Annotated in this window: 70 protein-coding genes (2 of these 70 running past the window's edge); 68 read left to right on the top strand and 2 right to left on the bottom strand. The window is 63.6% G+C overall.

All coding sequences use genetic code 11. The annotated features are described in order from the left end of the window. From LGQ10_RS13000 to recX, 66 genes are all read left to right on the top strand, one after another. Window positions 1-639: the 3' portion of a phage tail tape measure protein gene (locus LGQ10_RS13000; protein ID WP_226525784.1), read on the top strand. It extends 1,941 nt beyond the left edge of the window; only the last 639 of its 2,580 coding nucleotides appear in the window; its start codon lies beyond the left edge, outside the window; its stop codon occupies window positions 637-639. Between the two features lie 9 nt (window positions 640-648). Then, on the top strand, window positions 649-1,494 hold the full coding sequence (locus LGQ10_RS12995) for a phage tail protein (RefSeq protein WP_226525783.1): 846 nt from the start codon (window positions 649-651) through the stop codon (window positions 1,492-1,494). Beyond that, window positions 1,469-1,675 carry a tail protein X gene (locus tag LGQ10_RS12990; RefSeq protein WP_058433330.1) on the top strand — a complete coding sequence of 69 codons (207 nt, stop codon included), beginning with the start codon at window positions 1,469-1,471 and terminating at the stop codon, window positions 1,673-1,675. Before LGQ10_RS12995 ends, LGQ10_RS12990 begins: the two co-directional genes overlap by 26 nt. Window positions 1,676-1,826: 151 nt before the next feature. Then, window positions 1,827-2,870 carry a phage late control D family protein gene (locus LGQ10_RS12985; RefSeq protein WP_226525782.1) on the top strand — a complete coding sequence of 348 codons (1,044 nt, stop codon included), beginning with the start codon at window positions 1,827-1,829 and terminating at the stop codon, window positions 2,868-2,870. 96 nt (window positions 2,871-2,966) lie between these two features. Beyond that, window positions 2,967-4,118 carry a glycosyl hydrolase family 18 protein gene (locus LGQ10_RS12980; RefSeq protein ID WP_226525781.1) on the top strand — a complete coding sequence of 384 codons (1,152 nt, stop codon included), beginning with the start codon at window positions 2,967-2,969 and terminating at the stop codon, window positions 4,116-4,118. Window positions 4,119-4,174: 56 nt separating this feature from the next. Continuing rightward, window positions 4,175-4,366, top strand: coding sequence for a hypothetical protein (locus LGQ10_RS12975; protein WP_058433276.1), 192 nt, complete (start codon window positions 4,175-4,177; stop codon window positions 4,364-4,366). Between the two features lie 92 nt (window positions 4,367-4,458). Then, window positions 4,459-4,950 (top strand): phage tail tube protein, encoded by a 492-nt coding sequence (locus LGQ10_RS12970; protein ID WP_226525780.1) that lies wholly within the window; start codon window positions 4,459-4,461, stop codon window positions 4,948-4,950. A gap of 8 nt (window positions 4,951-4,958) precedes the next feature. Then, window positions 4,959-5,306: a phage tail assembly chaperone family protein, TAC gene (locus tag LGQ10_RS12965; RefSeq protein ID WP_226525779.1), complete on the top strand. Its 348-nt coding sequence runs from the start codon at window positions 4,959-4,961 to the stop codon at window positions 5,304-5,306. 29 nt (window positions 5,307-5,335) lie between these two features. Continuing rightward, window positions 5,336-5,590, top strand: a complete 255-nt coding sequence (locus tag LGQ10_RS12960) for a hypothetical protein (protein WP_058436284.1) — start codon at window positions 5,336-5,338, stop codon at window positions 5,588-5,590. Between the two features lie 56 nt (window positions 5,591-5,646). Continuing rightward, window positions 5,647-7,047: a phage tail tape measure protein gene (locus LGQ10_RS12955; protein WP_226525778.1), complete on the top strand. Its 1,401-nt coding sequence runs from the start codon at window positions 5,647-5,649 to the stop codon at window positions 7,045-7,047. A gap of 38 nt (window positions 7,048-7,085) precedes the next feature. Continuing rightward, window positions 7,086-7,424: a phage tail protein gene (locus tag LGQ10_RS12950; protein WP_058436285.1), complete on the top strand. Its 339-nt coding sequence runs from the start codon at window positions 7,086-7,088 to the stop codon at window positions 7,422-7,424. After that, window positions 7,421-8,779: a pyocin knob domain-containing protein gene (locus LGQ10_RS12945; protein WP_226525777.1), complete on the top strand. Its 1,359-nt coding sequence runs from the start codon at window positions 7,421-7,423 to the stop codon at window positions 8,777-8,779. Before LGQ10_RS12950 ends, LGQ10_RS12945 begins: the two co-directional genes overlap by 4 nt. After that, entirely contained in the window at window positions 8,779-9,165 is a 387-nt protein-coding gene (locus LGQ10_RS12940) for a hypothetical protein (RefSeq protein WP_226525776.1), read from the top strand. Before LGQ10_RS12945 ends, LGQ10_RS12940 begins: the two co-directional genes overlap by 1 nt. Beyond that, entirely contained in the window at window positions 9,131-9,301 is a 171-nt protein-coding gene (locus tag LGQ10_RS12935) for a hypothetical protein (protein ID WP_226525775.1), read from the top strand. Before LGQ10_RS12940 ends, LGQ10_RS12935 begins: the two co-directional genes overlap by 35 nt. A 147-nt stretch (window positions 9,302-9,448) precedes the next feature. Beyond that, the gene (locus LGQ10_RS12930; RefSeq protein ID WP_226525774.1) at window positions 9,449-11,266 is read left to right on the top strand and encodes a hypothetical protein; all 1,818 of its coding nucleotides are present in this window, start codon (window positions 9,449-9,451) and stop codon (window positions 11,264-11,266) included. Continuing rightward, window positions 11,266-11,652, top strand: coding sequence for a hypothetical protein (locus LGQ10_RS12925; protein ID WP_226525773.1), 387 nt, complete (start codon window positions 11,266-11,268; stop codon window positions 11,650-11,652). The genes LGQ10_RS12930 and LGQ10_RS12925 overlap by 1 nt, the downstream gene beginning before the upstream one ends. Continuing rightward, window positions 11,618-11,788, top strand: a complete 171-nt coding sequence (locus tag LGQ10_RS12920) for a hypothetical protein (protein WP_226525772.1) — start codon at window positions 11,618-11,620, stop codon at window positions 11,786-11,788. Before LGQ10_RS12925 ends, LGQ10_RS12920 begins: the two co-directional genes overlap by 35 nt. A gap of 61 nt (window positions 11,789-11,849) precedes the next feature. After that, the gene (locus LGQ10_RS12915) at window positions 11,850-12,533 is read left to right on the top strand and encodes a phage minor tail protein L (protein WP_058436286.1); all 684 of its coding nucleotides are present in this window, start codon (window positions 11,850-11,852) and stop codon (window positions 12,531-12,533) included. A 2-nt stretch (window positions 12,534-12,535) separates the two neighbouring features. Continuing rightward, window positions 12,536-13,312: a C40 family peptidase gene (locus tag LGQ10_RS12910; protein WP_226525771.1), complete on the top strand. Its 777-nt coding sequence runs from the start codon at window positions 12,536-12,538 to the stop codon at window positions 13,310-13,312. A 55-nt stretch (window positions 13,313-13,367) separates the two neighbouring features. Continuing rightward, window positions 13,368-14,003 (top strand): tail assembly protein, encoded by a 636-nt coding sequence (locus LGQ10_RS12905; protein ID WP_226525770.1) that lies wholly within the window; start codon window positions 13,368-13,370, stop codon window positions 14,001-14,003. A 64-nt stretch (window positions 14,004-14,067) separates the two neighbouring features. Further along, window positions 14,068-14,676 (top strand): tail assembly protein, encoded by a 609-nt coding sequence (locus LGQ10_RS12900; RefSeq protein WP_226525769.1) that lies wholly within the window; start codon window positions 14,068-14,070, stop codon window positions 14,674-14,676. Between the two features lie 61 nt (window positions 14,677-14,737). Next, window positions 14,738-17,833, top strand: a complete 3,096-nt coding sequence (locus tag LGQ10_RS12895; RefSeq protein ID WP_226525768.1) for a host specificity protein J — start codon at window positions 14,738-14,740, stop codon at window positions 17,831-17,833. A gap of 286 nt (window positions 17,834-18,119) precedes the next feature. Further along, a complete protein-coding gene (locus LGQ10_RS12890; RefSeq protein ID WP_226525767.1) occupies window positions 18,120-18,839 on the top strand; it encodes a hypothetical protein in 720 nt (239 codons plus the stop codon). A 245-nt stretch (window positions 18,840-19,084) separates the two neighbouring features. Beyond that, the gene (locus LGQ10_RS12885) at window positions 19,085-19,660 is read left to right on the top strand and encodes a hypothetical protein (RefSeq protein ID WP_226525766.1); all 576 of its coding nucleotides are present in this window, start codon (window positions 19,085-19,087) and stop codon (window positions 19,658-19,660) included. Continuing rightward, entirely contained in the window at window positions 19,657-19,839 is a 183-nt protein-coding gene (locus tag LGQ10_RS12880) for a DUF2635 domain-containing protein (protein WP_058435841.1), read from the top strand. Before LGQ10_RS12885 ends, LGQ10_RS12880 begins: the two co-directional genes overlap by 4 nt. Continuing rightward, window positions 19,839-21,335, top strand: coding sequence for a phage tail sheath subtilisin-like domain-containing protein (locus LGQ10_RS12875; protein ID WP_226525765.1), 1,497 nt, complete (start codon window positions 19,839-19,841; stop codon window positions 21,333-21,335). Before LGQ10_RS12880 ends, LGQ10_RS12875 begins: the two co-directional genes overlap by 1 nt. Window positions 21,336-21,398: 63 nt before the next feature. Then, window positions 21,399-21,746, top strand: coding sequence for a phage tail tube protein (locus tag LGQ10_RS12870; protein WP_022642610.1), 348 nt, complete (start codon window positions 21,399-21,401; stop codon window positions 21,744-21,746). Continuing rightward, window positions 21,743-22,039: a phage tail assembly protein gene (locus LGQ10_RS12865; protein ID WP_058435843.1), complete on the top strand. Its 297-nt coding sequence runs from the start codon at window positions 21,743-21,745 to the stop codon at window positions 22,037-22,039. Before LGQ10_RS12870 ends, LGQ10_RS12865 begins: the two co-directional genes overlap by 4 nt. A gap of 130 nt (window positions 22,040-22,169) precedes the next feature. Further along, entirely contained in the window at window positions 22,170-24,131 is a 1,962-nt protein-coding gene (locus tag LGQ10_RS12860; protein WP_226525764.1) for a phage tail protein, read from the top strand. After that, window positions 24,118-25,356, top strand: a complete 1,239-nt coding sequence (locus LGQ10_RS12855; RefSeq protein ID WP_058438105.1) for a DNA circularization protein — start codon at window positions 24,118-24,120, stop codon at window positions 25,354-25,356. Before LGQ10_RS12860 ends, LGQ10_RS12855 begins: the two co-directional genes overlap by 14 nt. A 3-nt stretch (window positions 25,357-25,359) precedes the next feature. Beyond that, entirely contained in the window at window positions 25,360-26,400 is a 1,041-nt protein-coding gene (locus LGQ10_RS12850) for a phage baseplate assembly protein (protein WP_226525763.1), read from the top strand. Window positions 26,401-26,482: 82 nt separating this feature from the next. Continuing rightward, window positions 26,483-26,992 (top strand): phage baseplate assembly protein V, encoded by a 510-nt coding sequence (locus LGQ10_RS12845; protein ID WP_058436354.1) that lies wholly within the window; start codon window positions 26,483-26,485, stop codon window positions 26,990-26,992. Further along, the gene (locus LGQ10_RS12840; RefSeq protein ID WP_226525762.1) at window positions 26,992-27,390 is read left to right on the top strand and encodes a phage GP46 family protein; all 399 of its coding nucleotides are present in this window, start codon (window positions 26,992-26,994) and stop codon (window positions 27,388-27,390) included. Before LGQ10_RS12845 ends, LGQ10_RS12840 begins: the two co-directional genes overlap by 1 nt. Further along, window positions 27,380-28,420 (top strand): baseplate J/gp47 family protein, encoded by a 1,041-nt coding sequence (locus tag LGQ10_RS12835; protein ID WP_226525761.1) that lies wholly within the window; start codon window positions 27,380-27,382, stop codon window positions 28,418-28,420. Before LGQ10_RS12840 ends, LGQ10_RS12835 begins: the two co-directional genes overlap by 11 nt. Next, on the top strand, window positions 28,408-29,007 hold the full coding sequence (locus tag LGQ10_RS12830; protein ID WP_226525760.1) for a YmfQ family protein: 600 nt from the start codon (window positions 28,408-28,410) through the stop codon (window positions 29,005-29,007). Before LGQ10_RS12835 ends, LGQ10_RS12830 begins: the two co-directional genes overlap by 13 nt. Before the next feature lie 10 nt (window positions 29,008-29,017). Next, entirely contained in the window at window positions 29,018-29,956 is a 939-nt protein-coding gene (locus LGQ10_RS12825; RefSeq protein ID WP_226525759.1) for a phage tail protein, read from the top strand. Between the two features lie 2 nt (window positions 29,957-29,958). Beyond that, complete coding sequence (locus tag LGQ10_RS12820; protein WP_226525758.1) at window positions 29,959-30,357, top strand: phage tail assembly chaperone; 399 nt, start codon at window positions 29,959-29,961, stop codon at window positions 30,355-30,357. Between the two features lie 13 nt (window positions 30,358-30,370). After that, on the top strand, window positions 30,371-31,291 hold the full coding sequence (locus LGQ10_RS12815) for a hypothetical protein (RefSeq protein WP_226525757.1): 921 nt from the start codon (window positions 30,371-30,373) through the stop codon (window positions 31,289-31,291). Continuing rightward, the gene (locus tag LGQ10_RS12810; RefSeq protein ID WP_226525756.1) at window positions 31,291-31,797 is read left to right on the top strand and encodes a phage tail assembly chaperone; all 507 of its coding nucleotides are present in this window, start codon (window positions 31,291-31,293) and stop codon (window positions 31,795-31,797) included. Before LGQ10_RS12815 ends, LGQ10_RS12810 begins: the two co-directional genes overlap by 1 nt. A gap of 139 nt (window positions 31,798-31,936) precedes the next feature. Next, window positions 31,937-32,866, top strand: coding sequence for a phage tail protein (locus LGQ10_RS12805; RefSeq protein WP_226525755.1), 930 nt, complete (start codon window positions 31,937-31,939; stop codon window positions 32,864-32,866). Continuing rightward, window positions 32,867-33,358 (top strand): phage tail protein, encoded by a 492-nt coding sequence (locus tag LGQ10_RS12800; RefSeq protein WP_226525754.1) that lies wholly within the window; start codon window positions 32,867-32,869, stop codon window positions 33,356-33,358. A 108-nt stretch (window positions 33,359-33,466) separates the two neighbouring features. Then, the gene (locus LGQ10_RS12795; RefSeq protein WP_226525753.1) at window positions 33,467-34,360 is read left to right on the top strand and encodes a gp53-like domain-containing protein; all 894 of its coding nucleotides are present in this window, start codon (window positions 33,467-33,469) and stop codon (window positions 34,358-34,360) included. Continuing rightward, window positions 34,361-34,858 (top strand): phage tail assembly chaperone, encoded by a 498-nt coding sequence (locus tag LGQ10_RS12790; protein WP_226525752.1) that lies wholly within the window; start codon window positions 34,361-34,363, stop codon window positions 34,856-34,858. Between the two features lie 12 nt (window positions 34,859-34,870). Then, on the top strand, window positions 34,871-35,434 hold the full coding sequence (locus LGQ10_RS12785; protein ID WP_226525751.1) for a glycoside hydrolase family 19 protein: 564 nt from the start codon (window positions 34,871-34,873) through the stop codon (window positions 35,432-35,434). 30 nt (window positions 35,435-35,464) lie between these two features. Then, window positions 35,465-35,980, top strand: a complete 516-nt coding sequence (locus tag LGQ10_RS12780; RefSeq protein ID WP_226525750.1) for a hypothetical protein — start codon at window positions 35,465-35,467, stop codon at window positions 35,978-35,980. Between the two features lie 20 nt (window positions 35,981-36,000). Continuing rightward, complete coding sequence (locus LGQ10_RS12775; protein ID WP_226525749.1) at window positions 36,001-36,528, top strand: hypothetical protein; 528 nt, start codon at window positions 36,001-36,003, stop codon at window positions 36,526-36,528. Window positions 36,529-36,531: 3 nt separating this feature from the next. Next, on the top strand, window positions 36,532-37,143 hold the full coding sequence (locus LGQ10_RS12770; protein ID WP_058435615.1) for a phage baseplate assembly protein V: 612 nt from the start codon (window positions 36,532-36,534) through the stop codon (window positions 37,141-37,143). Between the two features lie 10 nt (window positions 37,144-37,153). Continuing rightward, entirely contained in the window at window positions 37,154-37,486 is a 333-nt protein-coding gene (locus LGQ10_RS12765) for a hypothetical protein (RefSeq protein WP_058435616.1), read from the top strand. Continuing rightward, the gene (locus LGQ10_RS12760; RefSeq protein ID WP_226525748.1) at window positions 37,483-38,478 is read left to right on the top strand and encodes a baseplate J/gp47 family protein; all 996 of its coding nucleotides are present in this window, start codon (window positions 37,483-37,485) and stop codon (window positions 38,476-38,478) included. The genes LGQ10_RS12765 and LGQ10_RS12760 overlap by 4 nt, the downstream gene beginning before the upstream one ends. Beyond that, window positions 38,475-39,215, top strand: a complete 741-nt coding sequence (locus LGQ10_RS12755) for a phage tail protein I (RefSeq protein ID WP_226525747.1) — start codon at window positions 38,475-38,477, stop codon at window positions 39,213-39,215. The genes LGQ10_RS12760 and LGQ10_RS12755 overlap by 4 nt, the downstream gene beginning before the upstream one ends. Beyond that, a complete protein-coding gene (locus LGQ10_RS12750; protein ID WP_226525746.1) occupies window positions 39,212-39,736 on the top strand; it encodes a phage tail protein in 525 nt (174 codons plus the stop codon). The genes LGQ10_RS12755 and LGQ10_RS12750 overlap by 4 nt, the downstream gene beginning before the upstream one ends. A 151-nt stretch (window positions 39,737-39,887) precedes the next feature. Next, window positions 39,888-40,508 (top strand): hypothetical protein, encoded by a 621-nt coding sequence (locus LGQ10_RS12745; RefSeq protein ID WP_226525745.1) that lies wholly within the window; start codon window positions 39,888-39,890, stop codon window positions 40,506-40,508. A gap of 9 nt (window positions 40,509-40,517) precedes the next feature. Next, entirely contained in the window at window positions 40,518-40,775 is a 258-nt protein-coding gene (locus tag LGQ10_RS12740) for a tail fiber assembly protein (protein ID WP_226525744.1), read from the top strand. Between the two features lie 85 nt (window positions 40,776-40,860). Continuing rightward, window positions 40,861-41,064 carry a hypothetical protein gene (locus LGQ10_RS12735; protein ID WP_022642635.1) on the top strand — a complete coding sequence of 68 codons (204 nt, stop codon included), beginning with the start codon at window positions 40,861-40,863 and terminating at the stop codon, window positions 41,062-41,064. Between the two features lie 2 nt (window positions 41,065-41,066). Further along, complete coding sequence (locus LGQ10_RS12730) at window positions 41,067-42,233, top strand: phage tail protein (protein ID WP_226525743.1); 1,167 nt, start codon at window positions 41,067-41,069, stop codon at window positions 42,231-42,233. Continuing rightward, window positions 42,233-42,739: a phage major tail tube protein gene (locus LGQ10_RS12725; protein WP_058436115.1), complete on the top strand. Its 507-nt coding sequence runs from the start codon at window positions 42,233-42,235 to the stop codon at window positions 42,737-42,739. The genes LGQ10_RS12730 and LGQ10_RS12725 overlap by 1 nt, the downstream gene beginning before the upstream one ends. A gap of 262 nt (window positions 42,740-43,001) precedes the next feature. After that, window positions 43,002-43,571: a phage tail assembly protein gene (locus LGQ10_RS12720; protein WP_226525742.1), complete on the top strand. Its 570-nt coding sequence runs from the start codon at window positions 43,002-43,004 to the stop codon at window positions 43,569-43,571. After that, a complete protein-coding gene (locus tag LGQ10_RS31365) occupies window positions 43,568-43,693 on the top strand; it encodes a hypothetical protein (RefSeq protein WP_264194094.1) in 126 nt (41 codons plus the stop codon). Before LGQ10_RS12720 ends, LGQ10_RS31365 begins: the two co-directional genes overlap by 4 nt. A gap of 6 nt (window positions 43,694-43,699) precedes the next feature. Beyond that, window positions 43,700-46,036 (top strand): phage tail tape measure protein, encoded by a 2,337-nt coding sequence (locus LGQ10_RS12715; RefSeq protein WP_226525741.1) that lies wholly within the window; start codon window positions 43,700-43,702, stop codon window positions 46,034-46,036. After that, window positions 46,036-46,419: a phage tail protein gene (locus LGQ10_RS12710; RefSeq protein ID WP_226525740.1), complete on the top strand. Its 384-nt coding sequence runs from the start codon at window positions 46,036-46,038 to the stop codon at window positions 46,417-46,419. Before LGQ10_RS12715 ends, LGQ10_RS12710 begins: the two co-directional genes overlap by 1 nt. Beyond that, on the top strand, window positions 46,412-46,624 hold the full coding sequence (locus LGQ10_RS12705) for a tail protein X (protein WP_226525739.1): 213 nt from the start codon (window positions 46,412-46,414) through the stop codon (window positions 46,622-46,624). The genes LGQ10_RS12710 and LGQ10_RS12705 overlap by 8 nt, the downstream gene beginning before the upstream one ends. 9 nt (window positions 46,625-46,633) lie before the next feature. Beyond that, window positions 46,634-47,644: a phage late control D family protein gene (locus LGQ10_RS12700; RefSeq protein ID WP_226525738.1), complete on the top strand. Its 1,011-nt coding sequence runs from the start codon at window positions 46,634-46,636 to the stop codon at window positions 47,642-47,644. Window positions 47,645-47,709: 65 nt separating this feature from the next. Then, window positions 47,710-47,895 (top strand): Com family DNA-binding transcriptional regulator, encoded by a 186-nt coding sequence (locus LGQ10_RS12695; RefSeq protein WP_226525737.1) that lies wholly within the window; start codon window positions 47,710-47,712, stop codon window positions 47,893-47,895. 276 nt (window positions 47,896-48,171) lie between these two features. After that, complete coding sequence (locus LGQ10_RS12690) at window positions 48,172-48,672, top strand: CinA family protein (protein WP_058437004.1); 501 nt, start codon at window positions 48,172-48,174, stop codon at window positions 48,670-48,672. A gap of 83 nt (window positions 48,673-48,755) precedes the next feature. After that, a complete protein-coding gene (gene recA, locus LGQ10_RS12685; protein WP_226525736.1) occupies window positions 48,756-49,808 on the top strand; it encodes a recombinase RecA in 1,053 nt (350 codons plus the stop codon). A gap of 8 nt (window positions 49,809-49,816) precedes the next feature. After that, complete coding sequence (gene recX, locus LGQ10_RS12680) at window positions 49,817-50,284, top strand: recombination regulator RecX (protein ID WP_226525735.1); 468 nt, start codon at window positions 49,817-49,819, stop codon at window positions 50,282-50,284. A 40-nt stretch (window positions 50,285-50,324) separates the two neighbouring features. Here the strand turns inward: recX and LGQ10_RS12675 are convergent, their stop codons facing one another. After that, the gene (locus tag LGQ10_RS12675) at window positions 50,325-51,443 is read right to left on the bottom strand and encodes an LOG family protein (RefSeq protein WP_226525734.1); all 1,119 of its coding nucleotides are present in this window, start codon (window positions 51,441-51,443) and stop codon (window positions 50,325-50,327) included. Window positions 51,444-51,896: 453 nt separating this feature from the next. On the opposite strand from LGQ10_RS12675, the gene LGQ10_RS12670 reads away from it, so the two are divergent. Then, complete coding sequence (locus LGQ10_RS12670; RefSeq protein ID WP_226525733.1) at window positions 51,897-52,091, top strand: hypothetical protein; 195 nt, start codon at window positions 51,897-51,899, stop codon at window positions 52,089-52,091. On the opposite strand, the gene LGQ10_RS12665 is transcribed toward LGQ10_RS12670, so the two are convergent. Then, the gene (locus LGQ10_RS12665; RefSeq protein ID WP_226525732.1) at window positions 52,092-52,517 is read right to left on the bottom strand and encodes a quorum-sensing-regulated virulence factor family protein; all 426 of its coding nucleotides are present in this window, start codon (window positions 52,515-52,517) and stop codon (window positions 52,092-52,094) included. Between the two features lie 190 nt (window positions 52,518-52,707). Here LGQ10_RS12665 and LGQ10_RS12660 point away from each other — a divergent pair, with 190 nt between their 5' ends. After that, window positions 52,708-53,220 carry the 5' portion of a tRNA-uridine aminocarboxypropyltransferase gene (locus tag LGQ10_RS12660; protein WP_226525731.1) on the top strand. 198 nt of this gene lie beyond the right edge of the window, so only the first 513 of its 711 coding nucleotides appear in the window; it begins with the start codon at window positions 52,708-52,710; its stop codon lies off the right edge, out of view.

Here is a 53,220-nt window from a genome sequence, read left to right as displayed (position 1 = left end):
CACCAGAATGCCAAGACCCGGGACGAGAAGGCCGAAGGTTATGGCAAGGCTGCCGGAGGCTTGGCCGGCGGCGTTCTGGGGACCGCGGCAGGTGCAGTAGCCGGTGTTGCCGCCACGGCGATGACCGGTGCCATGATGGGCTCGGCGGTACCGGTACTCGGGACGGTCGTCGGCGGCATCGTTGGGGCTGGGGTGGGAATCCTGGCGGCCTGGGCTGGAACCGAAGCGGGTGGTTTTCTGGGCAAGAAACTGTTCGGCGGCGATGCCTCGCTCAAGTCGATGCCTGCCGCCGGCCCGTTGATGATGCGCGACGCCGGCAAGAACCTCCCGCCGGTCATGGACGATATCGCCAACTCCTTCAAGACCGGGCAAACCCCGCCCCTGATGGGCCAGGTGGTGCGTGCGATGCCTCCGGCGTCCGGCACGGCCAGCACCCTGGCCGAACCCTTCAAGGCACCCTTGGCGCCGGCGATCGAGCAGCAGTTCAGCTTCGCCCCGGCGATATCGGTCACGGTCCAGGGCGATGTCAAGGACCCGGCGCAACTGGCCCGGGAACTGGAGCCCTACCTGCGTTGGCAGTTCGACGAGTACAGCCGCCAGGCCTCGGCTCGCCAGCTGTCCGATGCACCCCACGTTTAAGGAGACGCCATGGCCTACATGGAACAGTTGCAATCGGGGCTGCAATCCCTGGTGGCGGCAGCGGAGGCGGGACGCCGCAGCGCGGACGAGATGCTGGGGCCCATGAACGGGGCCATCGGCGACATCACCGGCGCCGCCCTGGAACTGGAGAGCCTGCCTGTAGTGGGACCGCAAGTCGGCACCCGGCTGCGGCGCATCCTGCGCGGCATCGATGCCGCGCAAAGCCGGGTCGGCGAGGTGGCGGCCAAGTACAGCCAGGCCGTCACGGTGGCGGGGCAGGTGCAACAGCGCCTCGGCGTCCTGCAGGAGCAGACGGCCAAGGTCGGGGCGGCGATCAACCGCATTGGCGGGCAGATCAGTCCCGCCCTGGGCACGATCTTTCCCAGCAGCGTATTCGCGGCCCGGCAGACGCCCGCGCCCGAAGCGGTCAAGCCCTTCCCCCATCTGCTGATTCTCCAGCCGCTGGGAGCTGCCAGCCAGCCGTACTACTTCAACCTGGAGACTGCGGCCTTCGACGAACTGCGCCGCCAGACCGGCTTTCGCTGGGCCGGCCAGGAGCGCCTGGGTCGCAGCCCTGCCCAGCAGGCGATGGGCCTGGGCGACGAACGCATCACCCTCAAGGGCGCGGTGTTCCCCGGGTTCAAGGGCGGGCTGGGGCAGTTGCAGGCCTTGCGCAGCATCGGCCGGCAATTGCGTCCGTTGAGCCTGACCACCGGTTACGGCGAAGTCCTGGGCACCTGGTGCCTGACCAGCCTCGAGGAAGACCAGGGGCACTTGCTGGCCGGCGGCATTCCCCGCAAACAAGCCTTCTCACTGGAGTTCGTAAGCTATGGCGACGACTTGCAGAACCTCTGACGGCGATGTGCTCGACACCCTGTGCCAGCAGTACTACGGGCACTTGAACGGCACTGTCGAGGCGGTACTGGATGCCAACCAGGGCCTGGCCGACGAGCCCCAGCCATTGCGGGCCGGGGTGCTGATCCTGCTGCCGGACCTGCCGGCGCCGGAGCAGGCGCTGGTCCAGCTATGGGACTGAGCCCCAGGTCTCGTAGGAGCGAAGCTTGCTCGCGATGGTCGCTGACGGTGGCGCGTATCGACTGGATAAACGCAACGTTCTCAAGCCCATCGCGGGCAAGCCTCGCCCCTACAAAATTCTTTATTGATCGGCACCAAGTGCGAGGCGTTTTATGACCCCAGAGTTTCGTATCGTGGCCGATGGTCGCGATATCACCGGCCAGATCAACGACCGGCTGCTGTCCCTGCGCACTTCGGACAAACCCGGCATGGAGTCGGACGAATTCGAGTTGCGTATCGACGACCGCGACCGCGCCGTGGTGTTGCCCAGCCGTGGCGCGATCATCGAGGTGTTCATGGGGTATGCCGGCCAGGGGCTGACCCGCCTCGGGCGCTACACCGTGGATGAGGTGGTGGTCTCCGGGCCACCGGACACCCTGGAGATCCGCGGCAAGGCCAGCGACATGCGCGGCAGTGGCAAGACCACCCGCAGCGGCAGCTGGGAAGACGTGCCGCTGCAACAGGTGGTCCGCGACCTGGCGGTCCGTAACGGCTGGACTCCGGTATGTCCGGTGGCGACCAGGGTGGTACGGGTCGATCAGCTCAACGAGTCGGATTTCAACTTCATCACCCGCCTGGCCCGGCAATACGACTGCACCGCCAAGGTCGCCGAAGGCAAGCTGCTGGTGCTGCCGCGCCAGGCCGGGCAGAGCGCCAGCGGCCAGGCCCTGGGAAGGGTCACCATCACCCGCGGCGAAGTCAGCCGCTACCAGTTTCGCCTGGGCGATGGCAGCAGTCACAAGGCCGTGCAGACCCGCCATCAGGACCCGAAGAGCGGCAAGTTGCAGGTGATCGAACTGGGCAACGCCGATGCCCCGGCGGGCGTGCCGTCGGTGCACACCGACCGGCACCTGTATCCGAACAAGGCGGCCGCCGAGCAGGCCGCCAGCGCACGCCTGGCGGCGTTCAACCGCAGCACCGCCAGCCTGCGCCTGGACATGCCCGGGCGCATCGATCTGTTTGCCGAACGCCTGATCGACGCCCAGGGCTTCAAGGCCGGGCTGGATGGCCACTATCTGGTGGATTCGGTCGAGCAGGTCTTCAGCCCGTCCGGCTGGAGCACCACGGTGCAGTGCAATGGCGGCAAGCACGGCAAGGCCCGGGCCAAGGGCAAGCAGAAGCCCAAGATCAAGCCGCTCAAAGTGCTGCAGCTCTAGGCCGACGGCACGGCTTACCAGGTTTTATCGGCATTCCCGGGGTTCGCTCCGGCACACCTTTATTCCTCACGATGCGGTTGTTCCGCAGGAGTCTTCATGAATTCGAGCATTACCCAGCCGGCCTCGGCGCGAGGCATCCGGCGTTTTTTCCGTGGCTTGATTGGTGGCTGTGCCCTGGTGTTGGCGAGCGCCAGCCAGGCCACGCCTTTTGTCCTGGCCTACACCGATGGCCAGGTCGAGGCGTCCTACGGCAACCTGCAAGCCTTCCACCGCAACCTCAGCGCCGTGGGCCTGGGCAGCACCTACGGCCTGACCGTCACTGGCCAGTTGCACCAGGAGGGCATGAACGACACCACCCGGCAGATCATCGCGTTCGCCAAGTCCAGGTCGTTGCCGCTGTACCCGACGGTCTCGGACTACAACGAGGGTATCGGGGCCTTCGACCCGGCCATTTCCCATTCCATCGTCAACAGCAAGGCCTTGAGTGCCGGCAGCATCAGGCAGATGGTGAAGCTGGCCCGGGATGCTGGCTTTGCCGGCATCAACCTGGATTTCGAGCAGGTGGAGCCGCGCAACGCCAAGGCGTTTTCCGCCTATGTCAAAGCCCTCGGCCAGGCCCTGCATGCCGAGGGGCGCAAGCTGATCATCAGCGTGCCGCCCAAGGTCGACGACCAGCAGCCCGAATACCTGCAAGGCTATGACTACCGGGCCTTGGGAGCAGCCGTCGATTACTTCCAACTGATGACCTACGACCAGGTCGGCCCGGGCTGGAGCAGCGGTGGTTTCCACGGCGAAGTCTGGCCAGGTCCGGGCACCGGCCTGGACTGGCAGCAAGCGCTGCTGGGCTATGCGGTGTCGCGCGTCCCGGCCGCCAAGGTGCTGTCCGGGCTGGCGACCTACGGCCAGGACTACAGCATCGGCAACCGGGTGCACTGGTCGGCCTACCCGGAAATCATCGCCGAGCATGGCGCCGTGACCCACCTCGATGCCCCCTCGGCAACGCCTTACGCCACCTGGGGCCCAGTCAAGCATTTCGCCGATGGCGTGCAATGGACCCCGGAGCGGGCGCAGCCGGTGCTCTGGTACGACGATGCCCGGAGCATCCGCACCAAGGCCGCACTGGTCGGGCGCCTGGGCCTGGGGGGGACCAGCGTCTGGGCCATGGGCTATGAAAACGCCGACTTCTGGACGGCGTTGCAGGCCGGCCTGGCCAGTGGCCAAGCGCTGCTGCCGGCCGGACGGCAATGATTCGCCCGGCCACCGAGACCGGCCAATAACCTTCGATGGACACAGAGCACCCAGCCATGAATGACGAAGAACTGGCGGCCATCAATCGCCTGATTGCCGCCCTCCAGGCCCAGGCCGATGGCCAGTCCGCCTTGAATGGCGCGATCCGCCTGCTGGCGCAGAGCAACCAGGCCCTGGTGGATCTGATCAAGAGTCGTGAGCCGGACCCCAACGCGCCCCCTTACCTGGACGGCTCACCCGCCCCCTGAGCACAAGGCCTGGCGCCTTGGGCACCTGCCCCGAGCAACACACCCACAACCCGCCTGATGCGGGTTTTTCATTGTTTTCTGGAGAACACCCGATGTCGATTCTTACCCAAGGTACGCAAATTTTCGCCCTGGTCCCATCCGTGACTGGCAGCGGTCCCTACACCGTGCTGGAAGTCGAGCACGTCACCTCCTTCGAGCCGGGCGGCGCGCCTGCCGAGCAGATCGAGGACACCAGCCTCAACGCCCAGGAACGCAGCTACAAGAAAGGCCTGCGCACCCCCGGCACCGCCAGCCTGGGCCTGAACGCCGACCCGTCCAATGCCAGCCATGTGCGCCTGCACCAGCTGTCCGAAGCCAACGGCGACACCAGCATCAAGTGGGTGGTGGGCTGGTCCGACGGCAAGGATGTGGCTCCGACCGTCAATGCCAAGGGCGACAACTTCGAGCTGCCGGCCACCCGCACCTGGTTCGCCTTCGACGGCTACGTTTCGGACTTCCCGTTCAACTTCGCCCTCAACGCCGTGGTCACCACCACCGTCACCATCCAGCGCACCGGTGGCTCCACCTGGATCAAGAAGGCCTGAGCATCGCCATGAACCTCAAACAACTCAAAGCCAAGGGCGGCATCGTCGATGCCCTGCCCGTGAAGAAGCAGGTGAGCTGGACTCACCAGGACAGCAAGAGCGGCAAGGAGGTGACCGACACCTTCACCCTGCACATCCGCCGGCAGTCCTTCGGGGTCATCGAGCGGCTGTTCGCCGACAGCGACAACGAGCAGAGCCGCAACGCCCGCTACATCGCCGCTTCGGTGGCGCTGGGCACCGATGGTGGCGAGGCCCTGAGCTACGAGGATGCCTACGGCCTGGAGCCGACCCTGGGGTTCCTGATCCTCAACGCTGTCAATGAGGTCAACGGCACCGGCGGTGCGGCAAAAAACTGACGGCCGCCGATGAGTTCTGGCACGAACTGGTGCTGAACGGAGTCGGCGGCCGGACCATTGCCGAAGCCAAGGAACGCATGACCTACCAGGAAGCCCTGGCATGGGGGCGCTATATCGACCGATATGGCTCCTTGCATACCGGTAGGCGGCTGGAGGCGGGCAGCGCCCTGGTGGCGCTGCAGACCCACCGGCTGGGCGGGGGCGTGGCGGAGTTGCTGGACTTCATGCCCCATGAACAACGTTTGGGCCTGTCGCTCGAACGCGCAATGAACCAGTGGCGCTGATCCCAGGCCACTTTCCCGAACCCGTTTCGACGGGTTTTCATGACCCGGAGAACCCCATGGCAACAGCTTCCCAAGGGCTGGACCTGAGCGGCCTGGAACGGGCCCTGGACAAGGCCCAGCGCATCACCGACCAGGCCATGCGCAACATGCAGCGGCGCATCGAAGAGGCCGGCAAGAAAGCCGCCGAGGCCATGACCCTGGCGTCCACCTCGGCGCTGGACGCCAGCTCCAGTGCCTTTGACGGCATGCGCAAGGCCTATGACCCGGCCGCCGCAGCGGTCGACCAGTACATCAAGAAACAGGGCCGCCTGGCGACATTGCTCAAGCAGAACAAAAGCGCTGAAACCGACTACGCGCAGACCCTGGAAAACTCCGGGAAAAAACTCGCGGCGTATTCCGATGAATTCGACAAGTTGCGCAGCGACGGCGCGCTGGCGGCAGCCCAGGTGGGCATGGGCGCGCGGCAAAAGGAGCGGGCCAAGCTTCTGAGCGACAACGACCTGAAGTACGCCCAGGCCCGCAAGGCCCTGGACGCCCAGTTTCCCCAAGGGGCGACCCAGGCGCCGGCAACCTATGCCGACCAGGCCGGGATCAAGTTCCCCACCGGCGATGCCTACGGCAAGGGCGGCGAGCAGGGCGACGAGTACGCGACCAGGCTCGAAGAGCTCAAGACCAAGCACAGCGAAACCGCGTTGCAGATCCAGAGCAACTACCAGCAGATGACGGACGCGATGCAGGACTGGAAGAACGGCGCCTCGGAGGCCTTCGACGACTACATGAACGCCTCCGACAACACCGCAGCCCAGTCGAAGGCAGTGTTCGCCAACGCCTTCGACAAGATGGGCGCGGGTATCGTGCAGTTCGCCACCACCGGCAAGTTTTCCTTTTCCGACTTCGCCAGTTCGGTACTCAAGGACATGGCGATGCTGGCGGCCAAGACCGCCGCGTCGAGGGCGTTGAGTTCGCTGTTCAGCATGGCCGGCTCGGCCCTGATGAGCCTATGGCCGGGCTCTGCTGCTGCGGCTCCTGCTGCCCAGCAGTTCACGGTGGATGGCGCCACCACTGTGTTTAAACCACAGCTGGATGCATCCAGCTTGCGCTTTGCCAAGGGCGGGGTCTTCAGCAACACCGTGGCCAGCGCTCCGACCCTGGCGCCCATGGCCTTGTTCGGCGAAGCCGGGCCCGAGGCGATCATGCCCCTGAGCCGGGGCGCCGATGGTTCCCTGGGCGTGGTGGCGCTGGGTGGCGCTCCGGCCGGCAACACCAGCAACCAGCAGGTGGTGATCCAGCAGACCATCAACGTCGGCGAGGGCCAGGGTGCCGGCCAGGGCGCCGGCGCCAATCCGCAGAACCTCGCCAACGCCTATGCCAGCGCCGCCCGACAGGGCGCTGCCGAACAGATCGCCCGTGACCTGAAGCCGGGCGGCCAGATCTGGTCCGTCATCAACGGCCGCTGATACCCAGCGGCCGAGACGGCTCACGCCCGGAGAAAAGCATGACCATCGAAACCTTCGCCTGGGTGCCCAAGGTGGAACCCGTGGGCACCGTTGAATTTCGCCTCAAGTCGGCCCGCTTCGGCGACGGCTACCAGCAGGTGGTCCAGGACGGGATCAACAACAAGACCCAGTCCTGGCCGCTGACCTTCGTCGGCGACGAAAGCCGGATCAAGCCAATCATCGCCTTCATCGACGCCCATCGCGGCGCGGCGCCGTTCTACTGGACCCCACCCCTGGGAGAACAGGGACTGTACCGCTGCAAGACCTACCAGCCCTCGCCGTTGGGCGCAGGGATGTACACCCTCAGCGCCACCTTTGAACAGGCCTTCCATCCATGACTCTCAGAACCATCAAGGCGGGCGCCCAGCCCAACGACGGCGGTGGCGACAACCTGCGCGCCGGTGCCCAGATCATCAATGAGAACTTTGCCGAGCTGGATCAGCGAGCGGCGCGGGCCAGTGCCCAGCTCAACTCGATCGAAACGGGGGCGACCAAAAACCGGCCGGATGCCGAGCTGCTGGCCCGCGCGAACCATACTGGCGCACAACTGGCCAGCACGATCAGTGACTTTTCGCCGGCAGTAAAGGCAATCCTCCAGCAATACGGGCTCGCGGAAAAAATCCGGGATATCCCCGAGGGGCAATTAAACGGTCTTTCCGTGAATACATTCACCTTTTGCAGGCCGGCTGGCGCAGGGGTTCTCCCTTCGCAGGTGAACCATTACGTCATTCATCTGCAACTCAACGATGCTGGATTCGCTGCGCAGCTCGCCATCAACTTCTTAAACGGCAAGTACTACAGCAGGATCAAGGACAACGGAACCTGGCAGTCAGCATGGACATCCGGCCTGTGGAAAGGTGATTTTGGATTTGGCGGCGATGCTCCTGCCCCTCCCGCGAGCGACTTCAACGGCCGGATAGGTTCCGGGTTTTATGGCTGGGCTGGTAGCTATGCTGGTGCCCCGAGGGCGGACGTGAACGGCGAATTCCTTATGCTTCAGGGGGCGGCAGTTGCTCAGCGAGCTACCCAACTTGCCCTGTCGCACGATTCGGACGAAGCGTGGTTCCGCCGTGATACTGGTGGTTGGCAGCCCTGGAAAAAGCTCCTGATGCAAGGTGACTTCGGTGTGGGTGCAAAAAATCTGCTCACCTGCATCGATGCAAACAACGTGGCGGAAAACGGCGAATTGCTGGTGTACCCAGGGACGCTAAACGGCCCAAATCCTGGCGTGTACGGAACGCTCAGGACGTCGTTCTACGACAAGAGCACCGGCAACTGGACGCAACTTATTCTTTCCACAGCTGGCGACAAGATGTTCTGTCGCGGCTGTATTAACGGTGGCATCCAGCCCTGGATGCGGATCAATGAAGAGTCGATAACGAACAGCAACGGGACTGCAGTCAAGTTCTCGGATGGGACCATGATGTGTTGGAAAGAGAGCTCAACCATCCAGACAACATCAAATCAAGTATCAACGGGCGTCTTTCTCGGCGCCGCCGAAATATTTACCTTTCCGGTTCCGTTCGTGACGATTGGGGTTGTCATTGCCTCTGTCTCGTACTCTGCATATGCCTATTGCTGGGGGGCGGTAGGAGAAGGGAACAACCCGAACCAGTGCCGAGTAGCTGGCTTCAGTCATGCGGCTAACGCTCAGTATCAAGCAAGATATCTAGCTGTGGGGAGGTGGCGATAATGGTCATCATCAAGTTTTCTCCCGTGTATACGGGCAAGTTTCCGCCTATCGAATCAGCCTCCGTCGAGGGTTACGCCATCACCATCAACGGCTCGACGTTCGACTTCTCACCGCTTGAGAAGGGCTACGAACTCTCACTTGAGGCCATCGGCTCCGAGTTGTTCGCCGACAAGGCCGTGATGTCCATCGATGGAACGCTCTCGGTGACATTGCTCATGCCCTACGACGAAGCCACGGCCACCGACGCCATCCGCTTCCCGGCACCCGTCACTGTCACCACAAACGGCCCGGTGGACATTCCCACCGATCACCCGGCGCCACCTCCTGAGATCCCAACCATCGAGGCCGACCATGGACTTCTCCCAGAGCAAGAAAACCTTCACTGAGCAGGATCGGAAAGCCAACGAGGCCCGGGAGTACCTGCGCCAGACCGACTGGCTGGTGGTACGCAAGCTGGAAACCGGCAAGGACGTCCCGGCAGACATCGCCGAGCAGCGTGCCCAGGCGCGTAGCCTGATCTAGGCGTAGCCACCGTCCATCCCACCCGCCAGCGAGCGGGTTTCTTTTTGCCTTGTGCAATGCCCTGGTGACCATCGTCGGACTGGCCTCCTGATCGGCTGCTCGTGACGGCGAGCTCCTCAGTACTCATTTTTAACAGGCTGTTCATCCATGACCCTCAGAACCATCAAGACGGGCGCCCAGCCCAACGATGGCACCGGCGACAACCTGCGCACCGGTGCCCAGATCATCAATGAGAACTTTGCCGAGCTGGATCAGCGAGCCGCGCAGGCCAGCGCCCAGCTCAGTTCGATCGAAACGGGTGCGACCAAAAACCGGCCGGATGCCGAGTTGCTGGATCGTGCGAACCATACCGGAGCGGACAAGCGAGTTATCGTCTCCGCCGGTTCCATTGACGACGTTAAAACCCCTGGCCTCTACGCGGTATTCGGTGCGAATAGCACGGCGCTGCCCGGTGCTCCAGTCCTGGACGGCGTACCTCGCGTAAACGCCATCCTGGATGTTCTTACAATCGGGAAACCTGAGGGAGATCCGCTGTACACCCTTCGGCAGGTATGGCGCGCTCCAGGAAAGGGCGGGCAAGTGTGGGAGCGAGGTCACGCCGCTGATGGATGGGGCGCGTGGCGAATGGTACTGATGCAGGGCGATTTCGGTCTCGGAGCAAAGGCGGATGCCACATTTCAGGGAACAAACCTCAACCCGGACACGTACCGGACTGGAGGGTATGTCGTCGGGCAATTCAACATCAGCCCTCATGGCCTAGTAACTGGCGTACTGATTACCCAGGCCGGTAGCAATACCACGGTATGCTCTCAGCAGTTCTATGACTGGGCCAACGGCCGCCAGTACAGTCGAGCGATGCAGAGCAATACATGGACAGAGTGGGTCGCATTTGTAGTTCGTGGAGACTACGGGCTGGGCGCCAGGTTCTTGCCGGAGCTTCCAGGGAACACCTTGAACGGCGCTGAAGCTTCCGGTCTCTATAAGTGGACCAACCTCAATACTGGCGCCCCAGCTGTTCGGCAGGGTGAGTTGATCAACCTGATGGGAGGCCCGAACTACGGGTTCCAGCTTGCCGGCTCCCATGAATCGGACGAATTGTGGTGGCGCAGGAAAACAGCTACCTGGCAACCATGGAAGAAGGTCGCCTTAGACGGAACTTACCTATCTAGAAATACTTCGCTCAATGGCGTGATAACCGATTTGAACTCAGTGACCAACCGACAAGTTCTTTGGGTTGATAGCTCAGTTTTGAATAGTCCGGTATCAGGGGACTGGTACGTTGAAGTTTTAGCTCTGGAAGAAGGGGGATCTTACGGTGGCTATGTGTTGCAACGAGCCACAAGCCTTGGTCCTGATGCTCCGGTATATGTTCGCAGAAGGATAGCGGGCACTTGGTACGGCTGGACACAGCAAGAAGGTCAGACCTCTCCAAGACTTTCTAACATGAATGTATTTACCGGAGGTGGTGTTTTTCGTTTCGACCCAAGCACAGCTGGCATTCCCGTGCCAAACATATGGGGAACTTGCCAGACTACAATGTTTGATTCGGTGAATTGGACCCAGATGGCGATCACTACTGATGGGTCGATCATGTGGACACGCGGTTGCGTGAATGGTGGAGTCCAGCCATGGGTTAGGCAAACTCCAGAATTTGTAAGTAACGCCAACGGAAGCGCCATCAAATATGCAGATGGCACCATGATTTGCTGGTTTGAATCCGCATCCAGAGGGATTGCCGGCGCTGCTAATGGTTCGATTTTCACTTCGCAACAGTACTTTTATACCTTTCCTGTGCCGTTTGTTACTTTCCCAATTGTTCACTGGTCAACAGGTTCATCATCTAATGGTGTGTGCTGGGCGAATCACGAATGGTCGAACACAACGCAAACTGTTGGTCGTATCAATGCTGCTATTTCAGGAATAGACGGATATCCACGTTACATGGCCATTGGGAGGTGGCGATAATGGTAAAAATTAAGTTTTCCCCTATTTACGCCCCAGACTGGAAGCGGCTGGAGTCGGTCGAAGTCGATGGGTACGTGATCACCATCAACGGCGCAACGTTCGACTTCTCACCGCTTGAGAAGGGCTACGAACTCTCACTTGAGGCCATCGGCTCCGAGTTGTTCGCCGACAAGGCCGTAATGTCCGTTGATGGAACGCTCTCGGTGACATTGCTCATGCCCTACGACGAAGCCACGGCCACCGACGCCATCCGCTTCCCGGCACCCGTCACTGTCACCACAAACGGCCCGGTGGATATTCCCACCGATCACCCGGCGCCACCTCCTGCGATCCCAACCATCGAGGCCGACCATGGACTTCTCCCAGAGCAAGAAAACCTTCACTGAGCAGGACCGGAAAGCCAACGAGGCCCGGGAGTACCTGCGCCAGACCGACTGGCTGGTGGTACGCAAGCTGGAAACCGGCAAGGACGTCCCGGCTGATATCGCTGAGCAGCGTGCCCAGGCGCGCCACCTGATCTAGGCGCAGCCACCGCCCATCCCACCCGCCAGCGAGCGGGTTTCTTTTTTCTTGAGGAAACACCATGCCGATCACGGCTGATATCCAGACCCTGGAGCCTGGCGCGTGGGTGGAGCTTTTCGAGCTCGACGCCACCAGCCTCGGCGCCGAACTCTATCGCTTTCACGGTTACCCCCAGCAGTCGTCGATCTTCTGGCAGGGGCTCGAGTACTCCCCCTGGCCGATCCAGGCCGAGGGTTTCGAAATGACCGGCAAGGGCTCACAGCCGACCCCGACCCTGTCGGTGGGCAACGTCGATGGTTTCATCACCGCCCTGGTGCTGTATTTCGAAGACCTGGTGGGGGCCCGGCTGATTCGCCACCGGACCCTGGGCAAGTACCTGGACGGCCAGCCCGAAGCCGACCCCGAGGAGGAGCTGGCGCCGGACATCTGGTACGTCGAGCGCAAGGTCGCCGAAGACAACGAGGTGGTGAAGTTCGAGTTGTCCAGCGCCCTGGACTTCAACGGTGTGCAGCTGCCGCGGCGGCAGATCGTCGCCAACGTCTGCTGGTGGCTCAGCTGCGGCGGTTATCGCGGCCCTTACTGCGGCTACAACGGTGGCCCGGTGGCGGACGTCAACGACGTGATCGTCACTGATGCGGCCAAGGATAAATGCGGCGGACGCCTGAGCAGCTGCAAGCTGCGCTTCGGCGAGAACAACCCGCTGCCCTACGGCTCGTTTCCTGCGGCGGGCCTGCTACGGAGTTGAACATGAACAAGGCCAACCTTGCGGCCATCGAGCGCCACGCCCTGGCCGAGTACCCGCGCGAATGCTGCGGGTTGCTGGTTCGCGAGGGGCGGCGGCGGGTCTATGTGCCGTGCCGCAATACCGCCGCGACCCCCAGCGAGCACTTTCGCCTGGCCCCCGAGGACTACGCGGCAGCGGAGGAGCGCGGCGAGGTGCTGGCGGTGATCCACAGCCATCCGGACTACCCGGCCACGCCCAGCGAGGCGGACCGGGTGGCCTGCGAGGCCTCCGGGCTGCCCTGGCACATTGTCCAGGTGCTGGCGGACGACGCCGGCCAGCCGCGCGTTGGCCAATGGGCCCAGCTGGCGCCCAGCGGCTACCAGGCACCGTTGATTGGCCGGGCCTTCGCCCATGGCGTGCACGACTGCCTGAGCATCCTCCTCGACTACTACCGGCGTGAGCTGGGCATCGAGTTGGGCAACTATTCGCGCGAGGACGGCTGGTGGGACAAGGGCGGCAACCTCTACCTGGAGCACCTGCCCGAGGCCGGTTTCGAGCGGGTAGGGGACCTGCGCCAGGGCGACGTGGTGCTGATGCAGATCCGCTCGCCGGTGCCCAACCACGCGGCAATCTACCTGGCCGATGGCGTGCTCAAGAGCGAGCCTGCGCACTATCCGGCGCCGGGCTCCATCCTGCACCACCTCTATGGCCGCGACAGCAAGCGCGACACCTATGGCGGCTACTGGGACGAGGTCACGGTCAGCATCTGGCGTCATCGCCAGCTCATGGCGCCGGCTTGAGGCCGCCGCCTTTCCCGGCTGCCAACCGGGAATCTTTCTTCCTGGGAGTCATGTGATGAATCAGCAAAAAGTCCGGGTCGTGCGTTTGTACGGATCCCTGGGAGCCCGCTTCGGCCGGGTGCATCGGTTGGCCGTGGGCAGCGCCTCGGAGGCGATCCGCGCCTTGTGCGTGCTGGTCCCGGGGTTCGAGGCCTTCTTGATGGAGTCCAAGGATCGCGGATTGACCTACTCGCTGTTTCTGGGACGCGACAACATCGGCCAGGACCGCCTGCATGCCCCCAGCGGCAGCAGCGATATCCGCATCGCTCCGCTGCTGATCGGCAGCAAGCGCTCGGGTGGGTTGCAGACCATCATCGGCGTGGCCCTGGTGGTGGCGGCCTCCTACTTCACTGGTGGCATGGCCGCTACTGGCAGTACTGCCTCAGGCCTGCTCGGCTCCGGTGCCTCTACTGGCTGGACCGTCGCGGCCAGCATGGGCCTGTCCCTGGCCATGGGCGGGGTGATGCAGATGATGTCGCCGCAGCTCAAGGGCCTGGGCGCCATGGACCGTCCCGACAATCGCGCCAACTACAGCTTCAACGGCCCGGTCAACACCACGGCCCAGGGCAACCCGGTGGGCCTGCTCTATGGCCAGTTGATCGTCGGCAGCTCGGTGATCAGCGCCGGCATCTATGCCCAGGACCAGCTCTGAAACAGCGGCCTGAGTTGTCCATCCAAACCCGCCCCGGCGGGTTTTTTATCGCCAGGAGAACCCCATGGGCTTGGCCGTAGAACCACAAAAGATGCAAACCGTGCTGCTGTCAGGCTCCCTGGCACGGCTGTTCGGGCGTGAGCACCGGGTGGCCATCAGCGCAGGCTTCAAGGATGTGATGGGTTACTTCCGGCAATTTCCGGGTTTTGAGCGCTACATGGTGCAGAGCGCCGACAAGGGCCTGCGCTTCGCCGTATTCAACGGCCGGCGCAACCTGTCCGAGACCGATATCCACCAGCCCCTGGGCAAGCAGGTGATCCGCATCGCCCCGGTGCTCGGCGGCTCCAAGCGCGCCGGAGGCTTGCAGACCATCCTTGGGGCGGTGCTGATGGCCGTGGCCTACTACAACCCTTTCGGCTTCCTCACCGGCCCGGCAGTCTCTTTCATGATGATGACCGGGGCGACCATGGTGATGGGCGGCGTGATGCAGATGCTCGCCCCCATGCCCAAGGGCCTTGGCGCCCAGGAGCGCCCGGAAAACCGCCCCAACTACAGCTTCAACGGGCCGGTCAACACCACGGCCCAGGGCAATCCGGTGGGCCTGCTCTATGGCCAGCTGACCATCGGCAGCACCGTGATCAGCTCCGGTATCTACGCCCAGGACCAACTCTGAGCACTCCCCGTCTTCCACCTGCCTGCGATGCCGCGGGCCTCATTTCGCCTGAAGGAAAGCCATGACCGACCACATTCTCGCCGGTAGCAAGGGCGGCGGTGCCAAGCCGCCTCGTCCGTCCGTGGAAGCTCCGGACAGCCTGCACAGCACGGCCTATGCCCGCATCCTCGACCTTGTCAGCGAAGGCGAGATCGTGGGCCTGAAGAACGGCAAGCGCTCGGTGTTCCTCAACGAGACGCCCCTGGCCAACGCCGACGGCAGCCTGAACTTCTCCGGGGTCAGCCTCGAAACCCGCAACGGCAGCCAGGACCAGAGCTACATCCCGGGCTTCCCGGCGGTGGAAAACGAGTCCCCGGTGGCCGTGGAACTGCGCAGCGACCAACCCTGGACCCGGGCCATCACCAACCTGCAACTGTCGGCGGTGCGCATCCGCCTGGCGGTCTCGCGCCTGGCGCAGACCAACACCAGCAACGGCGACACCAACGGCTACACGGTGAGTTATGCCATCGACCTGTCCACCGACGGCGGGGCTTTTGTCCAGGTGCTGGAATCGGCCTTCAGCGGCAAGAGCTCCAGCAAGTACGAGCGCTCCCACCGGGTCGACCTGCCAGCGGCCAAGGCCGGCTGGAGCGTGCGCGTACGGAGGCTGACCGCGAACTCCAGCAGTGGGGCGATCGCCGATACCACCAGCGTGGAATCCATCACTGACGTGATCGACGCCAAGTTGCGCTACCCGGGTTCGGCGATCATCGGCCTGCAGTTCGATGCCTCGCAGTTCCAGTCGATCCCCAATCGCTCCTTCGAATTGCAGGGGCGGATCCTGCGCGTGCCGAGCAACTACGACCCGCTCACCCGGGCCTACAGCGGCGTGTGGGACGGCACCTTCAAGTCGGCCTGGACCGACAACCCCGCCTGGATCTACTACGACCTGCTGCTGCACCAGCGTTATGGCCTGGGGCACCTGCTCAACGCCGCCCAGGTGGACAAGTGGGAGCTGTACCGCATCGGCCAGTACTGCGACCAGCCGGTGTCCGATGGCAAGGGCGGCACCGAGCCGCGCTTCACCTGCAACCTCTACCTCTCGGTACGCGCCGATGCGCTGAAGGTGCTGCAGGACCTGGCCACCACCTTCCGGGGCATGGCCTATTGGGGCGCGGGCTCGGTGATGGCGGTGGCCGACATGCCGGAAGACCCGGTGTACACCTACAGCAACGCCAACGTGATCGATGGCAAGTTCGTCTACGCAGGTTCTGCAAAAAAGACCCGCTACAGCGTGGCCCTGGTGAGCTGGAACGACCCGGCGGATTTCTACCGGCAGAAGGTGCAGTACGTCGACGATCCGGAAGGCATCGCCCGTTATGGCGTGCAGCAGACCGAGATCACCGCCACCGGCTGCACTTCCCAGGCCCAGGCCCAGCGCATCGGCAAATGGGCGCTGCTGACCAACCGCCTGGAAACCGAAAGCGTGAGTTTTTCCGTGGGCCTGGACGGCACCCTGGTGCGTCCGGGACAGGTCATCCGCGTGGCAGACAACGACCGTGCCGGGCGGCGCATCGGCGGGCGCCTGCGCTCGGCGACCCTGGACGCCCTGGTGCTGGATGCCGACGTCAAGGCCTACCCCGGCGATACCCTGACCCTGATCCTGCCCACCGGCAAGGCGATCTCCCGGGTGATCAAGTCCGTGGGTTACCCACTGACCTGGGACAGCACCGGCATCACTTGGGACAGCGGCGCGATCACCCTCGACACCACCGGCTTTCCCGCTGAAGTGCAGCGCGTGATGCTGGAGAAAAAGCTCGAGGAACTGCCACCGGTGCACTCGATGTGGGCCATCGACTCGCCGACCCTGGCGGTCCAGCAGTTTCGCGTGCTGTCGGTGGCCGAGGACTTCTCCGACTCGGCGATCAGGTACAGCATCAGCGCGGTCAAGCATGTCACCGGCAAGTTCGCGGCGATCGACAACGGCGCGCGGATCGACCAGCCACCGGTGACCGTGATCCCGCCGAGCGTGCAGAACCCGCCGAAGAACGTGCGGGTACGCAACGACCACTTCGTCGACCAGGGCAGTGCGGTCAGCGTCATGACCATTGACTGGGAACGTCCGGACAACGCCATCGCCTACGAGGTGCACTGGCGCAAGAACGATGGCGAATGGGTGTTCGCCGGGCGCACCGGGGGCAGCTCCTTCGACGTCAGCGGCATCTATGCCGGGCGCTACGTAGCCAAGGTCCGGGCGATCAACGCCCTGGACATCGGCTCGGTGTTCGCCACCTCGGTCGAGACCGTGCTCAACGGCAAGACCACGCCGCCGCCGATGGTGGCTTCCTTCAACGCCGAGTCGATCGTGTTCGGCATCAAGCTCAAGTGGAGCATCCCGGCCGGGCTGAGCACCGCCGACCTGCAACGGACCGAGATCTGGTACAGCCAGGGCAGCGACGTGGCCACCGCCACCAAGTTCGGCGACTACGCCTACCCGCAGACCGACCTGACCATCATGGGGTTGGCCGCTGGTGTGCGGTTCTTCTTCTGGGCGCGCCTAGTGGACAAGATCGGTAACCAGGGTGCTTTCCATGGGCCGATCAACGGACAGTCATCCTCGGATGCCGGGCCGATCCTCGAATACCTCAGCGACAAGATCAGCGAGACGCAACTGAGCCAGCACCTGCTGAAGAAGATCGAGTCCGGCGGCGGCGCCCAGGTCGAAGTCGAGACCATGAAGCGCGAGCTGGCGGCGATGTACTCGATCAAGACGCAACTGACGGTGGATAACAAACCCTATCTGGCGGGGATTGGTGTCGGGGTCGAAAACGATAAGGGCGTCATTACCAGCCAGGTATTGGTTGCGGCTAATCGGTTTGCGGTTGTCGATCCTAATACTGCCAAGGCGATATCCCCGTTTGTTATTCAGAATGGTAGTACCTATATAGACTCTGCATATATTGCTAAGGGTTCGATAACCACTGCTCACATTGGTGGGTATATCGAGTCTGATGATTATAAGGCAGGTAGTCGAGGTTGGCGTTTGGATAAGGCGGGGAACCTTGAATTTAATGGACCTATATCTGGTGGTGGTCATCTAAGTATAACTAATCGCTCAATCAAGGTTGTCGATTCTAATGATAGGCTTCGAGTGCATATAGGGGACTTGACAGCATGAGTTTCGGGTTTGCGATATATGACTCTGATCAGAAGCTCGTTAACACGATGACTGGTCAGTCTTTACGTGTGGTAGAGCGTTTTTCAGTCGGAAAAATTGAGGCTGGAGAAAAAAGCGTACCCGGTTATGGGCCACATAATGCGTACGTATACTCTATACCTAAAGGAGATCCTTCACAGGTTGGTGTCTCGGTATATCTCATGGATGGGAAAATAGTCTGGAGTTACGCTTGGTATTATCGACCAGCCTATATGTGCCCTAGCGAAATAGTTTTGGTGGTAAAAAAATGAACTATGGGATGATTATAAAAAATCCTGATGGAGATACTCTCGTAGACTCTAACTTTCTTAATTATTCTCTAGGTTCTTCAGGAGTAACGGACTGTGGGGTTGGCGTTACTCAAGTTTCATTCAAGGCTTCTATCAACTCGGCTAATCTACCTATCATTTGTGTTGCTCAGTGGTCAGGGGCAGGACTGATTGGGGGTATTACCGTTTTAGGTGCGCCTGGAGCTTGGACGGGAATTTCAGTCAGGGTAAGAGGCGCAGCAATCAAGTTGGATTGGCAAGTATATGCCACCGACTTGCCTCCTGGAGAACGATGGACACTTTCTGTCTTCAATGAAAAGGATAAATGTGTATTTGATGCTGGCCGGAGAATGCTCACGTTTTCAGGAGAAATATCCGGAGAAACATCTGGCTGGGTTAAAGCTGGTGGAAGCCCGTTTGTTAACGGTCGTGACGATTTATTTCACTATGGGACGTCGCCGGTTAAGAATGGTCAGTATGTTGCATTAGGCTTGCTGGCGTTCGCTTTTTTTGGGCTCACCAATAGTAACTTTGGTCCGGTTTCTGTGGTGACTGAAGTGGGTTTTGGGTGGGAGTCTGCAGGCAGGCCTTTACTTTTTTTAGAGTCGTTTATGGATGCTCCGGCAGGGACGTTTCCCTACGGAATCCCAGGGGCCGTATTCTTTGACTTACCTTCGATGCCGATTCTAAATATTTGAATTTTATATGCTTTATTGAAATCTCAGGTCTGATGAATATCAGTTGAAAAAACTTTGTGTCGAGGGTGGATCCCTGCTTTTTTTAGATTGGTGTTATTTCGGCTCCAATGTATTGGGCGTCGTGGAATTATGTAAAGGGCTTTGTAGACGTTCTTTTTTGCGGGGCTTGGCTCTCCACATAGCGCAGGGATATCCATTTGGAACATAAATGATTTATGGGGCTTTAATAGTTATTAGGAAACCTGATGAATATTACCGCTGTTGCCAAACAGCTGCGTAATCAATGTCCGAGTATTGCCGAACATGTGATAGCAGGTCCGGTACCTGCAGCAGCTGCCATATCCTCCCTCGTAGTTGCTTACATTCTGCCTGTAGCGGACCTCGCCACCCCCTCCACCGCACAAAACACCTTCCACCAAACCATCCGCGACCGCTTCGAAGTCGCCTTGCTCCTCGATGCCACCAACCCGCAACAGGCCCTGGACCAGCTCCATGACCTGCGGGCCGAGGTCTGGCGCGCGTTGGTGGGTTTCAAGCCTGGGGCCGAGTACAGCCCGATCCAGTACGAGGGCGGTGAGCTGGTGCCTGTAGGCAACGAGCGGTTGCTCTATCGCCTGCGCTTCTTCGCCGAGTTCCAGTTGGGGCGCAATCGTTCCGGGCAGCCGGCGGAAACCTGGCATGAGCGTGAACTCGACGGCTTGCCGTCCTTTACCGGGGTCACGGTGCGGGTCGATGCCATCGATCCGGCGGACCCCAATTTGAAAAGCCCGGGTCCCGATGGGCGCCTGGAGCTGACTTTCTCAGGAGAGCTGAAGCAATGAGCAAACGCATCACTGTGCTGCCGGCCGCTGGCCGTGCCGTACCCGATCCGGAAGCAGGCGACCTGCTGCCGGCCGCCGGCCGTGAAGTCACGGACAACGCCTGGTGGCGTCGCCGTTTGGCCGATGGCGATATCACCATCAACGCCGTGCAAGCGGCACAACCGAAGGGAGCCCAATAATGGCGATCGGATTCAGCAATATCCCCGCGGACATTCGTGTTCCGCTGTTCTATGCCGAGATGGATAACTCGGCGGCCAATAGCGCTTCGTCGGCCATGCGCCGCCTGATCGTCGCCCAGGTCAACGACAACGTGCCCGCCAGCGACGTGGGCAAGCTGGTGCTGGTGTCCAGCGTGGCCTTGGCCAAGAGCATCGGCGGCCAGGGTTCGATGCTGGCCTCCATGTACGAGACCTTCCGCAAGACCGACCCGGTCGGCGAGATCTGGTGCCTGCCGTTGCACAACAGCGAAGGCAGCGTGGCCAAGGGCACTTTGACCCTGACCGGCAGCGCCACCGAGAGCGGCGTGCTCAACCTCTATGTGGGCGGCGTGCGGGTCCAGGCCGCCATCGTCAAGGGCGCCACCGCGGCCCAGGCGGCCACCGCCCTGGTGCAGAAGATCAACACCTCGGCCGACCTGCCGCTGAGCGCCAGCGCCGCCGAAGGCGTGGTGACCCTGAACGCCAAATGGACCGGCGACAGCGGCAACGACATCAGCCTGCAGCTCAATCGCCTGGGCAAGAGCAACGGCGAGAGCACCCCGGAAGGCCTGGCGATCGTCATCGGCAAGATGGCCGGTGGTGCCGGCGTGCCTGACCAGGTAGCCGCGGTCGCCGCCCTGGGCGACGAGCCGTTCGAGTTCATCTGCATGCCCTGGACCGACGTCGCCAGCCTCAACACCTGGCAAGCGGTCATGGATGACAGCGTGGGTCGCTGGTCCTGGGCCAAGCAGCTGTTCGGCCATGTCTACACCGCCAAGCGCGGCACCGTGGGCACCCTGGTCGCCGCCGGGCAGGCGCGCAACGACCAGCACATGACCATCCAGGCCCTGGAACCGGGCGTTCCGCAACCGGCCTGGGTCCAGGCTGCGGCACTGGCCGCGCGCACCGCGGTGTTCATCTCCGCCGATGCCAGCCGTCCGACCCAGAGCGGCAGCCTGCCGGGCCTGGACCCGGCCGCGGCCAGCGAGCGTTTCACCCTGACCGAGCGCCAGTCGCTGCTCAACTACGGCATCGCCACCGCCTACTACGAAGGTGGCTACGTGCGCATCCAGCGTTCGATCACCACCTACCAGAAGAACGCGTTCGGCCAGGCGGACAACTCCTACTTGGACAGCGAGACCCTGCACCAGTCGGCCTACATCGTGCGCCGCCTGCAAGGCGTGATCACCAGCAAGTACGGGCGCCACAAGCTGGCCGCCGACGGCACCCGCTTCGGCGCCGGCCAGCCGATCGTCACCCCGAGCACCATTCGCGGCGAGCTGATCGCCCAGTACGCCAAGCTGGAGCTGGAAGGCCATGTGGAAAACGCCGAGCTGTTCGCCGAGCACCTGGTGGTGGAACGCGATGCCCGGGACCCGAGCCGGATCAACGTGCTGTTCCCGCCGGACTACATCAACGGCCTGCGAGTGTTCGCGCTGCTCAACCAGTTCCGCCTGCAGTACGACAACGTCGCCTGAACGCACGTTCGACTGTGAATCCAGCCCACCTTGCGTGGGCTTTTTATTGAAGGGAGAAACACCATGGGTCAAGTGATTGCGGGCACCTGCTACGTCAAGGTCGACGGTGCTCAACTGACGATCAACGGCGGCTGCGAGGCGCCGCTGATGTCCACCAAGCGTGAAACCGTCGTGCCGGGTTTCTACAAGGAAGTCGAGGTCACGCCGACGTTCAAGGTCACGGCGCTGCACACCCCGGACTTCCCGCTCAAGCAGCTGGTGGCCGGCACCGACATGACCGTCACCTGCGAATTCAACAACGGCAAAGTCTTCGTCCTGGCCGGCGCCTACCTGGTGGACGAGCCGGTATCCAAGGGCGACGACGCCAGCATCGCGCTGGTGTTCAACGGCGTGAAGGGGACCTGGCAATGACTCAAGTCGTGAAGCTGCAAGTGGCCATCGAGGCCCACGGCGAATCGCTCGACGAACTGACCCTGCGCCGCCCGACGGTGCAGGAGGTACGCAGCATCAAGGCGCTGCCGTACCGGATCGACAAGAGCGAGGAAGTGAGCCTGGACATGGATGTCGCGGCCAAGTACATCGCGGTCTGCGCCGGTATCCCACCGTCTTCGGTGAACCAGCTGGACCTGGCCGACCTCAACGGCCTGAGCTGGGCGGTCGCGAGTTTTTTCATGAGTGCGGCGTCGCAGCCATCGGCGACCTGATCGCGGCCGCCTATGACCTGGCCTGGTTCTGGAAGGTTGACCCCGAACAGATGATGGCCAGGCCACTGGATGTGCTCCGTGAATCACTGGAGCACGCGCAACGGATCAATGCGATGCAGCAGGTGCAGTGATGGCGAACATTCAACAAAGCATGAGCCTGACGAACATCCAGACCACGGTGCACATGTCCGTGGTGGTGCTCGGCGCGCAGAAGCTCGAAGCCCAGATGTCGGGGATCCGCGCCAGGGTCGGCGCCTTCAAGAAGAGCATCGAGGACAGCGGCCTCGGCTCCCTGGACCTGGGCGGCTTCATCAAGGGCGGCGGTCTGCTGGAACCGTTCATCCATGGCATCAAGCAGGCGATCAAGGCCGAGGACGACCTGCAAGCCAGCAGCCAGCAGCTCACCGGCCTCAAGGCCCCCGAAGTCCCGCTGGGGGAAACCTCGGCCCACCTCAAGCAGTTCGACGACGCACTGCAAGGGGTGTCGCTGAAGATGGGCCAGGCGCTGCTGCCGGCGGTCAACCAGCTGATCACCGGGCTAACGCCGCTGATCAGCAGTGTCGGTGCCTTCGTTGCCGACAACCCGGCCCTAGTGGAAGGCTTGGCCGCAGCGGCCGTGGCCTTCACCGTGGTCACCACCGGGGCCATGGGCCTGGCGGCGGTGGTCGGCCTGCTGGCCTCGCCGGTGGGTATCGTGGCGGCGGCGATCGCCGTGGCCGCCGGCTTGATCGTGGCCTACTGGGAGCCGATCTCGGGGTTCTTCAGCGGGATCTGGAACAGCATGCAGGCGGCCGTAGACACGGCCTTCGCCACCTTCGAGCGGCTGTTCGGCTGGAACCCGCTGCAAGCGCTGGCCGGTGCCTGGGGCGCGATCTCGGGGTTCTTCTCCGGGCTCTGGACCTCGGTGGTCGGCGAAGCGACCGGGGCCTGGGCGCCGCTCAGTGAGTTCTTCAGTGGCTTGTGGCAGGGCATCCAGGCCCTGGCGCTGCCGCTGCTGGATGTCTTCAAGACCCTGTTTTCCTGGAGCCCGCTGGGGCTGGTGATCGATAACTGGCAGCCATTGACCGGGTTGTTCTCGGCGCTGTGGGAGCTGTTGCGGGCACTGTCGGTGCCGGTCATGAGCTTCTTCAAGACCTTGTTCGACTGGTCGCCCCTGGGCCTGGTGATCAATCACTGGCAGCCACTGCTGGGCTTCTTCGGGCAATGCTGGGATGGTTTGCGGGCCCTGGCTGAGCCGGTGCTGGGGTTCTTCAAGACCCTGTTCGACTGGTCGCCCTTGGGGCTGGTGATCAATCACTGGCAGCCACTGCTGGGCTTCTTCGGGCAGTGCTGGGATGGCCTGCGGGCCCAGGCGGAACCGGTGCTGGGGTTCTTCAAGACCCTGTTCGACTGGTCGCCCCTGGGGCTGGTGATCAATAACTGGCAACCCCTGATGGGCTTCTTTTCGGCCACCTGGGACCAGCTGCTGGCACTGAGCGCGCCGGTGGGCGAGTTCTTCCGGGCGTTGTTCGACTGGTCGCCAATGCCGTTGATCAATGCGGCCTGGGAGCCCGTGGCCGGATTCTTCAGCGGTTTGTGGGATTCGTTGCTGGCGATCACGGCGCCGGTCCAGGGGTTCTTCCAGGAGCTGTTCAACTGGTCGCCCATGGACATGGTCACGGCCAACTGGCAGCCGATCGCGGACTGGTTCTCGGCGTTCTGGGACAAGCTCCAGGGCACCCTGGGCGGCATCCGGGAAATGCTCGGCGGCAGCTTCGGCGGCTTCATCGCCAAGATCACCGGCAAGGTCGAAGGCCTGACCGACGCGCAGCAGCGGACCAACGCCGAAGGCAAGGGCCAGCTGGCCCCGGCGTTCTTCGGCGCCGAGGCCTCGCCGGCAGCGCGCAACCTGAACCAGGGCTCCGGCGCGTTGGTGCAGCAGAGTGCGGCCAACAACCGCACGCAGCTCGAAGGCGGCCTGACGGTGCGCTTCGAAAACGCCCCGGCGGGCATGCGCACCAGCCAGCCGCAGACAAACCAGCCCGGCCTGGCGGTGACTCCGCGCATCGGCTATCGCTCACTTTCCCTAGGAGGTTCCAATGAGCTGGCGTGATCGGTTGTTGCCGGCGTCGTTTCGCGGCGTCGGTTTCTGGGTCGACCAGGCCAAGACCCCGGTCGGCCAGAAGGGCCAGTTGCATGAGTACCCCCAGCGCAACCAGCCCTTCTACGAAGGACTCGGCCAGCAGGCCAAGGTCCACGACCTGACGGCCTTCATCGTGGGCGAGAACTGCCTGGAGCAGCGCGACCAGTTGCTCCAGGCGCTGGAGCAGGGGGCCGGGGAACTGGTGCACCCCTGGCTGGGGCGGATGCAGGTCAAGGTCGGCGAGTGCGAAATGACCCATACCCGCCAGGACGGCGGCCTGGTGACGTTCGCCCTCAAGTTCCATCCCGACCAGCCGCTGCTGTTCCCCACGGCGGTGGTCAACTCCCGCGAGCAGTTGCTGGTGGCCGCCGACAGCCTGCTGGGATCGGCAGTACGGCGCTTCGAGGAGGTCATCAGCCTGATCAAGGCCGCACGGATCGCGGTCAAGGAACTGCGTGACTGCCTCAAGGATGTCTACGCCGTGATCGAGCACGAGTTCAAGGAACTGATCGACACCTACAAGGACCTGCGCCAACTGGTGCTGGCGCTCAAGGAATTGCCCCGGGAGGTCAGCGCCGAGTTCAAGGGCTTGCTCAAGGACATCCGCGAGCTCAAGGATTTCGCCCGCGAAGGCTATCGCGGGGTACTGGCCAATGCCTCGCAGCAGGTCGAGGCGGCGAAGAAGATCGACACGCCCAAGCTCACCACCGGCAAGGATACGGTGGCCGCGGCCCAGGCCATGGCCAACCTGGTGCAGGACATGCTGCTGGTGAAGCTCGGCTACAAGGTCGCGCAGATGCCAGCGGCGGCGCCGGTGGTCAAGCTCAACTCCACGCCTTCGGTGGCCCAGCAGGCGGTCCAGCCGGTACGCCGCCTGGATGTGCCGGTGGCCGAGGATGTGCTGAGCCTGCGCGATGCCCTCAACGAGGTGATCTGGCAGGCCGCGCTCAAGGCCGATGCCCTGCATTACCAGGCGCTCAACAGCCTGCGCCAACAGCTGTTCGGCCATCTCACGGCGGTGTCGTCCACCGGGGTGCGGCTGCTGACCCTGTCGCCCAAGCAGAGTCTGCCGGCCCTGGTGGTGGCCTACCAGCGGTTTGGCGACGCCACTCGGGTGGGCGAGGTGAGCCAGCGCAACAAGGCGGTGCATCCGGGCTTCTTGCCGCCGGCCGACCTGAAAATCGCCGAGGTGTAGGCCATGAACCCAGCACAAGATGCCGTCACCCTGACCGTTGACGGCCTGGACTACGGCGGCTGGAAAAGCGTCGAGATCAGTGCGGACCTGGAGCGCCAGTTCCGCAGCTTCAGCCTCAACATCACCTGGCAGTGGCCGGGGCAACTGGAGGTCAAGCCGATCAAGCCCGGCTCGCGCTGCCAGGTGCGCATCGGCAGCGACCTGGTGCTCACCGGCTACGTGTACAAGGCGCCGGTCAGCTATGACGCGCACCAGGTCAGCCTGAGTATCGAAGGCAGCTCGCTGACCCAGGACCTGGCCGACTGCGCGGCCATCAACCGCCCGAGCCAGTGGCAGGAGCAGAGCCTGTTGAGCATCGTCCAGGCCCTGGCGGGCGCCTATGGCGTGGGCGTGGTCAGCGAGATCCCGCAGACCGCCAAGCTCGGCAAGCACAGCATCGTGCCCGGGGAGACGGTGTTCCAGTCCATCGACCGGTTGCTGACCCTGTACCGGGTGTTCTCCACCGACGATGCCGAGGGCCGGGTGCTGCTGGCCAAGCCTGGCAGCAGCGGGCGGGCCAGCGATGCTCTGGAGCTGGGCAAGAACATCCTGTCGGCCAATGCGCCGATGGATTTCAGCCAGGTGTTCTCCGAGTACCGGGTCATCGGCCAGCACAAGGGTAGCGACCAGAAAAGCGGTGCTGCGGTCGCCGAGGTTTCGGGCCAGGCCCGGGACCCGAGCATGGCGCGCAAGCGGGTCACGGTGATCAGCGAAAGCGCGCAGCTGACCGCTGAACTGGCCCAGCAACGGGCCGACTGGGAGAGCGCCACCCGCATGGGCAAGGCGCTGACCACCACTTACCGGGTCCAGGGCTGGCGCCAGGGCAACGGCGACCTGTGGCGGCACAACACCCTGGTGCGGGTGATCGACAAGGTCCTGGGCTTCGACCAGGACATGCTGATCTCCAAGGTCACCTATTCGCTCTCCGAACAGGGTTCGATCACCACCTTGCAAGTGGCGCCGCCACACACCTTCGACGCCAACCCCGTCCCCGCGAAAACCTGAGCCGCCCCTGGCGGCGTACAGGCCACCGGGACCCGCCATCGCCTGCCCGATGCGTCGGGTCGGGCCAGCCAAGGAATCCACCATGAGCCTACTGACACGCCTGTTGGCGCGCGGCACCGTCGTGCTCGCCAACTCGGCCAACAAACTGCAATCGCTCCAGATGCGCCTGACCGCCGGCGAGGTGAATGACGACATGGAGCATTTCGAGCCCTACGGTTTCACCAGCAACCCGCTGGCCGGGGCCGAAGGCATCGCGACCTTCCTCGGTGGCGACCGCTCCCACGCCGTGGTGCTGGTGGTCGCCGACCGCCGCTATCGCCTCCAGGCCCTGGCGCCCGGCGAGGTGGCGATCTACACCGACGAAGGCGACAAGGTGCACTTCAAGCGTGGCCGGGTGATCGATATCCAGACCGACACCCTGAACATCCGCGCCGCCACGGCGGTGAACATCGATACGCCGACCCTGACCCAGACCGGCAAGATCGTTTCCCAGGGCGACCAGGTGGCTGGTGGCATCAGCCAGATCCGCCATCAGCATGCCGGCGTGCAGCCAGGCCCCGGCCAGACTGGCGTGCCAGTGGGAGGCGCGTGATGTTCCTCAGCCACGACCTCAAGACCGCGCTGACCCGCGCGGTGCTGATCAGCCTCTACACCTGGCGCCGCGCCGCCGACGATGACGTGCTCGACGATGACGAGCGCTTCGGCTGGTGGGGCGACAGTTTTCCCACGGTGGCCGACGACCGCATCGGCTCGCGGCTGTGGTTGCTGCGCCGGGTCAAGCTGACCCGCCAGACCCAGCTCGATGCCGAGTTCTACGCCCGCGAAGCCCTGCAATGGCTGATCGACGATGGCCATTGCAGTGCCGTCGAAATCTCCAGCGAACGCCTCGACGCCCAACGCCTGAACCTGCGCACGGTGCTGGTGCTGGCCGGTGGCGAGCGCCTGGACATCAATCCCGAACACAGTTGGCAGGTGACCTATGCCGTTTGAAACGCCTTCGCTGCCGGTGCTGATCAAGCGCACCCAAAGCGACCTGGCCAGCGATTCGCTGCGCCAGTCCGATGCTCAAGTCCTGGCCCGAACCCTCAGCGGCGCCGCCTTTGGCCTGTATGGCTACCTGGATTGGATCGCCGAGCAGATCCTGCCGGACAAGGCCGATGAATCGACCCTGGAACGGATCGCCGCACTGCGCCTGAACCAGCCGCGCAAGGCCGCCCAGGCGGCCAGCGGCAACGTCAGCTTCATGGCTTCGGCCGGAGCGGTGCTGGATGTCGATACGCTGCTGCAGTCCAGCGATGGCCGCAGCTACAAGGTGACCGTCGCGCGGACCACCAGCAGCGGCCTGAACAGCACTAGCATCGCCGCCCTGGATGCCGGTTCCCTGGGCAATGCCGAGGCCGGCCTGGGCCTGATCCCGGTGCAGCCGATCCAGGGCATCAGCGGCAGCTTCACGGTGCTGGCGCCAGGGCTGGTGGGCGGCGTCGCACGGGAAAGCCTGGAGTCGCTGCGCTCGCGGGTGATCCGTTCGTACCGGGTCATTCCCCACGGCGGCTCGGCCCAGGACTACGAGACCTGGGCGCTGGAATGCCCCGGGGTGACCCGCGCCTGGTGCCGTGGCAGCTACCTTGGACCGGGCACGGTGGGCCTGTTCGTGATGCGTGACGACGATCTGCACCCGGTGCCGGATGCCGCGCAACTGGCTGAGGTGCAGGCGCATATCGAGCCGTTGCGGCCAGTGACCGCCGAGGTCCACGTGCTGGCCCCGGTACAGCAGCCGGTGACTTACCGCCTGCGCCTGAGCCCGGACACCAGCGCCGTGCGCGCAGCGGTGGAAGCCCAGTTGCGCGATCTGCACCACCGTGAAGCCGGCCTCGGCGAAACCCTGCTGCTGACCCATATCGCCGAAGCCATCAGCAGCGCTACCGGCGAAAACGACCACAAGCTGATGGCGCCTTCCGCCGACGTCCCGGCGGCCAACAACCAGCTGCTGACCTTTGGAGGTTGCGTATGGCTGGAATGAGAAGCGCGGCCCAGTACCAGGAGCAACTGCGCAGCTTGCTGCCCAGCGGCCCGGCCTGGGACCCGGAGCAAGTGCCGGAACTGGAGCAGGTGCTCGAAGGCATCGCCCGGGAACTGGCGCGCCTGGATGCCCGGGCCGCCGACCTGCTCAACGAGATGGACCCGGCCGGGGTCAGCGAGCTGGTGCCGGACTGGGAGCGGGTGATGGAGTTGCCCGACCCCTGCCTGGGGGCCATGCCGCTGTTCGACGACCGCCGCCTGGCGGTGCGCCGACGCTTGCTGGCAGTGGGCAGCCAGGCGCTGAGCTACTACGTGGAAATCGCCCGTAGCCAGGGTTACCCGAACGCCACCATTACCGAGCTGGAGGCACCCCGCATGGGCCGCGCCCGCTTCGGTTCGGCGCACTTCGGCACTTGGCAGGCGCAGTTCATGTGGACGCTCAACACCGGTGGCCGGCTGCTGCTCGGTCGGCGCTACGGCGCCAGCTACTGGGGCGAACGCTTTGGCATGAACCCGGGATCGGCCCTGGAGTGCCTGATCCACCGCAGCGCCCCGGCCCATACCCGGGTGCATATCAATTACGACTAGAGGGCAGGTAATGGACTTTCCCAGAAGCGTACCCAGTGCGGGCTTGGTCAACGGCCGGTTCGCCGATGAAAACCCGCTGACCGGAACCCCCGGTTCACTGATCACCGCCGCCTGGGGCAATGGCGTGACCGAGGAGTTGCTGAATGTGATTCGTGCGGCGGGCATCACGCCAGCCGAAAGCGAATCGGACCAGTTGCTCAAGGCCTTGAAGAGCGTGCTGGCCCAGGATGCCCAGCCCCTCGCGGCGTTGGCGTTTCCCACCGTGGCCAGCGCCGATGGGCGTATCGCGGTGACGCCGGGTACGGCTGCGGCGGGCGGCACGGTCATGGTGCCCGGCGGGGTACTGGTCAGCCTCGGCGAAGAAGCCCTGGTGGGCATCACCGCCCGCCCGCGGGCGCTGTACAGCGTGCCCTGGATGTCCCCCGACCTGGAGATCAACAGCACCTATTTCTTGCGCATGCAGGTCATGGGCGGGGCGCTGGGTTGCTACCTGCAAAAGGGTACCGACAACGATGCCGTTCCCCCTGCACTCAAGGGCGCCGCCGGCGCCTCTGGAGGCGGTTTCGACTCCACCTGTATCGACATGCTGGTGGCCAAGGTGGTTACCGCTGGTGCCGGGACCTTGCCCAAGCTGACCTTGTTGGCCAACAAGGCGCGGCTGGAAGCCGTGGGGGTCTGGTCCGGGGCTCGCGGCAGTTACTCGCTGCCCCTGAACTGGGCCAGGAAACCTCGCGCCTATATTTCCGGGCTGTTGGACTACGACGGTAACGTCAAGACCGACTACGGCGTAGTCGCGGAAGACACGGGCGGTGGCCTTGGTTCGGTCACATCGGCCATGCCCGCTGGGGGCTTCAGCGATCGCTACATGGGGCGCGTACTGATCATTGCCTGGGCACAGAACCTGAGTGCCGAGGGCCTAATCAACGTCCGCGTCAGATGGGAGGCCTAGGGATGAAAGCCATTATCGAACAGGGCGTGGTGACGGCCCTGGTGAGCGGCGATATCGACGGTGGTGTCGAGCTGCCGCCAGGTCTTGCGGTGACCGTCGGCTGGCTCTACCAGGACGAGGTGTTCAGCCCGGCTGCCGACAGCCTTGCCGCCGAACCACAGCCGCCGCAGTTGCAGGCCGAGCGTGACTGGCGCCGCACAACGCTGGCCGGGACCGACTGGCTGGTGGCTCGCCATCGCGATGAGCTCGACGTCGGCGCCTCGGCGTCTCTGGGCCGCAAGCAGTTCGCCAAGCTGCTTGCCTATCGCCAGGCCCTGCGGGACTGGCCGGCCTCGGCCAGCGAACCGCAAACCCAAGCGCGACCCGAGCCGCCCAAGTGGCTGGCGAAGTTGCCCCACTGACAGGACATGAACCATGGATTACCCGAAAAGCGTACCCAGTGCGGGCTTGGTTAATGGCCGCTTCGTCGATGAAAACCCGCTGACCGGCTCGCCGGGATCGCTGATTCCCGCCGACTGGGGCAATGGCGTTACCCAGGAGATCCTCAACGTCATCAAGGCGGCCGGCCTGGTGCCGGATGAACGCAAGACTGACCAGCTGACCCAGGCCATTGGCGAGTTGCTCGACTTCAAGCGCTTGAAGAACACCCCCACCACCCTGGGCGGCTACGGCATCACCGATGCCAGCGGCCGCCTGCTGGCGGTGAAGCAGTTCGAAACGCTGGGCATCACCCTGTATCGACCCGACCCCAGGGCCAAGCGCATTCGTGTACGCCTGGTGGGCGCCGGTGGTTCGGGCGGTGGCTGCCAGCCGGTGCCCGCAGGTAGTTTCACCGTGGGCGGCGGCGGTGGTTCTGGCGCCTATGCCGAGGGCTTGTTCGATGTGACCTCACAGATGCTGGCGGGGGTGCCCATTACCCTAGGTGCCGGTGGCGAGGCGCGTGCAGTCGCGGGCACCACGGGAGGCAGTAGTTCCTTTGGTAGCCACATGAGCGCAACCGGAGGTCAGGGTGGGCAGGTGCTTACCTTAGCCTCGACCACTATTAACTTTGTACATGGGGGTATGGGGGGCAGTTCTGTAACTGGCGGCAATCTTGTCAGCGCTCGAGGTACGCAGGGTGGATATGCCATGAGCAATCCGAACTGGGGAACAGCGGCAGGTTTTGGTGGGGCTAGTCCGTTCGACGGTGGCGCTCCCCTTACGGGTCTTAATACTCCGGGGTTTGCAGGAAGTCGCGGTTCGGGTGGTGGTGGTAGTTGCTCGTCTAACACCACTGCCGCCTGCTTGAGCGGTGCCGGTGGCAATGGCTTTTGTGAAATCTGGGAGTACGCGTGATGGCCCGTTATGCCCGTGTAGAAGGGGGCGTGGTGGTCGAGTTGATCGAGACCGGCGACTACGCCATCACTGATTTGTTCGCCCCGCAGTTCCTCGCGTCCATCCACCCTGTGCCCCCGGGGCGCGAAGTGCAGGTGGGCATGGAGTTGCAGGCCAGCCCAGTGCCGGCTTCGGCGGCTGAGGCAACCGAGCCGGTGGTTGAGCCATTGCTGACACTGCCAGGCGAAAAGCTGGAAACCATGGCCCGCGCCCACGTGGCCGAGGTGGTGGCCCAGGGCGCGGAAGCCCGTGAACGCCAATGGCGCAGCGACAGCCTGGAGGGCAGCCAGTGGCTGGCCGCCCGGCACCGCGATGAACAGGACCTGGGCCGCGGCACCAGCCTTAGCGCGCAGCAGTACCTGCAGTTGCTGGAGTATCGCCAGGCCTTGCGTGAATGGCCCGACGCCCAGGGTTTTCCGGCCGTGGCCGCGCGCCCGCAAGCCCCTGACTGGCTGCCTGCCCCATGAACGGCTCGAAGCCTCGAGCCACTTTTTAATCATCCCAAGACGCTTGCCCACCACCTCGGGGCCGCCCCGGCCTCGCCGCTCATCGAGCCGAGCTGCAATGGGGCGCTCAGGGGGCAAGCGTCGTATCAGGACATCACACGTGGACTATCCAAAAAGCGTACCCAGCTCCGGGCTGGTCAATGGCCGGTTCATCGATGAAAACCCGGTTGCCGGCACTCCGGGATCATTGATCCCGGCCAGTTGGGGCAACGCGATCACCGATGAAATCCTCAACGTGCTTTCGGCGGCGGGCATCGCTCCGCTGGAAGGCAGCAACAACCAGTTGATCACGGCGCTGCGCAGCGGCGCGCTGTTCCAGACCAAACCGCAGTTCGACAACGGCAAGTCGGCGGCCACCACCGAGTTCGTGCAACGGGCCCTGGGCTCGCTGCGCGATGTGGCGGTGTACAACGCGGCCACCACCCTGACCGCCGCCGACATCGGTCGTTGCGTGCGCTTCGGTTATGGCGGCTACAGCATCACCTTGCCCGCGGCCGGGCCGGCCATCGCCAACGGTAGCGCCCTGTACCTGATGAACACCGGTACCGGGGCCATGACTGTGGTGGTCAATGGTGGCGACAAGATCGCCGTCGGCAATGGCTACCTGAGCAGCTTCGAGTTCGGCGTGGGCGATTCGGTGGTGCTGGTCAAACACCTCAATGGCGAGTGGACGGCATTGCTGGGCAGCGTACCGATGCGCCATATGCCGGGTTTTGCCTGCCTGATGGACGGCACGGGTTACCAGAAGTTGCCCAGTGGCCTGATCGTCCAGTGGATTGCCGGTGGCTCCGACAGCAACGGCAACATGATCGTCTCGCTGCCTATCCAGTTTCCCAACGCAGTGCTGGGAGGTATTGCCAACGAACTCAATCCCTTGGGCTGGGGAGCCACAGGCCGGACCACGGTCTGGGCCTTCGACCTGTCCAGCAGCAACAAGGCAGTGGTGGTGGCCAAGGCCCGGGACATCATCGGCAACAACGCACCGGTGCCCAATCCTCTTGGCGGCCGCATCCTGGTTTGGGGGTATTGAATGAGCAAGTATTTTCTAGCGAAGACCTTGGGTTTCCTGTGCTCCGACGAGCATGAACCGGCGCTGCTGGAGCAGGCGGTGAAGATCACCGACCTGGAATACCAGAAGCTGTTCGAAGGCCAGGGCCAGGGCAAGGCCATCGCCGCCGACGAGCTGGGTCGACCGATCCTGGTGGAGCGCCCGGGCCCCGCCCCCGAGACCCAGGCGCTGATCGAGCGAACCTGGCGCGACGGGCAGTTGCAACAGACCGACGGCGTGGTGGCACGCCATCGCGATGAGCTGGATGCCGGTGGCGGTACCACCTTGTCGGCGGCCCAGTTCCAGAGCCTGCAGGACTACCGGCGACTGTTGCGCCAGTGGCCGGCCCAGGACGAGTTCCCCGCTAGCGACAAGCGTCCTGTGCAAGCAGTGCCGGAACCCACCGCGGCTCCCGCGGTGAAGCGCACCCGGGCCAGGAAGCCCGCGCAACCGGTCCCGGACGCATCGTCCTGATGCGGCACTGATATTCATCTTCAGCGTGAACTGTCCTGATCGAGCGCTGCCTTGGGTGGCGAAACTGCGCTCGTCAGTCGAGACGCCAGAAATGGCAGGAGTGAAACAATGGATTATCCAAGGAGCGTACCCAGCGTTGGCCTGGTCAACGGCAGGTTCGTGGATGAGGACGCCGTGGCGGGAACGCCCGGCTCGCTGATTTCCGCGAACTGGGGCAACTCGGTGACCGAAGAGTTGCTGAACGTTATCCGGGCCTCGGGTACCACACCGGTCGAAGGGGTGAATAACCAGCTGCTGACGGCCTTGCGTGGCAAGGGCGCTTTCGATACGGCGCCGAAGTTCGATGCGAGTAGCAAGGTCGCGACCACCGAGTTCGTGCAACGGGCCCTGGGCAGCTATGCAGGGCAAGACAACTATGATCGCGACGTGGCCCTGGCCCCTGGTGATGTCGGCAAGCTGATCGCCCTGACGGCCCCGGTGACCGTGACCTTGCCCGAGTGGGCGGCGGTGGCGCCCGGTGGCCTGGTCACGGTGTTTGGCTGGGGCGGGGCATTCAAGGTGCAAAGCTTCCAAGGGGATAGCCTGTCTGCGGTCGCGGTGGCTGCGGGTGGTTCCATGGTTTTCACCTCGGGTACCCGGGCGGTGTTCCGGCGCAACCTGTATGACCATGGCTGGACCCTGGACGACGGCGATGCCGCGCTGAAGTATTCGCCCATGTTCAGCGCTTCGTATGGTGCTTCGGGCTTTCAACGACATCCGAGCGGCATCATCGATCAATGGGGGATTTGCACCAGCAACGAATCCGGTGATGCCTACGTCACCTTTCCGGTTGCCTTTCCAAATGGCGTGCGCTCCATTGTGGCCAACCATGCAGGCACCGGTGCAGCCATGGTGATTGCGGTTTGGAACAAGGTGACCAACCAAGGTTGCCAACTGAGGGTTTTCAACCACTTGGGGAACAGCTCGCAGTGGCTCATCTATTACCGAGTGGTGGGGTACTGAATGAACAACTCGACGATCTTTTTCAGCCCAAGCACCTGTGGTGCCTACCTCCCGGCGATCCATGGCAGCGACATGCCGGACGACGTGGTCGAAGTGCCCGAACGCTACTGGCATTCGCTGTTGAGCGAGCTGGCCCTGAGCCCGAAGAGAATGGCCGCCAGGGAAGATGGTTACCCGGTGCTGGTGGACTTGCCGGCCCCCGATGCGCAGTGGCTACAGGAGAACGAGCGTAGCTGGCGCGACGCGCAGTTGCTGCAAACCGATGGGGTGGTAGCCAGGCACCGTGACCAGATAGAGGCGGGTGTCGAAACGACCCTGTCAGCTAGTGAGTTCGCCAGCGTGCAGCAGTATCGCCAGCAATTGCGCGACTGGCCTGTCCAGCAAGTGTTTCCGCAGCAGGCGCTGCGCCCGCAACTGACGGTTGGCGAATCGATTTCGACCGAGTCCAGGACCTCGTCCAACCCACTGCTCGCGCTGTTTCGAGGAAAGAACAAATGAAAGGAATCCCTTATGCCGATCACTGAAGAGCAGTTGCTCAAGATCATGCCGAACGCCCGCCGCCAAGCGGGCGTTTTCGTATCCCCGCTCAACGCTGCCATGGCGCGCCGGCAGATCGACACGCCCAAGCGCCAGGCGGCGTTCCTGGCGCAGATCGGCCATGAGTCCGGGCAGTTGCAATACGTGCGCGAGCTGGGCAGCGACCAGTACCTGAGCAAGTACGACACCGGCACCCTGGCCGCGCGGCTGGGCAATACCCCCGAGGCCGATGGCGACGGCCAGCGCTATCGCGGGCGTGGGCTGATCCAGGTCACCGGGCGCAGCAACTATCGCCAGTGCAGCCTCGGGCTGTTCGGTGACGAACGCCTGCTGGAGTTGCCCGAGCTGCTGGAACAGGCGCAATGGGCCGCCGAATCGGCGGCCTGGTTCTGGGAACGGGCGGGGCTCAATGCCCTGGCCGATCGTGACGAATTCAACGCCATCACCCGGCTCATCAATGGCGGCCTGAACGGCCTGGAAGATCGTCGCCAGCTCTGGGGCCGGGCGCGCTCGGCAATGGGCCTGCCGGCAGCCTGAGGCCGCAGGCCTGCGCCAAGGAGAATCAGCATGAACATTCGTAGTTGGCTGGCCGTGGCGATCATGGCCGGGTTGCTCTATGCCCTGGGCTACGTGACCGGGGCCGGCAGTGAGCGCAGCAGGAACCACGTGCTCGATGAGGCCCGCCTGCGCCAGTCCTTCGAGCAGGGCCAGGCCCTGGGCACGGTCAAGGAGAAAGTGGTGGTCGAGTACGTCGACCGCATCGTCAAGGTCTACCAAGCGGGCGCGACCATTACCAAGGAGATCCCCATCTATGTTTCCCAAGCCGCTGATAGCGCTTGCGTGGTGCCTGGCGGTTTTGTCCGGGTGCACGACGCCGGCGCCGCCAACCTGCCCGTGGCCGCAGGCCCCCGCGACACTGATGGCGCCGCCTCGGGTGTTGCACTCTCTACCGTCGCCGCCAGCGTCGTCGACAACTACAACCAGTGCCACGCCAACGCCGAGCAACTGAAGGCATTGCAGCAGTGGGTTCGCGAGTCGCAGGCCCTGTTGCAGGGCGGACCGGCAGTGGCCCGGCACCCCTGAAGGTGCAACAGGAGATCTTCATGTCCGTACCGGATATTCGTAAACCTTCCGACCTGTTGCAGGCCATCGAGCGCGGTTTGCGCGAGGCCGAGCCGGGGTTGCAGGTCGGCAGCCGCCAGGGCTTGGACAGCAGCGCCGAGCTGCCCTGGGTGTGGCTGGACCTGGAGCACAACCAGCAGGCCCCGCGCTCCAGCCAGGGGCGCCAGGCGCAGTTGCTGCGCATTGCCGTGCAGGTGCGGGTGCCGCGCCAGGCCCAGGGGGCGGCGCTTGCCGCATGCGACCTGGCCAGCCGCCTGATGGCGCTGCTGGCGGACAACCGCTGGGGCTGGTCGGCGGAGCAATGCGGCGCGCCGGGTAACCTCGTCGCGTTGCCCTCGGTCGCGAGCGAACCGCAGCCGACCCATGAGGCCTGGACCTTGAGTTTCGACCAGGCGATCTACCTCGGCCCGCCGCTGCTGGAAGATCCCGTTGGCAAGCCACTGTTCGCCCGCCGCTGGGAAGTCTCCAGCATCGACGATCCGAGCCAATACCGAGCCCTGGAGGACTGAGCCATGTTCGATGCCTTCCTGAGGGTGCAACTGGCGCCGATCATCGAGCGCCTGGCCGAGATGGAAACCGAGCTGGATGACCTGCATCGGCGTGCCGAGAGCTTCTGCCGGATCGGTGTCTGCCATTCGGTGGATGCTGCCAGCAATACCTGCCGGGTCAGCCATGGCGACCTGCTGACCCCGGCCATCCGGTTCTTCAACCCCAGTGCCGGGGAGCAGAGCGAGTCGCGCATCCCATCGGTGGGCGAGCAGTGCCTGTTGCTCAACCACGGCGCGGGGGAGGGCGGTGGGCAGTCGGTGGCCTTGTTCGGGCTCAACAGCCAGCGCTTTCCCCCGGCTTCCACCGTTGCCGGCCTGACTCGTCGGCAATACCGCGACGGCAGCCAGAGCAGCTACGACGACACCAGCCACACCCTGACCTGGAGCAACGGCCCGGCGGCGTTCAGCGGCAGCCGTGAAGCCCTGGACCTGAGCCTGGGCAACGCCCGCCTGGTGATGACCGCCGATGCCGTGGACCTGAGCCTGGGCGCCAGCGGCCTGCGGCTGGACGCCGGGGGCGTGCACTTGCGTGGCCCGCTGGTGGAGCACCAGGGCCGAGTCATCAGTACCGCATAAGGAGTTCGCCATGATCGGCGTTGATAGACACACCGGGGCAGCGGTCGATGACTGGCTGCAATTCGTCCAGCGTGCCACCCGAGCGCTGACCACCCCCCTGGGCACCCGGCAGAAGCGACCGTTGTATGGCTCGCTGATCCCGCAGTTGCTGGGGCGCAATCTCGGCGACGACCTGCTGGTCCTGGCCCAGAGCCGTGCTGCCGAGGCGTTCTACAACAAGGCCAACGGCATCGCCGACTTCGAGCCCGAGGTCATTGTCGCCAGCCGCCAGGGCGCGGGCCTGCTGCTGCGCTTCGCCGGGACCTGGAACAACCGCCGGCAATCCTTCGAGGTGGTGACATGAGCATGCTGATTCCCGGGCAGAACCAGCTCCAAGAGCCGGAGATCGTCAAGGTCGACGAGTTCGAGCCGTTGCTGGCCGAGTTCAAGGCCTTCGTCCTTGACTATGTCGCCGCTCGCTCCCCGGCGCAGGCGGACAGGTTGCGCACCAGCCTGGACAACGAGAGCGAGCTGCTGACCATGGCCCTCGAGGCCTTCTGCGTGCGCCTGCAGACCCACGAGCGCAAGTACAACGCGCGGATCCGCCAGATGCTGGCGTGGTGGGCCACCGGCAGCAACCTGGACGCGCGCCTGGCCGACATGGGCCTGGAGCGCCAATTGCTGGTGCCGGGCGACGACCAGGCCTTTCCGCCGGTGCCGCCGGTGTACGAGAGCGACGACGATGCACGACTGCGCTACTACCTGGCGCCCCATGCGCCAGCGGCCGGTTCGCGCATGCAGTATCGACGGGAGATCTTCACCCTGGGGGAGCGGCCGGTGGTCAAGGTCGACTCCGGCGACGCCGGGGTGGTGACGGTCACCTACACCTTCGACCCGGATGGCTTCGCCGCCCAGGTCAAGGATGGCAACGCCCGCCGCACGGCGCCGGGGGAGGTGATGGTGACGGTGCTGTCGCGCCAAGGCGACGGTACGCCGTCGGCGGCGCTGCTGGAGCGGGTCCGGGCGCACTTTTCCCGCCCCGATGTGCGACCCGAAACCGACCTGGTGACGGTGCAGGGGGCACAGATCAAACCCTACAGGATTCGGGTGCTGGTCAAGATCAACCCCGGCCCCGACTCGGGATTGACCAAGGTGGCGGCGCAGCAGCAGTTGCAAGCGTATGCCGATGCCAGCCATCGCCTGGAAGGCCGGGTCGACCCTAGCTGGATCGACTACAACCTGCACAAGGCCGGAGCGGTGCAACTGGAAATCCTCGAACCCACGATGCCCATCGTCACCTCGGCGTTCCAGGCGCCGTTCTGTACCGGCATCGACGTCGAGGTCCGGACCCTATGAGCCAGCAAGCTGACCCGCAAAGCTTGTTGCCGGGCAACAGCTCGGCCCTGGAAAAAGCCCTGGATATCGGCTTCGGCAAGTTGCTGGAGCGGATCAGTCCGCCTTTTCCCGAGCTTTTGGACCCGGCCCGGACCCCCGCATCGTTCCTGCCTTATCTGGCGGCCGACCGGGGGGTGGGTGAATGGGACACCGACAGCAGTGAATCGCAGAAGCGCCTGACCGTCGCCCTCTCCTGGGCGACCCTGCGACAAGCGGGGACGCGCAAGGCGCTGACCTACGCGGTCGAGGCGATGGAGTACACCCCCAGGATCACCGCCTGGTACGAGCATGTTCCCAAAGGCTCGCCCTACAGCTTTGAAGTGGTGGCACGAGTACTGCGCGACTGGCGCGCGGGTGATCACGCTCGACTGATCCGGCGCTTGAACGATGCCAAGAGTGAGCGCGATGAGATGTCCATCGCTTTCCAGCTGGAATTCGCCAGCTCAACGGCTATCAGCGGGGCATTGAGCCGGCCATTGATGACTTCGGCCGCCGCCTGCACCGGTGTGCTGCCCCCGATTCCGACGCTGCGTGCCGGGACTCGTGCGTCAGGGGCCTTGGGCAAGACCGTGACCCGGGCGTGGGTGGAACTGGCCGGCCACCTTGAACCGTCCGCACAACTGGCGAGCGGGTGCGAGGCCGGCGGCGCTCTGCATCTGTGCGCCCTCAATCAACTCAGTCTTGGAGCTACAGCATGAGCAACAGCCGAATCGTCACCTACACCCGCGCCGGATTGGCCGAGCTGGTGTCGGCAAAAAAACAGGGAATACAGGGAAAGATCACCCACTGCGCCATCGGCACTCGCAGTTTTGCGCCAGATGCGGCGCTCACGGCCTTGCCCAATGAAGTGCACCGGGTGGAGATCAGCGACAGCGAGGATATCTCGCCAGGCCAGATTCGCCTGGCAGCGGCCTTCAGGGGCGAGCAGGAGTACGAAGTCTGTTCTTTCGGCTTCTTTCTCGAAAGCGGCACGCTGCTGGCGACCTATTCCGAACCCGGGAAGATGCTTTCCTACAAGTCCGCCGCTTCATCGCTGATCCAGGAGTTCACCCTGGACATTTCCCCGCTGCCCACGGGGAGCGTCACGGTGGTGGTCGGTACGCAGAACCTGAACATCCTTCTGGGCGAGGAAGTGGCGGTACTGGCAACGGCGGACATCGACAACATGTCTCGCCAGGTGGACTTGCTGTTTCGGGTCATGAAACTCGAGGGCAAGTAAGAACACGGAAAGCGTTCCGGGGATTTCACCCGAACCGTTCATTGAGTTGTCCTGCGAGTGTCACTTGCCGGTGCGCATAGCTGTTCTCGAACGACAAGTCACTGCATGTGAGTGACTTGTCGGAATATCAATCAACACAGGAGCTTTGAATATGGGCTTGGAAACCACTATCGCGTCGCTGGTTACGGCGGCCAACAACCTGACCAATGTGGTCAACGGCAAGATCGGCAGCATCAACGCCACCATGGCCACGGCGTTGGCGCAGTTCAACGAGTGGCGCAATCTGAAGGATGTCGAGGGTGATCCCGCGGCGCTGGGCACCATTCGCCGCAACCTGTTCCAGGGGCATGTGTATGGCACCGGCGGTATCCAGGGCAATACTTCGCAAGGGGATTTCACCTCTACCGACCTGGGCACCACTCAGAACGTCTACATGCACTTCAAGGTGCCGCTGAATATCAACACCAACTCGGAAATGTTCTGGTTCAACATCAAGGGCTACAGCTACGGGACGGCGAAGATCATCGACGAGACCCTGGTGGGCTACTGCTACCAGCCCATTCGCAGCCTGCATAGCGTCTCCACCTTCGGCAACATGACGCCGGCGGTCTATGCCGATACCAACGGCAACGTAGTCATGCGGATTCTGGTGCCGAACATCTACTACACCACGGTGCGTATCGACACCATGCGCGTGGGCAACGGTCGCCTGTTCAACCTGGGTGACCTGAAAAGCAAGTTGTCGCTGGCCGAAACCGTCATTTTTAGTTAAGGAACCGATATGACCGACACCCCTCAAGTTGAAAACGCTGGATTGCCCCTGGCCCAGCCGACCGTGGACATCGAGTGGGCCGCTGTGCGCAGCCGGCGCGACCAACTGCTGCGCAGTACGGATTTCACCCAGTTGCCCGATTATCCGGCCACCGATGCACAACGGGCCGAAGTGACGGCCTACCGCAAGGCGCTGCGTGACATCACCCAGCAAGCCGCCCCTCCTGGGCAACTGAAGTGGCCGGCGCTGCCCGCCTTCGTGAAGTGACCTACGCCGCGCAAGCGGTTTTTTTACGCCTGAACAAAGCCCCGTCCCGGGGTTTTTGCGTTTTTGTCTCTGGAGAAACATGCACATGGCTATCCGCCAGAAATACACCGTGCTCGTGCCATTCCCCACCGGTGGTGGGCACTGGTCGAGCGTCGGCGAAGAACTCGACCTGCTCGATGTCCAGGCCAGCGCGCTGCGCAGTGCCGGGCGCCTGGAGCTGACCAGCGTCCTCGCGGCGCAGACCCCATCCACCAAGGCCGCCAAGGCCGCGACCAAGAAGGCTGACTGACCATGGCTGAGGTTTTGAACTTCGAGCACAACGGTATCACCGTCAATGCCAGCGAATCCCCCGAGGCCATGGGTGGCCTGGGCGACAACGTCATCGGCCTGGTGGGCACCGCGCCCAACGCCCATGCCTCGCTGGCCAAGAACACGCCGATCCGCATCAGCAACTTCAGCACCCAGGCGCTGCTGGACCCCTCCGGCGCCGAGGCCGGCACGCTGTTCCAGGCGGTGCTGCAGATCCTCAAGGTGGTCAAGGTGCCGGTCTACGTGGTGATCGTCGACGAGGGCGCGACCCCGGCCGACACCCTGAACAACGTGATCGGCGGCGACGAGGCGGTGACCGGGCGCAAGCTGGGCCTGGCGGCCCTGAGCAGCGTGCCCGAGGACCTGACCATCATCGGCGCGCCGGGCTTCACCGGCAGCAAGGCGGTGGCCGGTGAGTTCGCCGCGTTCGGCAAGCGCATCAAGGCGCGGGTGGTGCTCGATGGCAAGGATGCCTCGGTCGCCGACCAGGTGGCGTACAGCAAGGAACTGGGCGGCGCCGACCTTGGCTTCGACCGTTGCCTGGTGGTGCACAACCTGCCGGCGGTGTACTCCAAGGCGGCCAAGGCCAATGTTTTCCTGGCGCCTTCGAGCCTGGCCATCGCGGCGCTGGCCAAGGTCAAGCAGTGGGAGAGCCCGGGCAACCAGGTGACCTTCGCCGAAGATGTCTCGCGCAGCGTCGAATACAACATCCTCGACACCTCCACCGAGGGCGACCTGCTCAACCGCTATGGCATCAGCTACTACGCACGTACCGTGCTGGGCGGCTTCTCGCTGCTGGGCAACCGTTCGATCACCGGCAAGTTCATCAGCTACGTGGGCCTGGAAGACGCCATCAGCCGCAAGCTGGTCAAGGCCGGGCAGAAAGCCATGGCCAAGAACCTGACCAAGTCGTTCATGGACCAGGAGGTCAAGCGCATCAACGACTGGCTGCAGACCCTGGTGGCCGACGAGACCATCCCGGGTGGCAAGGTCTACCTGCATCCCGAACTCAACAGCGTCGAGAAGTACAAGAACGGCACCTGGTACGTGGTCATCGACTACGGCCGCTACGCGCCGAACGAGCACATGATTTATCAACTCAATGCCCGCGATGAAATCATCGAGCAGTTCCTGGAGGACGTTCTCTAATGTTTACCAACCGAGTCAGACAGGCCATCGCGGCCACCCTGCAAGGCCTGCCGCTGTCGGCGACGGTGGAAGAGTTCACGCCACCGAAGATCGAGTTCGAGATGCAGGAAATGCGTGGTGGGCGTTTCATCGGCGAGGAAATGGCCAAGGGTGGCAAGGTCCTGGGCGCCAAGCTGGTGCTGCAGGGCGCAGGCCCGGAAATCATGCTGGCCCTGGGCGTCAGCGTCGGCGACGACATCCTGCTCAACGTCCGGGAAGCCGGGCAGGACCAGGACGGCAACACCTACTTCATCTACCACACCGTGGGCGGCAAGCTGAAGTCGCTGGAAGAGGCCACGCTGAAGATGGGCGAGCAGCCCAAGACCACCCTGGAGCTGAGCTGCCGTACCTACAACCGTCTGGAAAACGGCGTGCCGGTGATCGACGTCGATGTGCGCACCCAGAAGTTCATGCTCAACGGGGTCGACATCCTCGGCGCTGCGCGGCGCGCGGTGCTGCTGCCTTAAACGGCGCAACTCTTCCTCCATGCCAACGCCGGTCAGTCAAGCGAGGTGATCCCCTGCAGGAGCAGCCGGTCGACGCTCGATTGCTAGCGATGGTCGTTAACGGTAGCGCGTGTTTACTGGATGCATGCAGCGCTCTCAACGCCATCGCGGGCAAGCCTCGCTCCTACACGTTCCTTGACTGATCGGCATTAGCCTTCCATGTCGCCGGTGCCTGACCGACTGGTCGCCGGCGGCGTTTTTGTTTCTCCAAGGAATTGATCCCATGTCCTGGACACCTCCGGTCCATGTGCTGCTCACGCCGATTACCGGCGACGATGGCTGCACCCTCGAGCGGATTGCGCTCAAGCCGCTGTTCTACGCGGCGCAAAAAGACGCCCTGGCCCGTGCCGGGGATGATGAAGACGATCAGTTCTTCGCCCTGGCCAAGCTCGCCACGGGGCTCTCTGACAAGGAGCTGGACCAGCTCAAGCGTCCGGACTACGTGAGCATTGCCCAGTACGTACACGATATGTCGACCCGGCCGACTGCCTATTTCCTGGAGCAGGACGAGCAGGTCGATCCGGACCAGGTACCGCTGCTGTTGCCGCTGGATCTGGCAGGCCAGAGCCGGACGTCGCTGACCCTGGAAATGCCGGCACTGCGGGCCACCAAGGTGATGAAGAAACTGGCGACGCCCAAGGAGCGGGCCGAGTTCATCACCGCGCATTGCACCGGTTTGATGATCCCGGATCTCGCCACGTTGACCGTGCCCGACTGGACCCAGTTGCAGGTGCGCATCGACGATTTTTTAAACAAACCGGCGGACTTCTTTCGCAGCGCGACATCGAGGTGATTCTCGATGTGGTGCCGCTGATCTACTCGGTCACCGAGGTCGAGATCCTGGAGTGGGACGCCGGCAAGGCATTGCGTCGCTACGACATAGCGATGACCCGCCTTGGCCTGAACAAGGAGTAGCGTGCGATGGCACAAGGTAATTTTTCCCTGAGGTTCGCCGCGGTGCAGCAGGCCGGCGGACTGTCCGCCAATGTCGAGGCGGCCATGCAGTGGTCGGCCCCTCTGCCGGAGGGCGATGGCGTCCTTGGCGGCGGACTCAGGCAGCTGGTTCGCGGGCAGGAACGGCTGCTGGCGGTGGTGGAGTCCCTCAGGGGCGTGCTGGTGTCCCAGCGTTCGTTGCTGATGACCCTCAATGACCGCCAGGCCCTGGCCGGACCCGCTGCGGCGCAGGCGCCCCGGGCTTCGGTGCTGGACAACGGGTCCCTGAGCCATCTCAAGCCGGCCATCGGCCTGGAGACCGCGATGGTGGAGCTCAAGCGGGTGCTGCCGCTGACCGCCGAACAGCAGCGACAGATGGTGGAGCAGCACATCAAGCTGGCCAACGAGCCGCTGGTGGCGCCCACCGGCGCCACCGCCACCGACCTGCTGCGGGTCGGTTTGGCGGCGGCCAAGGCCGGGGTTGGCGTCGAGGGGACGGGCGCCTCGGCCCAGTACCAGCCGCAGCAGGTGCTGGACTTTGCCCGGGATGCCGCGCTGCTCGGGTCGGGGCTGGAGTTGAAGGTCAAGCAGGCCGGCGACGTGCTGCTGGGCTGGCGCAGCGCGATGCAGCTCGATCGTGCCCAGCGCCTGGACCTGGCCGATGCCACCCAGCACCTGGGCAGCGGGCTCAAGGTTTCGGCGGCGGACATCGGTTCGATCCTCGGCCGTCATGGCGCTAGCGGTGTGGCCGCGGGCATGACCCCTGAGCAAGCGGCGGCGCTGCTGGCGGCCTTGCTCAAATCCGGGGCCGACCAGGCCAGTGCCGGCGTGGCATTCGCCCAGTTCAGCCAGGCCCTGGCCCAGGGTGACAAGGCCTTGCCGGAGCAGCGTGAGGCGTGGCGTGAGCTCAAGCTCGATCCACGAACCGTGGCCCACGATATGCAAACCCAGGCGCCGCAGACGATCCAGGTGGTGCTGGCGGCGTTGCAGGCCCAGCCGGTCGAACGCCAGGGCGCCATCGCCGCGCAGCTGTTCGCTGACAACGGTGCGTTGCAGGCGCTGTTGCCACGCCTGGACGGGCTGGCACAGGCCTTTGCACTGGTGGCGGACAAGCCGCAGTACGCCAGTTCGCTGCGTGATGGCCGGGGGGCGTTGGCCAAGGCTGCCCAGGAGGCCGCACAAACACCCCAGGCCCAGTGGAACCGGCTCGATGCCCAGGTCGATGGCTTCAAGAGCTCCGTGGGTTCGGCGGTACTGGCGGACTATGGCAGCTCGCTGACTGGCGCTGGCGCGGTGTTGCAGAAACTCGGTGAGCTGGCGCAGATGCTGCCCCATGTCGCCGCTGCTTTGGCGGTATCGGTGGCCGCGGTCTCGGCGGCGGTGAAGCTCAAGGGTCTCTACAGCGATATCAGTGATCTGTTCTCGTTGGGCAAGAAGGCTCGCGGCCCCCGGCCCCCGGCGGGAGGTGCCGGCGGCGGTGGGATTCGCTCACGGCTGGGCCCGGTGTTCTCCCGCGTGGCTTCGAGCGTATCGAGCCTGGCGGGCAGGAGTGCGGCCGCCGTGCAAGCGGCTGGCAGGGGGTTGAGTGCGACGGTGTCTGGCCTGGGAACCCGGCTGGCGACGATGACCCGGCAGGCTTCTGCCCGGGTTGCTGCCAGCGCCGGCCAGTGGTCCTCGCGGTTGGCAACGGCGACGTCCGGGCTGGTCACTCGAGCGGCAGCCATGGCGCGCCTGGCCGCTGAACGGGTGAGTTCCACGGTGGGCCGGCGCTTCGCTGGCAAGGCGCCGCGACTTCCAGCAGGGTCCCCAGGCAAGCTGATGGGCAAGTTGTTCCGGCCCTTGAGCCTGATCGAGGCCGGAGTCGAGGTGGTCCAGGGCTGGCGTGCCGGAGATTCCGCCAAGGTCGGGGCCGCCGTGGGTTCGGTCGGCGGCGGCCTGGCGGGCACTTATGCCGGGGCGAGTACCGGAGCGGCGCTCGGCACGCTGATCTTCCCCGGTGTCGGGACAGCCATCGGTGGCCTGCTGGGTGGGGCGTTGGGCGGCCTGGCCGGCGGCGAAGCCGGTGCCTGGCTCGGTGACAAGCTTGGCCGCCAGGCGGATCGGCTCGCCGAGCCCGCAGCGGTCAGTCAGACCCTGGCGGCAGCGCAGGCGGACAACCGGCAGATCAATTTTGCCCCGGTGGTGCAGATCTACGGGCAGGACCAGGCCAGTGCCCAGCAACTGGCCGACCGGGTGGTGCAGCAACTGCAGGCGCAGTGGCTGCCGCTGATGGGCGATTCACTCGCCGTGCGCCGTGGCGCGGCGCTGACCGATGGAGTGGCGTGATGAAACAGCAGATGGCATTGGGAGACTTCATCTTTGGCCTGTCCCGGGGGTTCGCCTATGACTCCCTAGTGCGCACCACCGATGGCGGCTGGACGGCGCTGAACATTCTGGTCAGCAAGCCGCGTACCCATCAGGGCGGGCAGAAGCTGGAAACCTTGAAGATCACCGGCAAGGCCATGCATGGCCTCGCCATGGAGCGGCTCGATGAGTTGCGGGCGCTGCAGGCGCGTTGCGTGCCCTTGCCGTTGATCGACGGCGTGGGGCGCAACTGGGGGCGCTGGGTGATCAAGACCGTCAATGAAACCCAAAGCGCTGTCATCGACGATGGCACGGCGATGCTGGTCGACTGGGTGCTGGACCTGGAGGAGTTCGTCAATGCGTAGGGCTCGAAGCATCGCTGGCGATTCGGCGAACCTGTTGCTGTATCGGGAGCTGGGGCGCAGCGACGACGAAGTCGAAGAGGCGTTCTGGCGACTTAATCCCGGACTGGCCGAGCGGGGGCCGGTGCTGCCGGCGGGTGTCTGGGTGGTACTGCCCGAAGTGCAGGCGCGGCCGCAGGTGCTGGCGCCGGTTTCGGCCTGGGATTGAGGAGGTCACATGACACTTGGATTCACGCCCGTGGTGGAGATCTACGGGGCCAATGCGCAGTTGATCATGCAGCGCTTGCTGGACTGGGAGCATGTCGATGCCGCGGGCATCGAGTCCGACCAGCTCAAGCTGACCCTGGATATCGAGGGCCTGGAGGGCTTGCCGAGCCTGGGGGGCAAGATCGGCTTGCGGGTCGGTTATCGGGAAACCGGCCTGGTGGACAAGGGGCTGTTCGTGGTGAACCAGCGCACACCGTTGCTGTTTCCCATGCGCTTGAAGCTGGTGGCGACCGCCGCGCCCTTCAGCGAGGCCGATGACAGCGGGTTTCGCCAGCGCCGCAGTGCCAGCCACGGGCCCACGACCCTTGGCGCGCTGTTTCGCCAACTGGTCAGCCGGCATGGTTTTTCACCCCGGGTGGCGCCGGAGCTCGACGGTCTGTCCATCGAGCATGTCGACCAGTCCAACGAGACCGACATGGGGTTCCTGACGCGCCTGGCCCGGCGTCACGATGCGGTGACCAAGCCGATCAACGGGCTCTATGTGCTGGCCCGCAGTGGCCAGGTCAAGTCCCTCTCGGGCCAGCCGCTGGAGGATGTGATCCTCAGCGTCACCCATGACAACCGTCCGGGAGACCGGGCCTTCATCAGCGCCACGCTCGACGAGAGTGCGCGGATGAAATACCAGGGCTGCATCACCGCCTGGTGGGATGGCGCAGCGGGCCGGGAACGGCGGCTGAGCATCGGACTCAAGCCGTTCAAGACCTTGCGCCAGCGGTATCAGAGCGAGGCCGAGGCGCGAGCGGCGGCGCAAGGCGAGATACGCAAGCTGGAGCGGGCGGCGCGCAAGGTCAACATCGATTGTCCGGGCAACCCAGCACTGGCGGCCGAGGGCCTTTTGCTGCTGGATTCGAGCTGGCCGGGGTTCATGCGGGGGCGCTGGTCGATCGACAAGGTGACTGCCGGCGGCAGTCATGAAAAGAGCTATCGCTGCCTGATCCAGGCCAGTTGCATTGGTGTCTAGGTGCTGCGGTGGCGCTCGTCCCGGGCCTGGCAGGCAAGGGCGGTTGAAATCAAGGGAATTGAAAGATGCTCAAAGAATGCAGATGCGGTCATTGCAAGCGACTGCTCGCCCGGGTGGGCGAATTTACGGAACTCCAGATCAAGTGCTCGCGTTGCGGCACCTTGAATCATGTGAAGGGCTTGAGCCACGAGCGGTTGGCTGGGCGGGAAGCGCTGGCGACCGCGGATCATGTTTCATTGGAAGGCAGTTGAGCCGTTCCTTTTTGCACCATTCGCCTTGGCGCAGCAGCGACGGGGCTGTTGCTCCAGGTTTGTGGCCATCCTGTTTGCACCGCCCAGGGCCGGCATGCTGCGAGGTGCCCTAGTGATGGTGTCAGGAGTCTGGCCTGTAGGCCGGGCTTCGCGGCCGTCCCCAGGGGGCTGCAGCAGAGTTAGGTGCTGGGCGTGGCACGCTGAGACGGCGTGTCACTTGCAAGCCATCGGCCCTGGTGTAGGTTAGGCACATGCCCGCCTCATCAGGAGATCAACGTGAAAGAAATCACCCAGCTTGCTGCGGAACTTGGCCGTCGCCTGCAGGTTCTCAATGCCCACGTCAGTACGGCAGAGTCTTGCACCGGCGGCGGGATTGCCGAGGCCATCACCCGGGTTCCGGGTAGCTCGGCCTGGTTCGAGGCCGGTTACGTGACCTACTCCAATCGCCAGAAGACCGAGCAGCTCGGGGTGCCGCCGGGGCTCTTCGAGTCGGTGGGAGCGGTCAGCCATGAGGTGGTGGAGGCCATGGTTCGCGGGGCCCAGGCCCGCAGTCATGCGCGTTTTGCCGTGGCGGTCAGCGGTATCGCCGGGCCGGACGGCGGTTCGCCGCAAAAGCCCGTGGGTACCGTATGGCTGGCCTGGGGCGTGGGAGAGCGTCTGATTACCGAGTGTCGGCACTTCCCGGGCAACCGCGACGAGGTCCGCCGACAAACGGTGAAGGCCGCCCTAGAGGGGTTGCTGCAACATGCGGCGGCAGAAATCGCAAATCAGGGGTAGGCGATCCTCGAACGCTGTGGAATAATACTGGCTACTTATACAGGTGTTGGCCGTCAGGCCTTATTGATTACGTGAGGACTTTAATGGACGACAACAAGAAGAAAGCCTTGGCTGCGGCCCTGGGTCAGATCGAACGTCAATTCGGCAAGGGTGCCGTAATGCGTATGGGCGATCACGACCGTCAGGCGATCCCCGCCATTTCCACCGGCTCTCTGGGTCTGGACATTGCTCTGGGCATTGGCGGCCTGCCGAAAGGCCGTATCGTTGAAATCTACGGTCCCGAGTCGTCCGGTAAGACTACCCTGACCCTGTCGGTCATCGCCCAGGCACAGAAAGCTGGTGCTACTTGTGCGTTCGTCGACGCCGAACACGCCCTGGACCCGGAATACGCCGGCAAACTGGGCGTCAATGTCGACGACCTGCTGGTTTCCCAGCCAGACACCGGCGAGCAGGCTCTGGAAATCACCGACATGCTGGTGCGTTCCAACGCGGTGGACGTGATCATCGTCGACTCCGTGGCGGCCCTGGTGCCCAAGGCTGAAATCGAAGGCGAAATGGGCGACATGCACGTGGGCCTGCAAGCCCGCCTGATGTCCCAGGCTCTGCGCAAGATCACCGGCAACATCAAGAACGCCAACTGCCTGGTGATCTTCATCAACCAGATCCGCATGAAGATTGGCGTGATGTTCGGCAGCCCGGAAACCACCACCGGTGGTAACGCCCTGAAGTTCTACGCTTCGGTTCGTCTCGACATCCGCCGTACCGGCGCAGTCAAGGAAGGCGACGAAGTGGTGGGCAGCGAGACCCGAGTCAAGATCGTCAAGAACAAGGTGGCTCCACCCTTCCGTCAGGCCGAGTTCCAGATCCTCTACGGCAAGGGCATCTACCTCAATGGCGAGATCATCGACCTTGGTGTGCTGCACGGCTTCCTGGAGAAATCCGGTGCCTGGTACAGCTATCAGGGCAACAAGATCGGCCAGGGCAAGGCCAACTCGGCCAAGTTCCTGCAAGACAACCCGGAGATCGGCAATGCGCTGGAGAAGCAAATCCGCGACAAGCTGTTGAGCGGTTCTCCGGATACCAAGGCTGCTCCGGTCAAACAAACCGAAGACGATATGGCTGACGCTGATCTCTGATTGCTCCCATGATCGCCGTACTCGATACCCTCGTCGCAGTGCGGCGAACTGCAATGGACCTGCTCGCGCGACGCGAGCATGGTCGAGTCGAGCTGACGCGCAAGTTGCGTCAGCGCGGCGCTCCTCCTGAAATGATCGAAGCGGCCCTCGACCGTCTAACGGAAGAAGGGTTGTTGTCCGAATCCCGTTATCTCGAAAGTTTCATCTCCTATCGTGCCCGTTCGGGTTATGGGCCAGTGCGCATCCGTGAAGAGCTTGGCCAACGTGGCTTGCAACGCAGTGATATCGAACTTGCCTTGCGTGAGTGCGCAATTGACTGGCAGGAGCAGCTAAGGGACGTCTGGCAGCGCAAGTTCTCCGGGCAATTCCCGGTGGATGCCCGGGAGCGGGCCAGGCAAGGGCGTTTCCTGGGGTATCGCGGATACTCCATGGACATGATCAGTCGCTTGTTGAGTCGTCGCAGCCTGGATGATTGAGGCGGTGCCCGCTGCATGAGACAACGGGCGTTGGCGCGGATCAGTCGGTCTTGCTGGTTTCCCTTTCTCGTTGCGTTGTCCTGGACTGCTGCCTGGACCAGTTATGTGGCAGGTTGATGAAGTCGATCAACTCCCGCAGCCGACCGTTGTCTCTGGCCTTGAACGCAAACGACAGCCGCGCCAGATGGCTGAATTGCGCGTCATCCTGCTCTTCGGCGCTGTAGGCATGTTGCTGGAACTGGCCACTCAGGCACAGGTCGGAAAATTCGACCTGCATCTGTTCCAGGGCTTGTTCGTTGAGGTTGTAGTTCATGCGGATGACGAACTGCTGCTTGAGCCAGCGGCTGGAATGGAAGTTGGCATAAAACTGCTGGATTTCCTGTACGGCCTCTTCGGTGCTGTGCACCAAGCGCATCAGCTTCATGTCACTGGGCAGGATGTAGCGGTTGGCCTCCAGCTGGCCCTGGATGAAATCCAGGGCGCCTTGCCAGAACTGCCCTCCGGGAGAGTCCAGCAGTACCACCGGCACCAATGGACTCTTGCCGGTCTGGATCAGGGTCAGTACTTCCAGCGCTTCATCGAGGGTGCCAAAGCCACCCGGGCAAAGTACCAGGGCATCGGCTTCCTTGACGAAGAACAGTTTGCGGGTAAAGAAGAAGTGGAACGACAGCAGGTTCTCCGTGCCACCCACTGTCGGGTTCGCGTGCTGTTCGAAGGGCAGGGTGATGTTGAAACCCAGGCTGTGTTCCAACCCGGCGCCGTCGTGGGCTGCGGCCATGATGCCGCCGCCGGCACCGGTGATGACCATCAGGTCCGAGCGGGCCAGGGCTGCCCCGAGTTCCCTGGCCATGGCATACAGCGGATGTTCACTGGGGGTACGTGCCGAGCCGAAGACTGTCACTTTGCGCCGTCCCTTGAATTGCTCCAGCACCCTGAAGGCATGTTCCAGCTCTCGCAATGCCTGCAAAGTGATCTTGGCGTTCCAGCGATTGAGATCGTCCTCGGCCATCCTCAGGACGGTAAGGACCATGTCACGATAAAGGGGAATATTCGGACTGTTGGGGGCAATCAGGTTGAGTTGCTCTTCGACCTGGCTGGTGAGATCGACGCCGTTGCTTTGAAAATGACGGGCTAAAAGGTCATTCGTTTGGTAGGGCATTCAGCTTCTCCTTCTGCACAGAATCTGATGCGCGCTCGGCGTGTCCGATCGCGCCACGACACTGCCTGTGTCGCTGCCTGCCTGGCTTGGCCGCCTGGACAGTTCTTCGAGCTGGTCACGGCTGGCAATCGTTGGCCGTGAGCGGTTCGCCTTCAGAGGTTCTGCTTTCCTTTATTTGAGAAAAACTCGCACTGCAAGACACGATTGGCGGTCTCCTGACCCGCCCCAAGGCAATCGATGGGAACGTTCGAACATAATTCGATCATGTGCTCATGACGTCTTGGCTGGCAACCGCTTCTTGCTGGTTTTTCAGGTGCGAGAGCCGCTTATCCGAAGGTGCGGCAATGCTATGAAGCTCTGATTTACTAAGCGAAAGCGCCGGGTTCAAGAGCACCCTCGAAGTGAGGGTTGCCTGGTTATTGTCGGCGCAGGCCAGGGGCATGGAGGCGATGGATGACCACGGTCACGCTGGAAATCGACCCACAGCTTTACCAGCTATTGCAGGAGGCTGCGGTGGCCCATCGATTGAGCCTGGAGGAGGAGTGTCGCCGTCGCTTGGCGGGAGAGGAGCGACCCTCGCCGTACTTGCAGGCGCTTGTGGCGGAATTGCGCGCCGATGATCAGCAGCGGCGCGCAACCCGTACTTGATCATTTCTTCTTTTGCACGCCTTGCGCCGGGCAGTCCGACTCCTGGAAGCGTGCCGAGGCGACAGGACGGTTGGTGCGGTTTTCAGTGAACTCGTAGCGCAAGACTGCACCCTTGGCCATCAGCTTGCGATAGTTGGGGTTGCGGCAGACGCTGGCGCCCAGTTGCAGGTAGACGGCCTTGGGGTTGGCGCGCATCTGTGCAGCATGGGAAGCCTGGACGCTCAAGTGGTTGATCAGCTCCTTGCCCTCAACGGTATAACCCTGGTCGAGAATGTTCTCGTTGATTTCCCGGGGAGTGCCGATGCTGCTGTCCGCCGCAACCTTCTCCAGCATCTTGCTCAGTTCGAACTCTTGCAACGATGCAGCCTGGGCACCCAGGGGCAAGGCCAGCAGAAGGGCGACGGTAGGAATGGTAAAGCGCAACATGAAACTCTCCTGGTGCAGTGACTGATGCTTCGACCAGTCGCTCGACTGTGCGTTCAGTGGCGTCGGATTATAGGTGCAGAGTCACAAGGGCGGTACAGGTTTGCAGGGATAGCTCTGATAAACTCCAGCGACTTTTCTCCTTTCGAGTCATTTTTGTGTCGATTCCCCTTCTTTCCCGGTGTGGTCAGCAATGAGCCACGCGGTTTCCCGTCTGCGCGAGGAGCGCATGGCTCGTGTAGCCAAGCCCTTTTTCGCCCGAGGTTCGCGGGCTGAGCGCTGTCCGCGCTGCCGGGTCATTCCAAGTCATTGCCTGTGCGCCTGGCGTCCCACGGTCACCGCCGACTCGGCCGTGTGCCTGGTGATGCATGATGTCGAGCCGCTCAAGCCGAGCAATACCGGCTGGTTGATTGCCGACGTGATCGCCGACACCTCGGCGTTCAATTGGTCGCGTACCGAAGTGAATCCGCAATTGCTGGAGCTTCTGGCCGACCCCCAGTGGCAGCCTTACATCGTGTTCCCGGGAGAGTTCGTGGCGCCCGAGCGGGTAGTCACCGAGGTCCGGCGGGAGGAGGGCAAGCGTCCGTTGTTCATCCTGCTCGACGCCACCTGGAGCGAAGCACGCAAGATGTTTCGCAAGAGCCCGTACCTCGAGCACTTGCCGGTGCTGAGCCTGTCTTCCGAGCGGCTTTCTCGCTACAAGCTG

Source organism: Pseudomonas sp. L5B5 (assembly GCF_020520285.1).
In the GTDB taxonomy this organism is placed as follows: domain Bacteria; phylum Pseudomonadota; class Gammaproteobacteria; order Pseudomonadales; family Pseudomonadaceae; genus Aquipseudomonas.
This window is presented reverse-complemented; position numbering and strand designations above follow the sequence as displayed.

Excerpts from the sequence above, each read along its gene's own strand:
- LGQ10_RS12980 (WP_226525781.1), top strand. The coding sequence starts at position 2,967 with ATGAATTCGAGCATTACCCAGCCGGCCTCGGCGCGAGGCATCCGGCGT.
- LGQ10_RS12880 (WP_058435841.1), top strand. The coding sequence starts at position 19,657 with ATGAGCAAACGCATCACTGTGCTGCCGGCCGCTGGCCGTGCCGTACCC.
- LGQ10_RS12775 (WP_226525749.1), top strand. The coding sequence starts at position 36,001 with ATGTCCGTACCGGATATTCGTAAACCTTCCGACCTGTTGCAGGCCATC.
- LGQ10_RS12905 (WP_226525770.1), top strand. The coding sequence starts at position 13,368 with ATGAATCAGCAAAAAGTCCGGGTCGTGCGTTTGTACGGATCCCTGGGA.
- LGQ10_RS12890 (WP_226525767.1), top strand. The coding sequence starts at position 18,120 with ATGAACTATGGGATGATTATAAAAAATCCTGATGGAGATACTCTCGTA.
- LGQ10_RS12940 (WP_226525776.1), top strand. The coding sequence starts at position 8,779 with ATGGTCATCATCAAGTTTTCTCCCGTGTATACGGGCAAGTTTCCGCCT.
- recX (WP_226525735.1), top strand. The coding sequence starts at position 49,817 with ATGATCGCCGTACTCGATACCCTCGTCGCAGTGCGGCGAACTGCAATG.
- LGQ10_RS12925 (WP_226525773.1), top strand. The coding sequence starts at position 11,266 with ATGGTAAAAATTAAGTTTTCCCCTATTTACGCCCCAGACTGGAAGCGG.
- LGQ10_RS12990 (WP_058433330.1), top strand. The coding sequence starts at position 1,469 with ATGGCGACGACTTGCAGAACCTCTGACGGCGATGTGCTCGACACCCTG.
- LGQ10_RS12935 (WP_226525775.1), top strand. The coding sequence starts at position 9,131 with ATGGACTTCTCCCAGAGCAAGAAAACCTTCACTGAGCAGGATCGGAAA.
- LGQ10_RS12760 (WP_226525748.1), top strand. The coding sequence starts at position 37,483 with ATGAGCATGCTGATTCCCGGGCAGAACCAGCTCCAAGAGCCGGAGATC.
- LGQ10_RS12770 (WP_058435615.1), top strand. The coding sequence starts at position 36,532 with ATGTTCGATGCCTTCCTGAGGGTGCAACTGGCGCCGATCATCGAGCGC.
- LGQ10_RS12970 (WP_226525780.1), top strand. The coding sequence starts at position 4,459 with ATGTCGATTCTTACCCAAGGTACGCAAATTTTCGCCCTGGTCCCATCC.
- LGQ10_RS12975 (WP_058433276.1), top strand. The coding sequence starts at position 4,175 with ATGAATGACGAAGAACTGGCGGCCATCAATCGCCTGATTGCCGCCCTC.
- LGQ10_RS12765 (WP_058435616.1), top strand. The coding sequence starts at position 37,154 with ATGATCGGCGTTGATAGACACACCGGGGCAGCGGTCGATGACTGGCTG.
- LGQ10_RS12895 (WP_226525768.1), top strand. The coding sequence starts at position 14,738 with ATGACCGACCACATTCTCGCCGGTAGCAAGGGCGGCGGTGCCAAGCCG.
- LGQ10_RS12795 (WP_226525753.1), top strand. The coding sequence starts at position 33,467 with ATGGATTATCCAAGGAGCGTACCCAGCGTTGGCCTGGTCAACGGCAGG.
- LGQ10_RS12965 (WP_226525779.1), top strand. The coding sequence starts at position 4,959 with ATGAACCTCAAACAACTCAAAGCCAAGGGCGGCATCGTCGATGCCCTG.
- LGQ10_RS12910 (WP_226525771.1), top strand. The coding sequence starts at position 12,536 with ATGAACAAGGCCAACCTTGCGGCCATCGAGCGCCACGCCCTGGCCGAG.
- LGQ10_RS12725 (WP_058436115.1), top strand. The coding sequence starts at position 42,233 with ATGTTTACCAACCGAGTCAGACAGGCCATCGCGGCCACCCTGCAAGGC.
- LGQ10_RS12885 (WP_226525766.1), top strand. The coding sequence starts at position 19,085 with ATGAATATTACCGCTGTTGCCAAACAGCTGCGTAATCAATGTCCGAGT.
- LGQ10_RS12675 (WP_226525734.1), bottom strand. The coding sequence starts at position 51,443 with ATGCCCTACCAAACGAATGACCTTTTAGCCCGTCATTTTCAAAGCAAC.
- LGQ10_RS12950 (WP_058436285.1), top strand. The coding sequence starts at position 7,086 with ATGACCATCGAAACCTTCGCCTGGGTGCCCAAGGTGGAACCCGTGGGC.
- LGQ10_RS12755 (WP_226525747.1), top strand. The coding sequence starts at position 38,475 with ATGAGCCAGCAAGCTGACCCGCAAAGCTTGTTGCCGGGCAACAGCTCG.
- LGQ10_RS12810 (WP_226525756.1), top strand. The coding sequence starts at position 31,291 with ATGGCCCGTTATGCCCGTGTAGAAGGGGGCGTGGTGGTCGAGTTGATC.
- LGQ10_RS12825 (WP_226525759.1), top strand. The coding sequence starts at position 29,018 with ATGGACTTTCCCAGAAGCGTACCCAGTGCGGGCTTGGTCAACGGCCGG.
- LGQ10_RS12865 (WP_058435843.1), top strand. The coding sequence starts at position 21,743 with ATGACTCAAGTCGTGAAGCTGCAAGTGGCCATCGAGGCCCACGGCGAA.
- LGQ10_RS12715 (WP_226525741.1), top strand. The coding sequence starts at position 43,700 with ATGGCACAAGGTAATTTTTCCCTGAGGTTCGCCGCGGTGCAGCAGGCC.
- LGQ10_RS12735 (WP_022642635.1), top strand. The coding sequence starts at position 40,861 with ATGGCTATCCGCCAGAAATACACCGTGCTCGTGCCATTCCCCACCGGT.
- LGQ10_RS12785 (WP_226525751.1), top strand. The coding sequence starts at position 34,871 with ATGCCGATCACTGAAGAGCAGTTGCTCAAGATCATGCCGAACGCCCGC.
- LGQ10_RS12870 (WP_022642610.1), top strand. The coding sequence starts at position 21,399 with ATGGGTCAAGTGATTGCGGGCACCTGCTACGTCAAGGTCGACGGTGCT.
- LGQ10_RS12800 (WP_226525754.1), top strand. The coding sequence starts at position 32,867 with ATGAGCAAGTATTTTCTAGCGAAGACCTTGGGTTTCCTGTGCTCCGAC.
- LGQ10_RS12790 (WP_226525752.1), top strand. The coding sequence starts at position 34,361 with ATGAACAACTCGACGATCTTTTTCAGCCCAAGCACCTGTGGTGCCTAC.
- LGQ10_RS12705 (WP_226525739.1), top strand. The coding sequence starts at position 46,412 with ATGCGTAGGGCTCGAAGCATCGCTGGCGATTCGGCGAACCTGTTGCTG.
- LGQ10_RS12855 (WP_058438105.1), top strand. The coding sequence starts at position 24,118 with ATGAGCTGGCGTGATCGGTTGTTGCCGGCGTCGTTTCGCGGCGTCGGT.
- LGQ10_RS12710 (WP_226525740.1), top strand. The coding sequence starts at position 46,036 with ATGAAACAGCAGATGGCATTGGGAGACTTCATCTTTGGCCTGTCCCGG.
- LGQ10_RS12920 (WP_226525772.1), top strand. The coding sequence starts at position 11,618 with ATGGACTTCTCCCAGAGCAAGAAAACCTTCACTGAGCAGGACCGGAAA.
- LGQ10_RS12840 (WP_226525762.1), top strand. The coding sequence starts at position 26,992 with ATGTTCCTCAGCCACGACCTCAAGACCGCGCTGACCCGCGCGGTGCTG.
- LGQ10_RS12745 (WP_226525745.1), top strand. The coding sequence starts at position 39,888 with ATGGGCTTGGAAACCACTATCGCGTCGCTGGTTACGGCGGCCAACAAC.
- LGQ10_RS12780 (WP_226525750.1), top strand. The coding sequence starts at position 35,465 with ATGAACATTCGTAGTTGGCTGGCCGTGGCGATCATGGCCGGGTTGCTC.
- LGQ10_RS12665 (WP_226525732.1), bottom strand. The coding sequence starts at position 52,517 with ATGTTGCGCTTTACCATTCCTACCGTCGCCCTTCTGCTGGCCTTGCCC.
- LGQ10_RS12845 (WP_058436354.1), top strand. The coding sequence starts at position 26,483 with ATGAGCCTACTGACACGCCTGTTGGCGCGCGGCACCGTCGTGCTCGCC.
- LGQ10_RS12670 (WP_226525733.1), top strand. The coding sequence starts at position 51,897 with ATGACCACGGTCACGCTGGAAATCGACCCACAGCTTTACCAGCTATTG.
- LGQ10_RS12955 (WP_226525778.1), top strand. The coding sequence starts at position 5,647 with ATGGCAACAGCTTCCCAAGGGCTGGACCTGAGCGGCCTGGAACGGGCC.
- LGQ10_RS12875 (WP_226525765.1), top strand. The coding sequence starts at position 19,839 with ATGGCGATCGGATTCAGCAATATCCCCGCGGACATTCGTGTTCCGCTG.
- LGQ10_RS12695 (WP_226525737.1), top strand. The coding sequence starts at position 47,710 with ATGCTCAAAGAATGCAGATGCGGTCATTGCAAGCGACTGCTCGCCCGG.
- LGQ10_RS12835 (WP_226525761.1), top strand. The coding sequence starts at position 27,380 with ATGCCGTTTGAAACGCCTTCGCTGCCGGTGCTGATCAAGCGCACCCAA.
- LGQ10_RS12985 (WP_226525782.1), top strand. The coding sequence starts at position 1,827 with ATGACCCCAGAGTTTCGTATCGTGGCCGATGGTCGCGATATCACCGGC.
- LGQ10_RS12750 (WP_226525746.1), top strand. The coding sequence starts at position 39,212 with ATGAGCAACAGCCGAATCGTCACCTACACCCGCGCCGGATTGGCCGAG.
- LGQ10_RS12820 (WP_226525758.1), top strand. The coding sequence starts at position 29,959 with ATGAAAGCCATTATCGAACAGGGCGTGGTGACGGCCCTGGTGAGCGGC.
- LGQ10_RS12700 (WP_226525738.1), top strand. The coding sequence starts at position 46,634 with ATGACACTTGGATTCACGCCCGTGGTGGAGATCTACGGGGCCAATGCG.
- recA (WP_226525736.1), top strand. The coding sequence starts at position 48,756 with ATGGACGACAACAAGAAGAAAGCCTTGGCTGCGGCCCTGGGTCAGATC.
- LGQ10_RS12930 (WP_226525774.1), top strand. The coding sequence starts at position 9,449 with ATGACCCTCAGAACCATCAAGACGGGCGCCCAGCCCAACGATGGCACC.
- LGQ10_RS12850 (WP_226525763.1), top strand. The coding sequence starts at position 25,360 with ATGAACCCAGCACAAGATGCCGTCACCCTGACCGTTGACGGCCTGGAC.
- LGQ10_RS12945 (WP_226525777.1), top strand. The coding sequence starts at position 7,421 with ATGACTCTCAGAACCATCAAGGCGGGCGCCCAGCCCAACGACGGCGGT.
- LGQ10_RS12815 (WP_226525757.1), top strand. The coding sequence starts at position 30,371 with ATGGATTACCCGAAAAGCGTACCCAGTGCGGGCTTGGTTAATGGCCGC.
- LGQ10_RS12830 (WP_226525760.1), top strand. The coding sequence starts at position 28,408 with ATGGCTGGAATGAGAAGCGCGGCCCAGTACCAGGAGCAACTGCGCAGC.
- LGQ10_RS12860 (WP_226525764.1), top strand. The coding sequence starts at position 22,170 with ATGGCGAACATTCAACAAAGCATGAGCCTGACGAACATCCAGACCACG.
- LGQ10_RS12915 (WP_058436286.1), top strand. The coding sequence starts at position 11,850 with ATGCCGATCACGGCTGATATCCAGACCCTGGAGCCTGGCGCGTGGGTG.
- LGQ10_RS12730 (WP_226525743.1), top strand. The coding sequence starts at position 41,067 with ATGGCTGAGGTTTTGAACTTCGAGCACAACGGTATCACCGTCAATGCC.
- LGQ10_RS12995 (WP_226525783.1), top strand. The coding sequence starts at position 649 with ATGGCCTACATGGAACAGTTGCAATCGGGGCTGCAATCCCTGGTGGCG.
- LGQ10_RS12740 (WP_226525744.1), top strand. The coding sequence starts at position 40,518 with ATGACCGACACCCCTCAAGTTGAAAACGCTGGATTGCCCCTGGCCCAG.
- LGQ10_RS12900 (WP_226525769.1), top strand. The coding sequence starts at position 14,068 with ATGGGCTTGGCCGTAGAACCACAAAAGATGCAAACCGTGCTGCTGTCA.
- LGQ10_RS12720 (WP_226525742.1), top strand. The coding sequence starts at position 43,002 with ATGTCCTGGACACCTCCGGTCCATGTGCTGCTCACGCCGATTACCGGC.